The organism is Chryseobacterium culicis, assembly GCF_900108365.1.
GTDB lineage: Bacteria > Bacteroidota > Bacteroidia > Flavobacteriales > Weeksellaceae > Chryseobacterium > Chryseobacterium culicis.
In genome coordinates this window covers 633,162-690,832 of record NZ_FNWQ01000003.1, presented here as the reverse complement: position 1 = coordinate 690,832, position 57,671 = coordinate 633,162, and the positions used below count along the sequence as shown (strand labels likewise).

Genomic DNA, 57,671 nt, shown 5'->3' with positions numbered 1-57,671 from the left:
TTTCTATATCAGCCTGCAGGCCTGGAATTCTCATATCTTCATCCTGGGGATCAATAATCTTATGATTAATGATTTTATGCTTAGATAAAATCGTCAGCCCCGCTCCAGGATTTATCTTCTGATAGCCCTCAAACTCATATATTGTACCAGCATCTTCCTGTAAAAGAAGGACATCTGCATTCTGCGATCTCAGAAAAGGGGCTAAATCCTTATTTCCTCCTATACCTGCTTTTGTATTAAAGGTGATTACCTTGATATCAGCCTTTTCATTCCTAGAAGGAGAGTAATTCACCCATCTTTTTACCGGATTGATAAAAGCCAAACCCACGAACATGAAAACAAATGCTCTTTTTTTCCAGCTGATTATCCAGAATGCCGTTAAAATAACATAAGAGATGATCAGCAACGGGAATCCTAAAGAAAGTAAATTAAACCACGGAAATACTTTTGGCGGAACATAAGCATTCAGTAATGTACCCAACAGCAGAAACAGGATTCCAAGGTGCAGGATAAACAGTATGAGTCGGAAAACTTTCACAGGACTATTTTAATTGAATCTGTACAAATGCTTTTTCCAAATCCTTGCCAGCAGCCAGCCTACCAATGCTCCCCCTACGTGGGCAAGATGGGCAATACCACCCCCGTTGCCTGAGACACCAAGGTAGACAGATCCCACAACAATAATTGGCAACAGATATTTTACTTTAATCGGAACGGGAATAAACATGATTCCTATTTTAGAATCTGGATATAATGTTGCAAATCCAGCCACTACCCCGAAAATAGCCCCAGAAGCCCCCACCATTGGTGTATACATAATAGCTTTTAGACTACCAATTAATTCTCTTTGTCTAAGGATTGAATCTTCATTCCCTGATAGATTTACGTTTGCACCTGATAGATAAGCATTCATATTAAATCCCAATTCCTGCAATTCCCGGGAAATACTTTGAACTTCCACAAAATTCCATGCATTAAAAAGAAAAAATGCTCCTAAACCGCTTACAAAATAAAGAATCAAATATTTTTTATCTCCTAACGTCTGTTCCAGAATTGGCCCAAAGCTGAACAGCGTCATCATATTAAACAGGATATGCATAATACTTCCGTGCATGAACATATGGGTAATAATCTGCCACGAATGAAAATAGGGAGAAAAAGGATAAAAGGCAGCAAGATACTCAACCATCTTATCTCCAATTATATAAGTTATGACGAAAACTATAACATTGAGTATTATAATATTCCTTGTAATCGGCGGTATATTGTTAAACATAATTTTTAAAATTTGTTTTTAAAGTCGTTAAACGGAACTTCATAAAAACATCTTTTGCCATCCGGTAAAAATTCCGGGAAGCCTAATGCTGTAAAGTCTTTGATAAGCTGTTCCGCATCTTTTTTATAAATAAAGTCAAATCTTGACTTCGACTGCATTTTATTCCACTGGTTATGATAATACTGCAAAAATTCTTCTTCCGTCTTGTAATCCAGAATCTCAAAAAGGTTTTCCAGGAACTTCATGGCCTGGGTTTCTTTCAGTCCTTCGGGAAGTGAATCTATTCGAAGTACACTTTCATGAGCAATTTTCATGTCAAACCCTAATTCCGGAAGATATTTTTTTATGGAATTGTATTTTGTCTTTTCAATTTCATTCATGTGATACTCCAGAGAGAAGAGAAGTGCATGGCTGTTTGTGTTTGATTTTCTGGTAGATTTATTCCCCTCAGAAACCAGCAGTCTGTGCATTCTTCCCAAATCAAGCATTAAGGTTACATCTCCTTTATTGAAAAGCCAGTACCCGTTCGGAAGCCTCATCAGATCTTCATCAAAATCTTCATCTTCAAACAAATTAATCTTTGACGGTTCTGCCGTAATATTCTGATGGTACATTTCGGTAAGGTTCTGAATTTCCTCCGGATGTACTACGTTTTTTTCTTCCAGGAACGGGTTATAGTCTTTATCTACAATGATTTCAGGCATTTTGAACACCCCTCCGCCGGATCCCCCTCCATTTCCTTTGCTTGGAACAGGCTTATTCATCATTTCATCCAGCTCCGGATCTCTGTCGAAATCAAGACTTGGAGAAACATTATAGATTCCTAAAGATCTTTTTATGGTGGAGCGGAGCAATGCAAAAATCAGATGTTCGTCCTCAAATTTCACTTCTGTTTTCTGCGGATGGATATTCACATCTATTTTCTCCGGATCAAGTTCCAGGAAAAGGAAAAAAGAAGGCACATATCCCGGCTGAAGCAGTCCTTCAAAAGCTTCCTGTACGGCTTTATTGAAATAGGGACTTCTGAAGTATCTCCCGTTTACAAAAAGAAACTGCTCGCCTCGTGCTTTTTTAGCTCCCTCAGGTTTTGCCACAAAACCATGAAGCCTACACCAGATAATATCTTCTTTGATAGGAATCAATAGCGGCTGAAGCTTTCTTCCGAAAACATCTACAATACGCTGCATCTGACTTCCTTTTCTGAGCCGGAAAACCGCTTCATCATCATGGAACAGAGAAAACTCGAGATTCTCATGAGCCAGTGCAACACGCTGAAATTCATCAATAACGTGTCTGAATTCAATATTATTATTTTTCAGAAACTTCCTTCTTGCAGGAACATTATAGAAAAGATTTTTTACCAGAAAGTTTGATCCGTCTGCTGTCTGAACCGGATCCTGAAACTGGAAAACCCCGCCTTCGATATAAATATTGGTTCCGATAGACGTATTTTTTTGCTTGGTCCTTAATTCCACCTGGGAAACCGCTGCAATAGAAGCCAGCGCTTCACCACGGAACCCTTTGGTAGCAATTTTAAAGATATCTTCTGTTCCTTTTATTTTGGAGGTAGCATGTCTTTCAAATGCCATGCGGGCATCTGTTTCAGACATTCCTTTTCCGTCATCTACCACCTGAATAAGGTTTTTCCCGGCATCTCTGATGATCAGTTCAATTTTCGTTGCATCTGCATCTATAGCATTTTCCAAAAGCTCCTTCACAATGGATGCAGGCCTCTGCACCACCTCTCCTGCTGCAATCTGGTTAGCTACATGATCCGGTAAAAGCTGAATAATATCTGACATAAAAACGTAAATCAACTTACAAAAATAGTCAATGAAAACGGGAATTAAAATACCAAAACCGTGATTTAATATTTAATTATCAACATTTTTGCCTATTTATCCCCAACTGTTTTTTTTAATGTTTGTAATGAAGGGCTTTAACAGGTTTATTGTTTTTATCACGAATTTTTCATTGTTACAATTATTAAAATGGGATAATAATTAATGAATTTATTGGCCTTCCGTTTAATTTTTTAAGAAAAATGCCCCTATTTCATGATAAAATAAGGGCACTTACAGCTAGTTTATACAAAAAAATAATAGTGTGTTTTATATTTAATCCTCAAAGGCAAGCTTTCTTTTCTTCTCACTTTTTGGAATTCCATGGATTTTATCATACAAATAGGCAAAAAGATTGGGCTTTTTATAAATCCTGCTGTATCTGTATTTTGTATTGAAGTGTCGAATATGAATTTTATAAGCATCATATCCGATAACAATCAGCAAGCATATGCTAATCACATAGAACACTCTGAATTCCAGGTAATAATAAGTCAGACCTGAGAATACCGCTCCCGTTACATAAGCCAGCATAATACTCATTAACAGTTTTGCCCTGCCGATCAGCTCTCCGTTTTTACGGTATTTTTTCTGTGTAAACATGGATACCAGGATTCCGAGATCGGTAGTAGTTCCTGTAAGGTGGGTTGTTTTTACCGAGAAGTTGGAAATACTTGCCGTTAATCCGTTCTGAAGCCCGGTGGCAAAAAGCATCAATGCAACTAGATATTCTGTTTCTTCTAACGTTTTCTGATAATAAAACTGCCCGTATATACCTACGAAAAGAAGACATATGATTTCCAGCACAATGGGCATGGCATGGGCAAAGTATTTACTTTTCTTATTAAAGTTAATGACAATAAAGTTGGATACAAAGCTTCCGAAGAAGAACAAAAAGATCCATCCTCCTACAACTCCTACCTGAGCCCAGTTTCCTTTACTGATCTCTGCTGCTAAAATAGCGTAGTGTCCTGTTACATTTGATGTAAAAGAGAGGAATATCAATAGGGAAGCAATGTTTATAGTACCTGCTGTGAAGGCAGTCAGCGTTCCCAATCTGATATTGTCTCCCAATGTCCTGCTGTTACTATAATTTCTTAACATTTTCTATCGTTTTTAAATTGTGTTTAATTTTCAGGCCTCTACAAAGATTTCTGCCAGTCTTCCTCTTTCCGGAAGTCTTTCTTTCACTTCAACCTTAATTTCATAAGATTTCAGCTCTTTGCATTTTTTGATGTAAGGAATCAGATCGAATTTTCCTTTTCCTTTGCTTTTGATGGATGGAGAATAATAAGCTTCCTCAATATTTTCCGCCTTTACATACTGGTTGAATGTTCTTTGGAAGCTTCCTGTAAAAATGTCACAGATGATTTTATTAACCAGGTGAGGATATTTGTTACTGATAATTCCAAAGGCATCACAGAATTCTGCCGGTCTTATTTTATTGAAAATAGTTGTTTTGGTACTGAACAAAAGATCCCTGATAGAGTCTCCGGAATCATATCCGGAAGCCAAAATAATGTTGTATTGGTTCTGATCTTCCGCTGCGTCTTTCTCTTTAAGTACTTTTTTTAATATATTCAATGACTCAAGAGAGTAATCTGTTGCAATTAAAATTGTTTTAGTCATGTTCTTATTATTTTGTATTGTGTTTATCTTTTTCGATGATACAAAACTAGAACGACCATATTAGAAGATCTTTGGAACGGAATTAAAATGTGATTAAAGAGATTAAAATGAGATTAGAAAATTGTTAAGAGAAATTAATATAGAATTGCAGGAGGTGCAAACAGGCCTGAGAAAAATACATAAAAGATAGGAATTAAGCTTGTTACTAGTTAATTTCTTCTCCTTTCTGCATCATACTGTAAAAATTCGGGAAACGCATCTGTACGGTAGTACCATGATTTTCGTGCGAGCTCACAATCAGTTCACCGTGGTGCATTCTTACAATATTTCTTGCCAGCGGAAGCCCGATTCCGTAGCCTTCGTAATTATTGGTATTGGAAGCTCTGAAGAACGGATCATAGATTTTATTCATTTCTACTTCCGGAATTCCGATACCATTATCTTTTACAATAATGTACACATCTGTATTGGTAGCTCCCAAAGAAACTTTCACCTGCTGGAAGTTAGAATATTTACAGCCATTACTGATGATATTGGCCACGGCAAGATGCAATAGCTGCTCGTTACCCTGTACTTTCAGCTTTTTAGGATTATCAGGAAGCATGCTGATATCAAGATAGATATTATTTCTGGAATCAATTCTTCTGAGGGTTTCAATAACATCCCAAAGCAGCTGATCAATTCTTACCTTATCCATTTTCTGGATCTTTCCATCGAATCCGGTTTGGGCAATCATAAGCAGAGCCTTGATTTTTTTGTCCAGCTTTTCGGCTTCATCCAGGATGATTCCGAGGGTTTCTTTGTACTCATCCGCTGTTCTGCTGATGGAAAGCGCCACATCTGCCTCACCCATAATGGAAGTAAGTGGAGTTCTCAGCTCGTGGGAAACATTTCCTATCAGGTGATTCTGGGTTTCGAAAGACGTTTCAATACGGTTGAGCATATCATTAAACGTGTCTACCAGCTCATTCAATTCTTTATTATCAGGTTGTGACTCTAATCTCAAATGAAGGTTTTCTGAGCTGATCTCCTTCACTTTACCCGTAATTTTTAAGATAGGCCTGAATAACGTTTTAGACAGGTAAAAAGAGAAAATCATACTGAAAAACAGAGACAGCACAATACAAGTAAGCAATGTTCTTTTCAAAAAGCCCAGATAATAAACAACATAGTGGTTTTTGGCAGAAGCAATGGCTATATAATCTTTATCATCATACCTGAAACTCTGTCCTATATAGTAGAACTCTTCATCATTATAATTAGACTCTCCTTCTCTGATGATATTTTTAAAGAAATAATCCGGAATATGGACTTCCTGAGATATTTTTTTGAAATTGGAATCTGTAGGAACGGCAAAAACATAATCTTTTTCCATTGGGAGCTCTTCGTCATTCAGACTGCTGAGAATGTAGTTTTCCGGAAGATCCAGATGATCTTTGCCTTTTTCAATCTGAATAATAGTAGCCGTTCTTATTTTCAGCAGCTCATAAAACCTCTGGTGAGAAAAATTAACGATAGAGAAATACACCAAACCACTGAACAGCAAAATGATGGCGGTAAAAACCAACATCAAAAGCACCATCGTTTTGGTCTGATTTGTAATGACTCTGTTAAACATTCATTATGTTTTTTTCAACACATATCCCATCCCTATCACGGTATGAATCAATTTGTTCTCATCCTGGCTGTCGAGCTTTTTTCTTAAATAGTTTACATATACATCTACCACATTGGTTCCCAGCTCATAATTCACGCCCCAGACTGCATCCAGAATTTCTGCTCTTGAAATTACTTTTTCCGGATTGTTCAGGAAATACAGCAGCAGTTTGTATTCTGTAGAAGTAAGAGAAATATCTTCTCCCGCCCGGGTTACTTTCTTGGTATAATCATTCACCATCAGATCCGAAAACTGAAAAACATGCTCATTATCCGGTTCCGGCTCCGCAATTTCCTGGGGACCATTGTTATTACTTCTTCTCAAAAGAGATTTCACACGGGCAACCAGCTCAATAAATTTAAAAGGCTTTACCAGATAATCATCTCCTCCGCTTTCTAATCCGAGAACAATATTTTCAGAAGTTCCCAACGCCGTCAGAAATAAAATAGGAACGCTTTGATTGGTTTTTCTTATTTCTTTACACACATCCAGCCCATTCATTTCAGGAAGCATAATGTCCAAAATTACCAGATCAAAATCATTAGCCTGCACCAGCTGCACTCCCGTACGCCCGTCAAAAGCTACAGAAATTTCATATCCGCTTTCCTGAAGTCCCTTTTTAATAAAGGAAACCACACTGGTTTCGTCTTCGATAAGAATAATTTTTTTCATAAATGAAATAAGGAGTTTTACAAAAATAGGGAAATTTTCCTGGGATGGACAAACCTGGAACAAACAAAGGAAATGGAGATTAGAAGATGGCAACCTATTGCAAACGTTGTATGATTGGGTTCAGAGGGAATAAATTTAATGCAAATCCGCAAGGAGTTTTTCAATACAAAATTGTAAAATCACCGCAAGGGCGTTTCCCGATGCAATGATCACATTCTTCGCTGAGCGAAGTTGCCTCCTCTTTTGTATCATTTTACCTTTTTGTGAATTCCTCTTTTTACCATACAACCTATAGAGAATAATATTACCTTTGTTTTTAATAAAACGGTGAAAAAATAATCCAGGTTAAATTCCACATAGTATGAATGACTTTTTAATAGGTATCGGTAAGAGATTAAAGGATATTAGAAAAAAGAATAATTTAACCATTAATGATCTTGCTTTTAAAGCCAATGTAAGCAATGGTCTTGTTTCCAGGATTGAAAACGGACGAACCATTCCTTCGCTTCCTGTTTTATTGGATCTCATTCAGTCGCTAGAAATTGATGCCAGCTATTTTTTTGAAGGGGTTGAAAAAAAATCTAACGCCAAATTCATCTACGTTCCAAAGGAAAGCCAGCAGGTTATTGAAAAAGAAGTAGAGGCCGAAGGGTTCAGATACATGCACATCTTCAGCAAAAGTCTTCATTCTCTGGGTTTTGAAGCCGTTTTACTAACTCTTGAACCCAATTCTAAAAGAGAAAAGGTAATTACAGATGCCTGGGAATTCAAATATATTCTCAAAGGAGAAGTGAAATATATGATTGATAATGAAGAAATCATTTTAAAAGAGGGCGACTCTTTGTATTTCAACGGAAAATTCCCTCACGTTCCGGTAAGCATCAGTGATGAAAGCTGTGTGATGCTTGTTCTTTATTTTTATACGGCTTAACAGCCTATTTTTAACGCAAAGTTTTTTACTATTTTACTTTTGTCATTCTGTCGAAGGGAGAATCTCTTATCTGCATTCAATAATTTGAGATTCTTCATTACATTTCATTTCATTCAGAATGACAATTGTAGTGTAGATTCACTATAAATACACCTATAATAATCAAGCTTCATCAGTGACAATGTCGCAGACTTTGCACACTTGTAATTTAGCGTTATAAATATTAGACTTTGCGTTTAAATTATATTCCAATTTTTACATCATTCTTCAATTTTGAATTCCAGCACCCACTAAAGTTTACAAATATGCAACTTCTGTTATTCCCTTTTTTTCCAAGATGAACGAAATATGAACTCAAACAAGTCTTTTTTCAGCAGGTTTCTATTCATGACATTTTGGAAAACCATTTACTGAAAACGTTGATATACCCACTTCAAACCTTATTTTATCGAATTTTCTAAAGAGTAACTTCAATTGATTGTAAAGTAAAAAAGGCGTAACAAACCAGGGTTATTTGTTAAACAATACTTAATACAAAATATTTATATATATTAAAATTATTGGCGTGATTTGCATAAAAAATTTAATATATGTAAAAATGAAAACAAAATTAGAGAAATTACTAACCCTTGTTTTGTTCTGTTTCATCGTTTTTGCTTCAGCGCAAAAACAGTTCATTATAGGAACTGTTCTTGATGACAGCCAGCCTCTTCCCGGGGCAACCGTTAAAATAAAAGGCTTACCCAGAACGATAACTACTGATATTGAAGGAAAATTTACCCTTACCGATATCAAAGATGGCCAATACACCATACAAATCAGTTATATAGGCTATGAATCTTCAGATATTACGGTTGATCTAAAACCTGAACAAACTGTTGATTTGGGAATCATCAAACTCTCCCAGCCGCGAAAAAATATTGATGAAGTAGTCGTTACGGGAACCCTCAAAAATACAGAAGCAAGAGCTTTAAATCTTCAGAAAAATGCCATCAATATTACCAATGTTATTGCCTCAGATGGGATTGGGAAACTGCCGGATAGAAATGCAGCGGAGACTGTACAGCGTGTACAGGGAGTTTCTATTGAAAGAGACCAGGGCGAAGGACGGTTTGTTTCTCTCAGAGGACTTCCGCCATTCTGGGCATCAACAACCATTAATGGAAACAGACTTCCCACTGCAGAAGAGGAAACAACTTCAAGAGCAACAGCATTCGATTTTTTCCCTACGGAACTGATCTCGTATGTACATGTAAACAAGTCATTTACTCCGGATATGGAAGCAGACGGTATAGGTGGAGGTGTCAATTTTATCACTAAAACACCACCGATGAAAACAGAATTCAAAGCGACCATAGGAAGCGGTTACAATGCAAAATCTGACAAAGGAGTTTACAACCTTGGATTTTTGTACGGGGGAAGAACGAAAGATAAAAAATTCGGGTATTTGTTCAATTTTGCACATTTTATCAGAAACTGGTCTACCGATAATTTTGAAGCGAGAAGAAGTGGTGACGAAGGGGTTTTCAGACTGGAACTTCGTGATTACAACGGGATCCGAAAAACAACAGGCGTCAATACCGCTTTTGAATATGTGCTGTCCCCAAAAACTACGTTCTATTTAAAAGGAATGTATGGTACATTATCGGATGATGAAACCCATTATAAACACAGAATCCGGTTTGATAAGTTCAACAGCACCAATAATACAGCACGGGTTGAGCTTCAGAATATCCATAATTTACTGATTACTGAACTTACTTCTGTTTCTTTGGGAGCCATTCATCAATTAAACAAAGGAAAAATCGACTGGGATTTATCCTATTATGACAACAAATTCAAGTATGGAAATATTCCTGATAAACAGAACAATTCTTATTATGTCATCAAGTACACTCAATCTGGTGTAGGCATCAATCCTGATTATATTTCAGATCATGGTAATGGCCCCAGAGCTTACTGGAAAGCCGATGGCGGGAAATTAGATTATAAAAATCCGGATGCTTTATTCGGCTTTTACAGTGATCCCAATTTTAAAATGGATGCTTCTCAGATGAGATTTACAGATCTTGAATTCTATAAGGTATTTGTAGAGGAAAAGGATAAGATTGTAGCAGCATTCAATCACGAAATTAATGCTTCTGATAAGCTGACCTTAAAATATGGATTTAAATACAGAGATAAAGAGCGTAATGCAAGATTTTCCGACATTTTCTACAACTGGAGTAGCGGAACAGCGCCTCTTCTGTCTGATTTTTCTCAATACATTACGAAACAGCCCAACGGACCGAAATATTTAAGTGAAATGAATGCCCACATCGGCAACACATTTGGTCCTGTACTTTCTACCAAAGGAATGAACCAGTTCTGGTATGACAACCAGGGAAATTTAAAAATCAACACTGCTGATTCTGAAGCCCTTGAATACAATAAAGCATTGGGAAGAAACTTTGATGTGTTTGAAAAACATGCGGACGCCTATGGAATGGCAACCTATAAACTGAATGATAAGATTACCCTTTTGGGAGGAATCAGACTATCCAATACCAGCACGAAAGTAAAAGGATACAGCGTAAATGATGATGTACTGACCCCTGTAGAAAATACCAAGAACTATCTGGCTGTTCTTCCGATGATTCATTTAAAATACACGTTAAATGATAGAGCCAATCTTCGTTTTGCAGCGACAAGAACGTTCTCTAGACCGAATTTTGGAGACCTTACGCCGGGCGGAACTTATATTGAAGCAGACAACGAGTTCAAAGGAGGAAATCCCAATCTTAATCCTACCTACTCTTTGAATTTTGACCTGATGGGAGAATATTATTTCGCCAACGTAGGGATTCTGAGTGGCGGCGTCTTCTATAAATCCATTACCAATCCTATTTTCCAGGACTCATTTATCGGAAATTATAACGGAACCACCGGGGTACAGTTTACAGCCCCAAACAATGGAAAAGCAGCGTGGTTAGGGGGAATTGAATTGGGAATTAATAAAAGATTTGATTTTCTTCCCGGCATTCTGCAGTACTTCGGGGTACAACTGAATGCTACCTTCATGACCTCTGAAATGGAAAAACCAGGCGGAAGAAAAGTGGCCCTGCCCTATCAGGCAAAAGAACTGTACAATGCGCAGCTTTTCTTTGAGAAAAAAGGATTCAATGCAAGGCTGGCTTACAACTACAAAGGAAAATATGCGGTAGAATACGCTGAGGAGGACATCAATGATTCTTATTATGGTAAATACAGCAATCTGGACTTCGGAGGTTCTTATCAGTTTACCAAATACCTTACTGTATATGCGGATATAAACAATATTCTGAATAAACCTCTGATCTATCATTTCGGTAAAAATGAAGACCGCCCTGAGCAGGTAGAATATTACGGAGTACGCTTCAACCTTGGTGTAAAACTGAACTTCTAATCCATTACTATGGCAAAAACGATCAATCAAAAAACACTGGTAACACTGAAGGCCGCTTTTGCTGCTTTTGGTGTTTACTTCTGCATGTACGGTTTCAGAAAACCTTTTACCGTAGCTTCTTTCGAAGGACTCTCCTATTTTGGGGTTGATTATAAGATTCTGATTATCATTGCACAGGCTGTAGGATATTTTATCTCGAAATTCATTGGAATCAAATTTATTTCGGAACTGAAACCTCAGAAAAGAATTACGTATCTCTTTACTTTCATTGCTATTGCTGAGCTTGCGTTATTAGGATTTGCAGCCGTTCCTGCTCCTTACAATATTATTTTTATGTTCATCAACGGGATTCCGCTGGGCATGATCTGGGGTATTGTATTTTCTTATATTGAAGGAAGGAAAACCACAGAAATCATTGGCTTATTCCTATGCTCAAGCTTTGTAGTCTCTTCAGGATTTACAAAATCTGTAGGAAAATTTCTGATGGATACTTTTTCCATTTCAGAATTCTGGATGCCTTTTTCAGCCGGACTTGTCTTCATTATTCCACTGATTCTTTTCGGGCTGTTACTTGAGAGAATTCCTACGCCTACGGAAGAAGATATTTTGCTTAAAAACAAAAGACAGCCGCTGAATGGTACGGAGAGGAAAGCCCTGATCAGGCAGTTTTTTGTACCCATCTTATGCATCATTTTTTTATACATCAGCTTAACGGTTTTAAGAGATTTCAGGGACAATTTCAACCGTGAGATCTGGGACGGGCTGCATTTCACTTTTGACAGCTCTATCTTCACTTTAACAGAAATTCCTATTGCGGTAATGGTGCTTGTCATTTTAGGCTTCATGGTAAAAGTAAAAAACAATAAAAAAGCATTTGCATATTATCATTACATCCTTTTTGCCGGAATTCTTACGGTAGGATTTTCTACCTATCTGTTTCAGCAGGGTTCATTATCTCCTTTTTTATGGATGACCATTTCAGGCTTTGGAATGTACATCTGCTATATTCCTTTCAATGGAATTTATTTTGACCGGATGATTGCCGCATTTGAAATCAAAGGTAATGTAGGTTTTCTGATCTATATTGTAGATTCTTTTGGTTATCTGGGAAGTGTGCTGATTCTTTTGTATAAAAACTTTGGTTCAGCCCAGACCTCATGGCTGCATTTTTATATTAACTTAAATTATATCATCACCATCATGGTTTTAATTCTTTCTGTGATTGCTTTTCTGGCTTTCAGGAAAAAATCGAAGCCAAAATCAAACGCAAAATCTAATCAATTCATCAATTTCGACACGTCGAAAATTTTATAAATTATAGTACAATGACAACAAAATTTGATTTACTCGTTGTAGGAGGCGGAATTTTAGGAACATTGCATGCTTATCATGCGCTGAAGAAAAATCTTAAAGTAGCCTTACTGGAAAGAAATTCTGTTCCTCAGGGGGCCACTGTAAGAAACTTCGGACAGGTAGTGCCCTCCGGAATGGATCTGAAATGGCAGAATTTCGGAAGAGAAAGTCTTGCCATCTATCATGAGCTTCACAAGCAGGCAGATCTTACCATCAGACAAAACGGCTCTGTATACATTGCTTCCAATGATGAAGAGCTTCAGCTGATTGAAGAGCTCTATGAAATCAACAGAAATAATGATTATAAATCTGTTTTACTATCCAAAAACGACTGCATTAAAAAATTTGACGGACTCCGTTCCGACTATTGCAAAGGTGGCTTATTTTTCCCGCAGGAGCTTTCGGTAGATTCTGCAGATATGATTGTAAAGCTTCACAAGCTGCTTCAGGAAAAACTGGGCCTACAGATATTCTATAATACAACGGTTCTTGAAACCCGTGAAAATGATCAGAAATGTATAGCGGTGAGTGCAGACGGAACGGAATTTAATGCTTCTAAAATCATCATCTGCGGTGGACACGAGTTTAAAACTTTATATCCTAAAGTATTCAATGACAGCGATCTGGAAGTAAGTAAACTTCAGATGCTTCAAACCAAACCACAGGGTATTTATTCGCTTCAGGGAAATATTCTTACGGGGCTTTCCGTGAGAAGATATGAATCATTCAGAGAGTGTCCTTCTTTTCAGAAAATCAAGGCTTTAGAGGATCCGAATTCGTTTGAAAAGAAGTATGGAGTTCATATTTTATTCAAGCAGGCGCTGGACGGTTCGGTCATCATCGGAGATTCTCATGAATATGCAGATGCTAAAAATGCAGATGATCTGGGATATGATCTTAATATGGAGATTGATGAATTCATGATTCATGAGGCTAAGAAAATCATTGATTTACCCACATATGAAATTCAGAGAAGGTGGTTCGGAGTCTATTCCCAGTGCAAAACGAAAGATATTTTTGAGCACAGCCCATCTGCCAATATTCATATTGTAACGGGTATCGGAGGAAAAGGAATGACAGGAAGCGGTGGATTCTCTAAGTTTAATATCGAAAAAATTTACGCATAACATTCAAATGAAAAATATAGAATTACTCGTTCTGGATATGGCCGGAACAACAATTGATGAAGATAATGTAGTGTACAAAACGCTTACTACCGCTGTGAATGATTACGGCTATGTGGTAAGCCTCGAAAAAGTATTATCCCGCTGTGCCGGAATGGAAAAGCTGGAAGCCATCACAAGCCTTTTAAAGGAATTGAATGGAAATGAAGAGGATGCTCATGCTATTTTTGAGAATTTCTCTGACCAGCTCAAGAAATCCTATAAAAACCTTGAGGTAAAGCCCATCAACGGGACTGAAAATTTCCTGCTGAATATGAAGTCTCAAAACAAGAAAATTGTTTTGAACACAGGGTATACTTCAGAAATTGCCCATCAGCTTTTAAATAAACTGAACTGGAAGGAAACTATTCACTTTGATGCTTTAATAACGGCAGATGATGTTTCAGAAAGCCGCCCAAGCCCTGAAATGATTCATCTTGCGATGAAGAAATTCAATATTAGTGATGCTGATAAAGTATTAAAAGCAGGTGATTCTGTGATTGATATTGAAGAGGGCAAAAATGCAGGCTGCGGGCTAACGGTAGCTGTTCTTTCCGGAGCCCAGAGTAAAGCCGAACTAGAAAAAGCGTCTCCTGATTATATATTGAATACAATTTCTGAGGCAGAAGATATTCTGTAAATTTTTTCAGCTTATTTTTTAATACTTCCTGACACAAATGTTTTCATGGTTTTTCTATTGGAAATGTTTGTGTTTTTACCACCCCGTCAAATTTTCAATTTGACACCCCTCCGGAGGAGGAGAATGTAGTACGGATCATCAAGTATTTATTATAACCGACATTTCCGGCAATCTTTTTTGATCCTCTATTCGCAAAGCCTGAAATTTAAAATAAACAAAGTCAATATCTCTTGTGGCTTTTGTGGTTTCTTTCTAAGTTTTCCCTCTGAACTTATTAATTATCAATTAATTAACTTTCAATTCATAAATATTTACAAATAGTAAACTAATTTTACAATAGTTAAAAATTAATTACTATTTGTAAACTTTCACAACGCTCAAAAACCTATTTCCCAATGAAAACAAAACTATTCCCAATGGCTGTTGTAATGAGCTGTTTCCTTGGAGCTCAGACCAAAAAAGTACTTTTTATCGGTATTGACGGATGCCGTGCAGATGTCATGATGTCTACACCTACTCCCAACATTCAAAACCTTATCACTCAGTCTATTTATTCCATCGACGGGCTTTGCGCTGCCACTACCTGGAGCGGAAATGGATGGAGTACCATGCTGACGGGTGTATGGCATACCAAACACAATGTTCAGGACAATAATTTTACCAGCCCGAACTATGTTAATTATCCGGATTTTTTAACAAGAGCAGAGACTTATAATCCGGCTTTAAGAACTATTTCTCTGGCTCACTGGTCTCCCATCAATGATAAAATTATTAAAACAGCAGATGTAAAAACCAACCTGTCAACAGATCTTGCCGTGAAAAATGCTGCAGTAAACGCCTTACAGAATGACAATCCTGATATTCTCTTTGTAGATTTTGATGATGTAGACCATGCAGGACATTCTTATGGATTCTCATCCACTGTTTCTCAATATGTCAATTCTATTAAAACTACAGACACTTATATTGGAGAGATTGTCGCAGCTATGAAAAACAGGCCTTCTTACAGCAACGAAGACTGGTTGGTTGTATTAACCACCGATCACGGAGCCATTGAAAGTTCTCACGGAGGCGGAAATCTTACGGAAAGAAACATTTTTACGGTGTATTCTAATCCCGGATTTACTCCGCAGCAGATCAGCAAAACTGTTTTGGAATCCAATACCACCTTTAATCAATTGAATTTTCCTGCAGGAACTTATGCAAAACCAGCCAGTCAGACTCCTTTTAATTTTGGAGCCAATCAGGATTTTACGATTGAATTTTGGGTAAAACCTAATGCAGCCTATTCCAGTGATCCGGTGATGATCAGTAATAAAAACTGGGCAAACGGAAAAAATAAAGGATTTGTTTTCTCAGGCTATTCCGGACAGACTTTTAAGATGAATATCGGGGACGGAACGAACAGAATTGATCTTGTTGGCGGAAAAATGGAAACCAATAAGTGGAAACATATTGCCGCAAGCTTTGACAGAGATGGTCTTGTAACCTTATATGAGGATGGTGTGCCGGTAACGTTTGCTAAAATGAATACCATCGGAAATATTGATTCCGGACTTCCGTTAACCTTAAACCAGGATGGAACAAATGCTTACGGAATTAATCTGGCAGCTTCATATAAAGATGTGAGAATCTGGAAATCTGCCCTTCCCAACGATGTGATTGTGAATTGGGCTAACCAGGATATAACCCCTTCGCATCCTTATTATGCTCAGCTGGTAGCGAATTGGAAATGTAATGGAACTTCTGGAAATACATTGACAGATTCCAGCCCAAATGCCAATAACATGACGGTAACAGGTTCTCCTACTTATAATGCTGGTACAGTGAATAATTTTAAAGTGTATGATTATACCTCAACAACAAGAGAAACAGACCACTTCCCTACGGTATTGAACTGGCTTTGTATTCCGGTGCAGTCTTCATGGGGAATTGACGGGGTCAACAGAATTCCGGTATGTTCCAAAGAAATATTGACAGCAAAAGAAACGAAAGCAATTGTTGAAGATTTCAAAATCTATCCTAATCCTGTTTCAACATTCATTGGCATCCAGTATCAATCTGAGGACAAGGAAATTAAAGCAGAAATTATCGACAATAAAGGAGCTCTTGTTTCCACATCACACTTTCAGTCTTCAAGAGGTTTTTACGATGAAAAAATAAATATTGGAAATCTTCCGGCCGGACTGTATTTCATTAAAATCAATGGAAGTAAAAAGTCGGTGACCAAGACATTTATCAAGAAATAAAACAGTAAAGCAATTAGATTTAATTTGTAATATTAGAACAAGGATATACCTATCCGAGTTCTAATATTTTTTTGTTTATCTGTTGAAAATCAGCTCCATTTGCACGTCTGCACGGTCGTACTCTGCATGGTTTACAGGAGTATGAATAAAGCCCAGCTTTTCGTAAAGCTTAATCGCAGGAACCAAAATAGAATTGGTCACTAAAAAGACTTTTTCTGCTTTCAATTCTTTTGCTTTTTCCACTAGGGTACTTCCCAGCAGATACCCTAATTTTTTCCCTTGAGCTCTAGGACTTACCGCCATCTTTGAAAGCTCAAAAGTAAGTGGATTATCTTCTGTTTTTACTAATGCGCAGGTTCCTACAACCTCTCCATCCAATAAAGCAAAAGCAATGTGCCCCTCTTTATTTAAAATTTCCTCTTCCGGATGATCCAGCAGCTTATAATCTCCTGCTTCCATCACAAAAAATGTCTTGATCCATTCTTCATTCAAAGCTTTGAAGGCTTGTTTATACTGAGGCTCATACGCAACAATTTTTACTTCATTCCTGATATCATTCATCACTATAAGGTTTATTAAATTCTGTTTTTTATCATTTTTCCCAGCTTTTCCAGATCACTTTCTACCCGGTCTGTCCATTCCAAAGCATAGTTCAGCCGCATACAGTTCTGATACTGATTATACTGTGAAAACATTCTTCCCGGAGCAAAGTTTATTTTCTGGCTTACGGCTGCATCATAAAGATCTTCTGTACAGATTCTTTTATCCAGTTCCAGCCAGAGCATAAATCCTCCTTTAGGCTCGGAGATTTTTGTATTATCGGGAAAGTATTCAACTACCGATTTCTGAATCTGGAGGTAATTGGCATACAGTTTTTTCCTGAACATTCTCAGATGATGATCATACCGTCCGTGTGCCAAAAAATCCGCAATCACATCTGAAAACAAAGATGGCCCGCTTACTGTCTGAACTAATTTCTGGCGGATAATCTTTTCTTTAAATTTTCCGGGAGCTACCCATCCCACTCTGAAGCCCGGGGCCAATGTTTTAGAAACTGAGCCTACCCACATCACAATTCCCGCTTCATCGTAAAATTTACAAGGCTTCGGTCTTCCTGCTCCAAAATAAATGTTTCCATAAACATCATCTTCCACTAAAGGAACATTGTGTTCTGTGAGCATTCTTACCAGTTCTTTTTTATTCTCATCTGGCATCTGAAAACCCAGCGGATTATTATAATTCACCACAAAACAGCATGCGGAAAGCTTCGGCAGCACCTTTTTCAGCTCATCTAAGTCTACTCCGGTAATGGGATGGGTAGGAATTTCTACAGCCTTCAGCCCTAATAACTGAATGGCCTGAAGAATTCCAAAATAAACCGGGCTTTCTACCGCCACCGAATCTCCCGGCTGTGTCACTGCCATTAGGCAGTTATAAACAGCATTCATTGCACCGGAAGTGATCACGAGATCATCTTCTGTTATTTTGCCTTCCATCACCATTGACCATTTTGCGATTTCCCGGCGAAGCACTTCGCTTCCCTGTACGGGTTCATAATTGGTTCCGCTGTCACTTTTTCTTTTGATGACATCAATCATACATTTCTTCATCTTGGACACCGGAAGAAGGCTTTTGCCCGGAATTCCCAATCCAAACTGGGTAATATCTGTTCCTCCAATCACCCCAAATACTTTATCAATAAGGTCCTGTGGTGTATTTTTTCTTTCCGAAACTTTCATCTGGGCCACAGAAGGCAGCGCCAGCTTTCTTTGGGAAGTCTGGCTTACATAGTACCCATATTTCGGTCGAGATTCTACCAGAGAGCGGCTTTCCAGTTCCATGTACGCCTGTTTTATGGTGTTCAGGCTTACATTATATAATTTCTGGGCACTTCTCAGTGATGGCAGCCTGTCACCAAACTGAAGGGTTTCGCTTTTAATCTGCTCGGTGACAGAATTGGCTATTTTTAGATACAGAACATCTTTAGACATAGAATCCGGGGGTTTATGTAAATGTACAATTTTATCACATTTTTATTCAGGATTCAGCCAGCTGATCATACTGCTGATACTGCTTTTTAACTGTTCCGGATCTTTGAAATTAGGGGTTTTATTATTGTTAAAATATCTTTCAGCCCGGGAAAAGAAATTTCTCTTTTCCTCGTCTGGCATCCTATCTTTAGTATAGATTCTGAAAGAGATCTGATCTGTTTCGTTCAGGATCAGACTGGCAAAAGCAACCACTTCCTTCCCGTTTTTAGCCAAAAGAAAAGGAAGTCCGAAACTTTGGTCTGCCAATTTCAGATTCTGAGTTTCCAGAAAAATGTTTTTCAGCATCCACATGTCTGATACATAAGCTTCTGCATATTGAAACTGTTTCTGATGTTGAATGATTGTTTCCATATTTTTCTTCTTTAGCTAAACAAAATTATGGAGTATTTACTTTTGGATACAGATACAGAACTATACAATATTATGGGTACAGATTGTATTGCATGACATTTTACTTGCCGGAAGATCATACATTCATTATAATCAATACCCTTTTTAGGAGGAGTATCCATAAAAAACAGGCTGTTTTCAATGAAAACAGCCTGCGCAGGAATTTAAAATCTCATGGTTATTGTTCTGCTTTTTTAAGGACTTCCCTGATGCCTTCCAACCCATCTCCAAATTGTGCCAGAAGTGCTACAATCTGTGACATTCTATCATTTTCACCCAGTCCTTTTAAGGTTTTATTTTTAATAAAGGTTTTCTTGATATCATTCCATCGTTCTGTTTCTTCTTCTGATAGAATACCTATCAGTTCTTTCAGTTTCAGCATATTGGCTTCTGCTCCCGTTGTCAGTGTCTGAGATTCATTCTGATAGTGATCCAGAACAATCTGAGTAACCTCACTGTCTTTCAGAATCGGCTGTATCCGGGCAATCAGTTTATTCATGTTACGGTAAGATCCCTGCAGCTTGAATGGCGGTTCATTTCTGTAATCGTCTGACATGGCTGCGGACGCGATATATTCTTTGTTCACCTTCAACACCATATTTCTCACTGTGATGGTATTTTTCAGTACTGATCTGAAATCTGATATTTCACTGGAGCTGAAATTTCCTTTCAGGTTGTCGGCAGGATTATCTGTTAGTACACAATCATAAAGTTCATACAGGTTTTCCATTCCCGGATTTGTTAATCTGGTCAGATATTCATTAGACATTAAAGCATTTTCAATAAGACTCAGGTCAAAAAGGTCTGTTTTCGATCCGGATATTTCTCCCAGATTGTATGTATCTGAACGGTTGGCCAGCATATCCGGAATTTTAAACTTCTCTCCACTTTCCGTATAGGGGTTTCCTGCCATGACCAGGCAGAATCTTTTGGATCTGAGGTCATAGGTTTTACTTTCTCCATTGTAGATTCCTTCAATTTTCCTCTGACCGTCTGCCAGGGAAATGAATTTCTGTAAAAACTCTGGATTACAGTGCTGGATATCATCAAGGTAAAGCATGACATTATCTCCCATTTCCAGGGCGAGATTCAGTTTTTCAAGTTCCTGTCTTGCTCCTGCATTTTTGGCTTCGGAAGGATCTGTTGATACAATATCATACCCTAAAGAAGGCCCATTGATCTTCATAAATACCAATCCCATCCTTTCAGCCATATACTCCATCAGGGTCGTTTTTCCATATCCGGGAGGAGAAACGAGAAGAAGCATACCCATCCTGTCTGTTCTTTTGTCAGCTCCCGCCGTTCCCAACTGCTTGGCAAGGTTTGCCCCGATGAGAGGGAAATAAACATCATTAATCAGTTTATTTCGTACAAAAGAGCTGAGTATCTGAGGTTTGAAGGTATCCAGTTTTAATGCTTTTTTCTTTTCATCTACCCAACTGTATTTCAGTTCCTGCAAGCGTTTGTATTTCGGAACGGTAACTGTATTAAAATGTTTCAGACGGGATACAAATTCAAAGTAATTAAGATGATATTCTGTATCTTTTTCCAGAGACTTCAGCTCTTTCAGCGTTACTTCATAAGCAATGTGCCTGATATTTTTCGGATCAAACTTCTGGGTGATCAAAAATCCTGCTGCTTCCTGTACGATATTTTCATCAGCTTCAGGATCCAGTGCCTGTAATGCGCTTTCAGCAATATAATAACACGCTGAAGGATATTGATACATAGCCTGTAACTGCGCAATAAACTCCAGATCTTTGCCTTTTTCTTTGAGTGCTTTCATGAAAAGTTCGTACAGAGCGGCGGCTTTTTCCGAGATCAGGAAGTTTTCTTTATCCTCCTTTTTCAGGTAGATGGCTGCATTGATACAATCCGTTTCTTTAAAGATCCCATGGGCTGATGCAAATGATTTCATTTCTTCCGAAAGTTGTTTGCTCAGGTATTCAAATTCCTGTTTTACCGTGAAAGAACGGGCAATAATGGCTGCCGCTTCAAACTGTTGGGTGTAATATGCTTTTCTTTCATTTTCGAGGAAAAACCAGAACAGCTGGGCAAGGGTTCTTTCCTTTGCTGTAAACCTCATCAGTCCCAGTTCATTGTGTATCTGCTGCAGTTTGAGAATAATCTTTTCGGCATCTTTATCATGGATTCCTTTAACCAGTCCTTCTCCAAAATGCTCTGACGTAAAATCCTGTACTGCCTTTCCGTTCTCCGTTTCCGACATTATTTCCTTATGGGAGGAAAACACATTCCAGGCAAGATATTCAAACCTTTTTACGTTGTTATTTTCTGAAATAAATTCCTGGTTCCATACATCTCTGAATTCATCTGCGGTATAATGCAGAGGTTCATAAAAGCTTGTTCCCGTAAGGTGGTAATAGTATTTTGCATTTCTCAGCACCAGCGTGAGATCCAGTTTCTGTTGATTGACCGCAAATTTATAGTCCCCTAACGCAATAATATTCTGCCCCTCCGCATAGATCTCTTTTTTGTCTTTCAGTTTTCTTACTGCTTCCTGCTGCTGAGTCTTTAACAAAGTCTGGATCTCTTCCGACTTTGCTGAATCTTCCCATTCTGCAAGCTTCCTGGAAAGATCCCTCACTTTCTCCACCATAAGATCTGCTGCAAAATAACCATTGATTTCATTTTCTGAATCAAATGATTCTGCTTTGGTCTGTACGGATTTCAGGATTCTCTTTGCTGATTCAAAGAGATTCTGAGTTCTTTTATTTCTTGTTTCGGTAAGTTGTACTCTTTTATTCTGGAAATGTCCGTAAACTTCTTCCCTCTTACTTCCAATCTGTTCCGTAAATTCATCGAAATCAATAAATTTTGTTTCCATTTCTTCCAACTGGATGGAAAGTTTGGTCAGATATTCGTCACATTTTTCCGGAGTTTGTGAAAGTTCAAGAAAGTTGATCACAGACTGGTCAAACAACGTAATCTGGGCCTGAAAGTCCGAAGCAAGCTCTTTTCCTGAAATTTCTCTTTTTCTTTTGCTGAGCTCAAGTCTTTCCTGATTCAGTTTTGCAAAAATCACTGAGATATTTTCAATGATCTGGGTAGACTGGGAAGTATCTTCTATTTTAAGATTGTTGACGATATCCACCAATAATTCCAGCTGGCCGGAAAGGGTATTGATATTTTCTTCAATGATTTTGGCATCTATAGCTTTCTGCAGCTCAATAATATCTGCTGATATCTGCTGTGCTCTTTCTTCGTACGGCAGTAATGCTCCTTCCTGAAGCAGAAATTCAACACAGGCATTTGACAGTTCTGTATACCGTTCCGCGAGGGATTTTTCCAGTATATCCAGCAAAGCTGTATCTGCATATTTAAGTTCCCTTGCTCCTGTAACTTCTCCTCTTAATGTCCTGATCTGAGAAAGGGCATCAATATATTCTGTAAGCTGGGAATAGTGGAGTCTTTTGGTATCATCCAGAATTTTCTCACAGGCCTGTTTTATTTTTTCTAACGCTTCCTCTGTATTTTTTCTCTGTTCTACTACTTTTTCGTATTCATTGATCGCAGAATGGGCAATAGCTCTGATCTCTTTCAATGGAACATCCAGCTTCTGAACTTCATCTTCACCAAGGAAGTAGTAGGTGTCCAGAATAAATGTGGAAAGTTTTACAATATCATTATAAAGACCGCTGTAAGAGTCTTTTTTGTTCAGAAGGGTGATGAGTTCCTGGCTTTCTGCCATGACTCTTACGATATCCTTGTTTCCGATTTTATAAATTAAGCTGTCTGCCTTTTCAGTATTGGGCAGCAATTCTTTAGAAAAGGGAGTCTGCCAGATCTGGGCAAGGTGGTTTTTCGTGGTTTCTACACTTTCGCGAAGATAGATCAGTTTTCCATCATTAAGAAATGTGAAGCCACTGCACCGGATGGGTGTTTCTATGGTCTGCGTAATAATATTATAGGAGATCAGCTGATAATTATTGGTTTTATCATCATAAAAAACATATAAAAAATTCTCACCATTGGGCTCTATCACAGTTTTCAGATAGTAAAGCCTGTTCTGATCCTGTGAGATTACCTTTAGACCTCCTGTCTGAAGAGCATATCCGTTTGAAAATAATACCCCTTGATTTTCCGGAAGCAGAAGTCCCGAATATTTAAGCGCATCTGCTCTTGAAACGGTTTTTTCTTTGTGATTATAAATGAAGTAGCGTTCTGTTTCCTGATACGGCTTTATTTTAAACAGAACCAGATTATCTAGATCACAGAAATGAATCTCTGCATCATCCAGATTCTGGTCTTTATGAATCACGTCTTCAGAATAAATTCCTTTTCCCGTATCCGTATTGTCTTCTACCTTGATGGTGATATCACCGCCAATGCTTTCTACAAAAACTTTGTCAGCTAAAGAAATATGAGGATGTTTTCCCGATCTCTGCATATCTCTGGTTGCCTTCGTCCATACAAAACCATGCTGCTGAGGGTATGACGTCTCGGAAGCGCTTCTTGAATCTACATAGATCAGCTTGCCTTCTTTGATCAGCCATTTAAAAGCTTTGATATCTGTAGTGCTTTCGGACAGCTGGAAAACCATATAAAGATAGTTTTCTGTGAACGTAAATCGGGCAAAGAAGGTATTTCTGTAATATTTGTAAAGGTTTTTGAACTCATCAATGAAAACTTCATCATTGATCAGGGTGTGATCCTGAGGTTCAAAACGGTTATTATTAATTTTATATATGGAAAAAACATCCGAAATATGGATTTCTGTCTGAAGTCCCAGATGAGCATTTGATCCGAATATCAGGAGATCGCCCAGTGAATAGATATCTTTGGCAATACAGCTGTGATCCGTAGAAATTCTCTCATTGGCTACAAGCGAAAAATCTACTCCGCCAAAGATATTTTTACGGCTTTCATTAAGCTGCTGCAGTCTCTGGACCAGGTCATTCTTCTGCTCATTCAAACGGTTCTGAATAATTTCGTAAGTTCCGGTATTAAGTTGTTCTGACATCGTTTTTATTTAGGTTGTCATCAATGCTGCAGGTCTGCAGGTCTTTGTATAACTTGGGTACTTTGAACATTTTTTAATGTAAACCTTATAGGCTTTAAAAAACCTACAAGGTTTAAGGCTCAGAGCCTTTTAAATCACTCTTACATTAAACATGGTTATTGTTTACAGGCTTGTGCTCTACACCCAGATGTTTGGCCATATCCAGTGCTCTTTCCAGAATTCCTTTTTCCTGTTGGCTGGCCACGCTGTTCAGCTTAAAGATCAGGGAAGCTATGCTCATATTTTTGATGTCATCTGAGGAAATTTTGTATTTATCTACCATTCCCATCACTTTACCGATGATGTTTTCTCCGTCACCCAAAAGGTTTTCTTTTACAATCTGTGCGTTTTCGCTGTGACTGATGAACTTATCCAGTCCTTTTCCTGCGGAAACCTGTCTTATAACGTTATCAAAGAAAGTATTGTCTCCGCCTACGATATCAATTTTTGCAGATTTGAAGGCTTCTGCCAGCACCATAGACTGTGCTTCAGCAATATCTTTCTGGATCGCAATCTGAGCGAGCTCCACATCTTTTTCTTTGGCAAGCTGCAGACGGAATTCTTCGTGTTCTTTTCCGGCTTCGTTCAGTTTCTTCATGGCTTCTGCTTTCTCGGTGATTCCTGCAGCTTCTGCCAGTGCTTTTTCTTTGATCACTTCTGCCTGCGCAATTCCTTCTTTCTTGGAAGCATCTGCTTTTTTCTCAATTACTACAGCTTCTACAATTCCCTGTCTTTCTGCAGCATCGGCTTTTGCATGTATTACCTGCGCTTCGGATAAACCTACTGTAGCTTCTTCTTTTGCTTTTGCATCTGCGATGATCTTTCGGGCCTCTGCTTCTTTTTCGGCGGCATCTCTTTTCGCCTGTGCTTCAATGACGTATTTCTGGGCATCTTTCTCGGCAGCCAATCTGCGGGATTCTGCGGCTCTTGTTTCTTCAATCAGTTTTTTCTCTGCTTCCTGAGTGGCAACGGTAATTTCTACCTGCTTGTTTCTTTCTGCTGTTTTGAAGGCTTCCAGGTCTTTGATTCCCTGCTGCTCTTCCACCACAGTCTTCTCCATGGTAAGACGCTCGCGGATCGCATCCTGAATGCTTTTCTTTTCAAGTTCTATGGCTTTTTCTTTTTCAATTTGGGCAAGCGAAACTATTCTTTCTCTTTCCGTGGCTTCCAGCGCTTTGTCTTTTAGAACTCTTTCCGTTTCTACGAGATCTGCACGTTCTTTATTTTTAGCAGCAATAACCACCTGGCGAAGTTTATTTTCTTCGGCTATCTGCAGTTTTTCTTCTGTAGCAATACGGACGGTTTCATATCTCAGGCGCTCTTCTTCTTCTACTTTCAGAATTTCGGCATTTTCACGGGCTTTGATATTGGCTACTTCTCTTTTTTGAGATTCTTCTTTTTCAGCCAGCTGTTTTTCGAGCTCAAGAATTGCTTCACGGGCTTCTACGTTCTGTTTTGTAATGGTTTTTTCTTCATCACGGCGAACCTGGTTGGCTTTAATATTCTGAGTGGCTGTCAGTTCAGTGATCTTTTTAATCCCCTCAGAATCAAGGATATTATCTTTATCTAATTTATCAATGGAAGTCTGCTCAAGGTAATCTATGGCGCAATCGTCCAACACATATCCATTAAGGTCTGTTCCGATGATATCAAGGATTTCCTGACGGAATTCGCTTCTCGCTTCGTACAATTCTGTAAAATCAAATTTCTTTCCAACCGTTTTAAGGGCCTCTGAAAATTTCGCTTCAAACAGCTCTCTTAATGTCTGCGCATCTGAAGCACGCTGACAGCCAATGGTTTGTCCTACATTCACAATATCATCTACTGATTTGTTGACCCGGATAAAAAATGCCACCTGAATATCTGCTCTCATATTGTCTTTACAGATCAGGCCTGCTCTTCCCTCTCTTGAGATCTCCAGTTTTTTTACGGAGATGTCCATAGATTCCATACGGTGGATAATGGGAATGACAATACCGGCATTAAAGAAGACTTTTGTACCTCCATAACCAGTTCTTAAAATAACGATTCCCTGAACGGTTTTTTTATACATTGATAAAATCCAGAAAATCAATCCGACTGTTGCTACAACGGCAACAATAATTCCAGCAATTAAAGGTAAGTTCATAGTTTTATAAGTTTATAATTTATATATAGATTGTGTTTTTTGTTTTATAGGAAATGGCAGATGATATCCAGGATATGGCTCATCAGAATCAAAAAAATAGTTATCATGGTTATTAGTTTTTATTTTTAATATCTTATAGACTGCTGCACATAGTAAATCCTTTTTTCGGGTTCTTCATCTACAATCATGACGCGGCTTCCATGCTCCAGTCTGCTTCCGTCTTTACTTCTCACCATCAGGGTCATAGGATCGCTTCCGATAAAGACTTCCATCATCCCTATTTTATCATCCTGAATGCTAGATTTCAGGCGGCCTTCTCTTCCCAGAAAGGCATATGATAATTCCCCTTTATGATTAATTTCCTTAAAAAAGGGATTGAGCGGTTTCAGAATCATTTTGGTTAAGAGCATTCCTCCGATCATGAGCGGGAATAAAATAAGTATTCCGGCCCATGTGGGCAGCGGCATAAAGTAATTAAGATACAGTGAGCCCAGCCAGGTAATCAGCAGTGAAAGGGTAAGAAAATATGTTATGGGAACAATATCCAGATTCAGAAATTTCAGGAAATGCATCCATGCTGAAGGATCATGATCAGGAGTATGAACATGGCCATCCGGAACGTCTATATCTGCATCCGCATCCACGTCGGAATGAATACCCACATCTATATCCAGCCCTGTAAGAATGGTAAAGAGCCAATAGATTACTGAAAGCCCGAGCAGAACCGTCAGCACCGTATTCACCGGAGAAAATGCTACATTTAAAAATTCCTGAAAGGTCATATCAGCCTTTTTTTAGTGTTTCTTTTAATCTGTTTAAAGCTTCTTCAGCTTCTGAATCATTATTATTGACCAGGGCGTCTATTTCTTCATCAATGCTTTTTCCTGATTTTGAAATATCAGCGTAAGCTTCAGCAAGGGCTTCCTGCTGCACGACCCGATCCTTCAGCTTTTCAAGCATGCTTACCGTGCTTCCGGTATCCATCTGGGTCATCTTCTGATTGATATCTTTGGTGGCTTCGCTTACCTGAACCCTTGCTTTAAGTGTTTTGAGCTCGTTTTCCCACTTGGCAATGCCTGATTTCAGATGATTGATATTGGCCTGCATCTTTTCGCATTCATCATATCGTTTTTCATGTTCTTTATGAAGAGATTTTGCATTTTCCAGGGCTGAAGTCTGCCTTTTCAGGGCTTCTTTGGCAAGGCGGTCTGCTTCTGCCGTTTCCACCTCTCCTTTTTCAGCTTTCTGAACGATGACTATGGCTTTATTATAATAATCTTTGGCTGTTTGCTCCTCTGTTTCTGCTTCATTCTTTTTCCGGATGGCAAGTGCTTTTAACTGTGCAAGTGCTTCTATGCTTTTTGCCAGCTGTTCTTTCATTTCACGGATCCCCTCTTCCGTTAAATTGATTGGGTCTTCAAAGCTTTCGATCACAGAATGGATCTCTGCTTTTCCTATCGTTAATAATCTTTTGAAAATGTTCATTTTAAATATCTTTTGTGAATTACTTACTCATTTCTAGCATTTCTGTTGTAAATTCCCCCACAAGGATCCCTAAAGAATTGATGGAAGCCATCACTTCATTTTGTGCCATATTATCCGTTGGAAGAGTATCTCTGAAAATCACCCGTCTTCCGGTTCCGTCCAGTACAAATGCTCCGTGAACGATGTCTCTGTTTTTCTGAAGCAGTCTCAGGAATATTTTTTCGGATGGGTTTTTGATTTCAAAAAGGAACTGTTCCATGATCAGAATAGAATCTGATATAATAAGGATCATGTTTTTTATCCCGTTGGATTCTTTTTCAATGATTAAGATTCTCTGAGCTTCATCCTCCAGCGTGATGTTAAACTCATAATCTAACAACCACTCTTTGACCGTTCTGAATATTTGATTTCTCATAATGGCTGGTTTAGTGTTTTATTTTCTCTACACAAATATAAAATAAAATTTTCAAAATGCAAATATTATTAGCAATTATTTATTTCAGATTCTCTATCTTTGCAAAAAAGATTAGACAAAAATGAGCTTCTTTGGAACTAATATTAAGAAAATAAGACAGGTGAAAGGACTGAGCCAGAAGGCTTTTGCTGATTTATTTGATTTAAACAGAGGAGTCATTAGCTCTTATGAAGAGGGCCGCGCGGAACCTAAGATCGAAACGATATTAAAGGTTGCCAATCATTTTAACCTTACTATTGACAAATTACTGACTGAAATCATCCAGGTAAACCAGCTCGTAAGCGTTTCCGATATTGATCAGCTTATGCTTTTTCCGGAATTGGCAGTGCAAAACAGTAAGGAAATACAGTTTAAAACGGAAGATAATAATCCAAATTCGCTGATATTGCAAAAAATATTAGCATCCGTTGATCTGGTGTATGAATTTACTGCTGAAAAGGAATTGCTTCTTCATTATCACTACGGAGACATTTTATTTTTAAATAAGACAGAGCTGAAAAAAGATGCTTTCTCAGGTCTTATCTACAAAGACGGCAATCTGCAATATACCTCTGACATCCAAATTAAAAATGCGGAGACTCAGCAATATTACAAGATTGTCGGCTACGTTTCTACTACGGATAAGAATATTTTCACTGATATTTTTAAAAGACTGGAAAAACTCGAAAATAATCATGACAATTAGGGCGTACAAACAGCAAGTGATGTTAAGCGTTTTTTACACCATTTTAATCACCAACCATTGAATAATACATATAAGGCATTTCATAAAACCTGCATTTAATCTATGGTTCGCATGCTTTTATTTTGATTTTCAGGATTAAAACTAAACTATCGTGTAGTCAAAATCAGGATGGAGACCCCTATTTTTGTATTAAAATAGAAGCAATGGAAACAAAATATTCTCGAAACAGGTTATACGTACAGCAGGAAGAGCAGCAGACAATAAAGGACTTTTCCATTTTGCTTGCAGGCAGTGGAATCGGCAGTAATATCGCTGAATGTGCCCTTCGTTTTGGCTTTGAAAATATTACCATTGTGGATGGTGACACCATTGAACAGTCTAATCTTAACAGACAAAACTATACCCATCAGGATATATCTTCCTACAAAGCTGAAACCTTATACCACCGGCTTAAAAGCATTAATCCTGATGCTAATATCCGCTACCGGAGTGAATTCATCACCCCCGATAATGTTCATGAAATAATCGGCGATCATGATATTGCCATTAACGCATTGGATTTTTCAAGCAATATTCCTGTTGTGTTTGACAAAATATGCCAGGAAAGAGGGATTCATGTTCTGCATCCGTACAATCTTGGCTGGGGAGGTCTGGTCGCGGTTCTTGAGCCTGGCGGTCTTCCTCTGGATATTCTCTCTGATGAAAATTTTAATGAACTCAAAATGGTAGAGTATATTGCGGGTTATCTGCGGTTTTGGAGAACTCCCAATGAGTGGCTGGAAAACATCATAGACGATTATAAGAAGGAAAAAGAAAATCTTCCTCCTCCTCAATTAGCAATCGCTTCCTGGATTGTTGCCGGAATGTGCACACACGTCATGTTCAAAATTGCCACAGGAAAGCCATACAAAACTTTTCCGCAGTTCTATATGAATGCTATTTCCGAATAGCTACCTGCGCGCTATGCGCTTAGATCAGTTTATAATTGGTGGCGTAAGAGAGTGCTTCTGTAATATTACTTACTCCCATTTTGTCGAACAGCTTTCTTCTGTGAAACTTCACGGTATCTCCTGTAACGTAGATTTTATCGGCAATTTCATTAATGGTAAGACCCTGGGCATATAACCGTAAAATTTCGGCTTCTCTTTCCGAGAGCTTTATCTTTTCTTCTTTAATCCATCTGTTATCTTTCAGATCATAATTCCAGATTTCATCTGTTCCCTGCTTTACAATGGAGATATTTCCTGAAGCGTGGTTGTGCGATAAGGATACAATACACATTGCTTTCCACATTTTACCTTCTGCAGATAAGAAAAGAGGGGTCAGCTTATGGTTGATAAGGATGGTATTTTTACTTTCATTGACTAAGTGGAAGTCGTAGGAAATGGTGTACAGCTTTCTTTCATTCACCGGTAGATTTTCATAGAATTCAAACCCTACTTCATTGATTTTAAACAACAGATCCAGGTCTTCTTTTTTCACATGCCGGAAATAGAAAGCATATCCCATGGTTTCTACTTCTTTAGGAGTATGATCACAAAGAAATAGTGGGTTATCTGATACATATTCGAAGTTTTGTTTCTGATAGTCTATGACATACAGACTCATGTAGGTGATTCTCGCAAATGCTTTGATGACCTCAAGGTAGTCAGAAGTCTGGTTATTCTCTGACTCTGAGATCGCGCTGATGCTGTTTTTATTTGAAAAGAATTTTCCAATCTCTTCCATAGTTTAGTTTTTAAGGGTACAGTTTTCGGGTTACTACACTTTAGTGTAGACTTTAAGGAATCTACACTAAAGTGTAGCATATCCCACTATTCAGTGTAATAATTTTACTATAAAGATAAAAAAAATATGGAACATCTTAACTTTTATTCTTTAAGTAATAAAAACTTATACGAATTAGCAGAATTTGTTGTTACCGAAAACTTTAATCATCATGAAAGTTATTCTGATACGGATCAGTTTAAGGCTGAAGTAGAAGATATCTATTATGAAGAGAAGAACTTTAAAAAGTCTAAGATTTTTGTTTCCAGAGATCACGAAGGTAAGATCAATGGTTCTATAAGAGTTTTTAAATGGAACCATAAGGATGTCCTTCCGTTGGAAAAACTTTTCCATATCAATCCTTCTTCTTTTATCAAAAACAAAACAACCAACATCTGGCATATCGGAAGATTTGCTATCAAAAAAGGAATCGATAAAACGGGGTTTGGAATTTTTAAAACATTAATGGCTTATGCTATCAATGAAGTTTGCTGTCATAAAAACGCTGTTGCCATTGCGGAATGTGATGCTAAACTTCTGAAAGTTCTTAAGCTTATGGGAATTGAAGCCATTACACTGGCCGAGCCTATCCATTATCTGGGTTCAGAAACCATCCCTGTGATGCTTACTTATAACGGGTTGAAAAAGTTCCTGGATAAGAACTATCACCTGATGTCCACACAGGAAGTAAGCGCCCTACACCAAAGTGTAGTATTACAACAAACGGCCTAAAACTACACTTCCGTGTAGCATCATTCAAAACACAACATTCTACATTTGAAATATAAAATAAAAGACATGACAAAGAAATACTTAATACCGTTATTATCCTTCATAGGAATGGGCATTCAACTTAATGCTCAGAGTATTTCCGGTAAAGTATCTGATGAAAAGGCAAAAAATATTTCTTACGTAGAAGTTATCCTTTTGGCAGGAGACCAGAAATTTACTGCAATGACTGATGAAAATGGAATTTTCTCTATAAAACTTCCCAAAGCTGATTCTTATAAAATGGAATTTTTCTTAAACGGAAGCAAAGTATACGAAGGAAATGAAAATATAGAAGGCGAAATTACAAGAAGCTACACTATAAAAGATAACCAACAAGAAAGCCAGGAAATTCAGGCCATAAGTCTTACGAAAAAGAAAAAGCTGGTAGAAAGAAAGATAGACCGTCTGGTTTTCAATGTGGAAAATTCGGTTGCGGCAACGGGCGGAACGGCAATAGATGCTTTAAAAACCACTCCGCTGGTTCGCATCCAGGATGAGAAAGTTTCCATTGTAGGAAAAGGAGAAGTTCTGGTAATGATTGATGACCGTATTCAGAGAATGTCACCGGATGATTTGTCAAGTTTACTAAAATCTATTCCATCAGACAATATTCAGTCAATTGAAGTGATCACTACTCCACCGGCTAAGTATGATGCAGAAGGAGACAGCGGACTGATCAATATAAAACTGAAAAAAGGAAAAGCAAACTCCTGGAATGCCAACATTGGAGGCAATTATACTCAGAAAACCTATGCAGGAGGCGGGCTTCAGGGAGCTTTTAACTACAATAGAAACAGACTGTCGTTACAGGTAACAGCCAATACGAATTCTCAAAGACTTCGTACCACATCAGACAGTAAGATCTACTATCCGGATGAGCTTTGGATTCTGAATGTAAAAAATAAATCTGAAGAGAACAATCTGGGGCTGGGACTTGGAATAGATTACAAAATATCTGATAAATGGACCACCGGAGCCAAATATCTGGGCAGTTTTACCAGAAATACCTCATCCAACAGTCCTTTCACCTCGAGGTTTAATCCGGCAGGAGCTGTTAACTCCTACATTACCTCTGATATGGATGCGAATAATAAGCCCAATATGAATTCTCTTAACTGGTACAATACCTTTAAAGTGGACTCCGCAGGCACAAAAATCACTACTGATTTTGATTATTTCCACTATAGAAAAAGTGATTACAACTTCTATGCAGGAAATGAACTGGATCCGTTGAAAAATATTCTTCCGGGAAGCTTTTTCTCAGCAACGAATACGAATGTAAACCGTATTGAAAATTATTCCGGAAAAGTAGATGTAGAGATGCCGGTGAAATGGGCTTCTTTAAGCTTCGGAGGGAAATATACGTACACCAATACCAATAACGACCTTGTGGTTATGGATCGTAAAACAGGAACGCCGGTCCTCAATACAGACCAGTCGAATATCTTTAATTATAAAGAGCATAATGAAGCATTATACGTTTCCGCAAGCAAAAAGCTGGGCGAAAAATGGGAAACCCAGGCTGGATTGCGAATGGAAGCGACACAGACAACGGGTTATTCTCATAATCTCAACCAAACCAACAAAAATGATTATGTGAAGTTATTTCCCACGGCCTATGTAACGTATAATCCGAATGATAAAAACTCGTTCTCACTCAACTACAGCAGAAGGATCCGCAGACCGAATTTCGATTATCTGAATCCGTTTGTGGTACGTACAAGCCCTTATTATTATTCGGAAGGAAATCCTTTTTTAAAGCCTTCAATTATTGATAATATAGAGTTTTCTTATGTGAGAAACCAGAAGTGGGTATCTTCTGTGTATTATTCTCAGGTATCAGATTTCAGCCAGGATCTGTCTATTCTGGATCCTGAAACGAATATCACCAGAAGTACACCGCTGAACTATGCCAACACGTATCAGGTAGGAGTTTCCACCTATTACAATTTCAATAAATGGTCTTGGTGGAACAGCTTTACAGGATTTAATGTGAATTATCAGAAGGTTAAATCCAAAACAGAGATCATCAGTTCAATAGACGGATACAATGCGTATTTCTATTCAAATAATGATTTCACTTTGAATAAATCTAAAACCATATTCTTCAGTGCGAACTACGGGCTTCAGCTTCCGGGACGTTATCAGATCTTTCATATCTCCACGATGAATATTCTGGATGTCTCTATGAAGTTCCTGCTTCTGGATAAGAAACTGACGCTTACCGTTACCGGTATGGATCTTCTGAACGGCCAGCGCCCTGTGATCACTTATGAGTCTAATGGGGTAAAAACAGACTTCAGCAGCTATGGCGACACCAGAGGGGTGAGGGTTTCTTTAAGCTACAAATTCGGGAACAAAAACCTGAAATCTGAACAGCAGAGAAATTTCGGCAACGAGGACGAAAGAAACAGAATTAATTAATCAACTATATACTTGCAAGTAGGGTCCAATAAAGGTTTTATGACTTGAAAAGATAACCACAATCAACTATTCTAAAAATTTTAAAATCATGCACAAAATTAAATTAACAAAAGGTTTACAGATCAACAAAGAGCAAATCAGCAAGCTTCAGGAGGAGCAAATGAACAGCCTTAAAGGAGGGGTTAACAGCCTTCAGGCAGCAGCGCAGTCTTGCGGACAGTGTTCTTGCGGTGGAAATACAGTTGTGAAAACAAGAGCAGCTCAGTAATCCCCAATCCAAATCACATTTACAATAAACAATAACAATCTAAAAATTAAACATCATGCACAAAATTAAATTAACAAAAGGTTTACAGATCAACAAAGAGCAAATCAGCAAGCTTCAGGAGGAGCAAATGAACAGCCTTAAAGGAGGAGTAAACAGCCTACAGGCAGCAGCGCAGTCTTGCGGGCAGTGTTCTTGCGGTGGAAACACAGTGGTAAAAACAAGAGCAGCTCAGTAATCAGCATTCCCAAATCACATTTACATAAACCATAACATTTAAAATTAAACATCATGAACAAAATGAAATTATCTAAAGGACTACAGATCAACAAAGAACAAATCAGCAAACTTCAGGAAGAGCAAATGAATGGTCTTAAAGGAGGAGTAAACAGCCTACAGGCAGCAGCTCAGTCTTGCGGACAGTGTTCTTGCGGTGGAAATACTGTAGTTCAGACAAGAATTGCGAAGTAATTATTAAAAAGTCGAAAATATTTATAACAATTTAAAATCAAACATCATGCACAAAATTAAATTAACCAAAGGTTTACAGATCAACAAAGAGCAAATCAGCAAATTACAGGAAGAGCAAATGAACAGCTTAAAAGGTGGGGTTAACAGCCTTCAGGCAGCGGCTCAGTCTTGCGGACAGTGTTCTTGCGGTGGAAACACCATTGTAAAAACCAGAGCAGCTCAATAATCAGCACCCCCAATCACATTTAAAATAAACAATAACATTAAAATTAAACATCATGAACAAAATGAAACTAACTAAGGGTCTTCAAATCAACAAGGAGCAAATCAGCAAATTACAGGAAGAGCAAATGAATAGCCTAAAAGGAGGAGTAAACAGCCTTCAGGCAGCAGCGCAGTCTTGCGGACAGTGTTCTTGCGGTGGAAACACTGTGGTACAAACAAGAATAGCGAAGTAATCTTCTCCTATAAAAGAGGGAGCCGGATGAACTTCTCTCCCTCTTTTAAAAAAAATTATATAATCTCACAGCTCTCACATCATGCAAAAAGAAAAACTAATCATCTCAGAAATAGAAGAATGCATCCGTAAAAAAGAAGCTTCCCTTACCGGAATAGGTCTTAATAACGGAATTCTAAGTGCTTCAATGTTCTATTATTATCATTATCTGATGACCGAGGAATCGGAATCTTTAGAACTGGTAACCCATTATATTGAAAAGTCTCTGTCTGTTTTAACGGAGGATTATAAAAGTCTTCATTTTAATGATGAGATAAGAGAGCTGGGATTATATCTTATATTCCTGAAACAGCAGGAAGTTTTAGACAATGAAATAGATTCTTTACTGGAGAATATTGATGAAATTCTGGAAGAAATTCTGATCCAGAAAACAGAAAAAGGAGATCTTGACCTTACCAGCGGTTTTCCGAGTTTTGCCAAGTATTTCGTATTGAGAAATCTTGATGATAAAAAACATCTGATAGACAACACCCTGGAGAGAATCATTGAGCTTACTCAAACCCACGAAAGCGGAAGCTACTGGAAATTTGATCTTCGCAATAAAGAAAATCCATATGTAGAACTGGGCTTAGGACACGGAACTACAGGCGTGATCAACTATTTGTTATTCCTTTACAAAAATAACATCTACACTCCGGAATCTTTATCGCTTATCCACTCCGGACTTTCATTCATCTGGAGCTGTAAAGAAAATACCACAGACTATATCACTCTTTTCCCGTTCAATGCCTTTGAGGAGGTTTATATAGATTACCACAATCTGGCGTACGGCGAAATAGGAATCGGCTACACTTTTTACAATGCCGGAATTCTTTTAAACAATAAAGATTATTGTGACAAAGGACTGCAAATATTGATCAATACTACAAAATTTAAAGACGCTGATCAGTCTGCCATCCTGGAACCGGGATTAATTTATGGTTCTGCCGGATTATCCGCATTGTACAAAAACCTTTATCACCTTACTGAACAGGAGATCTTTCTGGAAGCCAAAGATTACTGGCATCAGCATCTTCTTCAGTCTAAGAAAAATGACAGCGAAAAATGGGCAGGATTCAATGCCTACTATAATGCAGAATACGACAATATCAACATGGCTTTAGGACAAGGCATCGCAGGAATTGGTATTAATCTGATGAACAATATCATGACCACAAATCACAATTACGTTTCATTCTATAATTACGATCTCTAATGGAAACGCTACAATCTCAAAACATCACTACCCTTCTTCAGGAATATGATCAAAAACTGCTTGATTTTGATTATGGAAATTTACCGGACGGATTGCTTTATGGAAAACTGGGACTTCTGCTCTATTTCCTCGCACAGTATCAGATCTCCGGAAATGATATCTATGTGAACAAAGTAGGTGCTATCCTGGAAGAAGTATTTGAAAATGGCAACCTGCAAAAAGAAAACAACGTATACGCGCTCCCGAATCTATCCAAAGGAATGACCGGACTGGGCATTATTCTGAATTTACTAAAACAGGACGGGCTTATACAGGACGACTTTGATGAACAGATTGCAGACATCGGAGAACTGATCTTCCAACAGTCTGTCACCATGCTGAATGAAAACAATTATACTTTTTTTGATGGACCTATCGGAAATCTTCACTATTTCAACACCATCGGAAACGAAAAATACAGCAGCGAAATCGTCAACATACTTTATGACGAATGTACTGCTCACCCCATTCCATTTGAGAATAAGCTGAATGACAGCTATGCAGATGGTATTAACTTAGGATTCAACTATGGCTACCTTTCTATTGTTAATAATCTTTTAGCCCTTCCGGTAATAACGGATCAGGCCAGATATATTATCAGCAGCTGCCTGGACTTCATTATCTCCAATTTTGATGTTCATGAAGTAGAAAATGCCAGAATATATAAACCGTACAATTACAAAATAGCACAAAACCAGCTGAAGCCCTTTCATAATAACAGGCTCTGCTGGTGCAACAGTGATCTTTCCTTCTCTTATCTTTTGTATAAAACAGGAGAAATACTGCAGGAAAACACCTACACAGAAATGGCCCGCGAGCTGGGTCTGGAAACCACCAAAAGGAAAGTAATGGCCAACACAGGAATAGAATTTATCCAGTACTGCCACGGAACTTCAGGACTTGTACAGCTTTACCATGAGCTTAATGAAAAAGACAATCACCCTGAGTATAAAAAAGCTAAAAACTTCTGGACGAAAAGATCACTGGAAATTCTGGAAAACGAACTGGATCAGCCATTCACCGAACAGGACAGTAATTTACTCTTTGGAAAAACAGGAGCCCTGATGGCTCTGAATGACAAAATAGACAAAACTAAATACCTGAAATTCTTACTGTAACATGAAAACAAAAAGCATAGGATTACTAGAACTAGGATACAGAAGCGGCAAAGATTCCATCACAGCTCTTAACGATGTAGTTGATTATGCCCTTCATGCAGAGCGATTAGGATACAGCAGATTCTGGCTGGCAGAGCATCATTATTCCCACCTTAAGAATCTTGCCTTTTCAAACCCGGATATCGTGATTGCGATGATTGCCGGAATGACTGAAAAAATAAGAGTAGGATCCGCCGGAACTTCTGTACCGAGCTATTCTCCTTATGCTGTGGCTACCAATTATAAGCTGATCAATAATATATTCAACGGGAGAATAGACCTCGGCCTGTCCAAAGGGATCCCGGAAAGCAACCATACCAAAAACCTTTTGAACCCGGATATTCTTGAAAGAGGCACCGGAGTGGTGTTCAAAGAAAATGCCCAGGAGATTCATGAGCTTTTTTATGCTGAAGCAGAAAAGAACGAAAAAGAAGGAATTTTAATTCCTCCCTACGGCGGCCTGATCCCAGATCTATGGTATCTTTCCTCTTCTCTGAACAATCTGGAGGAGGCCATCAGTTTACACTCAAATTATTGTGTATCAGCATTTCATGGAAGCGGAAAGTTTCTTGACAGTTTTGAAGACAAAAAAGAAGAAATCAACAGATACAAAGACGCATTTTTACATAAAAACGGATTTATGCCTAAAACATCCCTGGCACTCGCGATCAATCTTTCAGAAGTACATCAAATACAGTCTGATGCAGATGAGTCCGAAGCGTTTAAAATTCTCCACCTCAGCTTTGAGGAGCTTTTTGAACTCATTGAAAAACTGGATGAACAGCTGGCCGTAGATGAATTCATTTTATATGATACAGAAGCGGACAGTGACAAGAAAATAGAAAACGCTGAAACGATAAGCAATCATTACAACTTACAATCTATTCAACATGAAAACGCAGTTAGATAACATTAATATTGGCTTTATGAGAAACGCTTTGTACTCATTCAGACAATATAACAACATACCGAAAAATACAGCAGATCTCGATCATTTTGTTCTGGAACTGTGGAATGATGAGGTCTTCAGAGAATCCGTTTTCTTAGCATCTTATGAGCTGTATAACGAATGGGCAAGGCTATGCCAGGATGACCCGTCTTTATCTCAGGTAAAGAGAAACAGAATTAACAATTCTATCCTGAAATATTACATCAGAATTACCACCAGATCTACGCCGTTCGGAACATTTGCTTCACATTCTGCTTTTGAACTGAACTCAGAACATAAAAATATAGAAGCCGGAAATATGGATGCTATCCACCGGTATACAACACTGGACCTGTCTTTTCTTTTTCAGGTTATTGCATTGATCAACAGAGACTTTCCGGAAGTTCACGAATATGAGCTTAATGACTCTATCTATAAGTTAGGTGATTATTACCGATATATCGAAACTTCAGTACAAAATGAAAAAAGAGTCTACACGTTAAGCTCATTGGAAAAAGATGAACTTCTGGATTTTCTGGTTGAAACCACTGCCAACAAGTCTTATTCATTCGACGGCCTGGTGGCTCTGGTAGCAGAAAACGTAGACAGAGTTTCTGAGGAAGATGCAAAATATTATATCTTCAGCCTGATTGATGCGCAGTTCTTCAAAAGTAACTTCGATATCTGCTTAAACGAGCATTCCCCATTGTGCCAGATCATTGATTATTTAAATTCAAAAAAAGGCATCGCTCCTGAACTGGACGCTTATCTGGAAACCCTTATCAAAATGGAAGACTATATGAAGCTGCTGAACTCCGGAGTTGGACAGCCTCAGGAATATTACAATGAAGTATTTGCACTGGCCAATCAGTTTTCCATTTTATATGACAGAAAGTACCTGATCAATTCTTCATTAAAAAGAACCCTTGATTTCTCCCCGGTTACCAGAGAAGACCTTTCCAGAATCAAAAAAGGAATCACTACTTTATCTTGTTTTTGGGACAAAGGAAGCGAAACGGTGAATGAAAATTTAGAGAAATTCAAAACCGCTTTTTATACAAGATATGAAGAAAGTTTAGTGCCTTTGGTAGAAGTATTGGACAACGAAAGCGGTATCGGGTATATTCAGGAACAAAACAGCGAAAACGATTTCTCTTCTCTGCTGGATACCTTAAGCTGGCCGGATTCTGATACGGATTCATTTTCCATCACCTACAACAAAAAGATTCATGAATTCTGGAGAAGGCTCATCAACAAAGCTAATCTGAATGGGGAGACATTCATAGACCTCAGCCAGCATGATATCAGCAATCTTCAGAATACAGAAGAAGTAAGCCTGGCAAGATCTCTTGCCGTAATGATAGAAAAAGTTTCTGATAAAATTGCGATCTCTTCCGTAGGCGGAACAAGCGGCGCCAATCTTATTGCCAGATTTTCCAATGAAGATGAAGAAATTCTTGCTCCGATGAACAGAATCATCAAAGAAGAACAGAATGATGATCATTTTATTTATGCTGAACTGCTTCATCTGCCGGACAACAGAGCCGGAAATATTCTTCTGAGACGGGTTAAAAGAGGAAACCAGCTTTCTTACCTTACGAAACCTTCGGCTTCGGAAAACACCATCAGCCTGACAGATCTTTACATTAAGATGATGGATAAAAGAATTGTTTTATTTCATAAAGAACTGAATAAAGAAGTGAAAATCTTCCATTCTACCGCTCATAATTTTGATTATAATTCGCTGCCGGTCTATCAGTTTTTATGTGATCTTCAGCATCAGGACATTTCCACGGCATTGGTTTTAAACATTGGTGATACCAATTATCTGATGTATGATTATATTCCACGCATCACTTTGGGTAATGATATCATTTTTACGCCGGCATTATGGAGGGTGTACCAGAACGAAGTATCAGGAATAAAGGCAAAAAACAATACAGAAAGCATTAAAAAAGTAAGAGAATATCTTTCAGCTAAAAAAGTTAACCGGTATTTCTTTATTTCCCAGGGAGATAACAAATTACTGATCGACACGGAAAATGACAACCTTTTATTATTCCTGGTAGAAGAACTGAGATCTAAGGAAATGGTAACACTTACAGAATGCCTTTATGATCCTGAGGAAGATGAATTCAACAATGAGATTATCATTCCTATGATCAACAGAAACTATACCGCATTTAAAACTGAGCTTGACCCGCATCTTTTCAATAACAATATTGCTGACAATAAGTTCATCCCTGGAAATAAATGGCTTTATTATAAAATCTACTGCGGAAACAAGTTCTCAGACAAAATCCTGCAGGAGGTCTTCCCCGGGCTTTTAACACAGCTTAATGAAGAAATGCTGATCAAAAAATGGTTCTACATAAGGTACAGTGATCCTGATAACCATATCAGGCTAAGGCTGGAAATTAATGATAATGACCTCACCAATACAGCGCAGATCATTACCACTTTCAACGATTATTTTGATAAATATATCAATGAAGGGATCATTAATAAAGTGGAAATGGGAACCTACGACAGAGAATATGAAAGATACGAAGGCGAATTTATTGACACAGCGGAACATATCTTCCATTATGACAGTAAACTGACCATGAATTTGTTAAAGAATATTCCGAACAATGATGACCTTTGGTTATATGCCATTAAAAGTATTGACGCCTATTTCGATGTCTTCACTCTGGATCTGGATAAACGGTATGAAGTGATCAGCAAAATTTACAGCCAGTTTCAGAAAGAATTCAATGTAGACAGTAATCTCAAAAAACAGCTCGATCTGAAGTACAGAAATAATCTGAATATCATCAGCGAAATAGCAGAAACGGATGACAACCCTTACTTCTCAGAGTTCATTACTGCAGTCACACAAAACTGTAAGGAAATAGAAAAGCTCCAGACCATTCAGAAAGAAAGATTAGTGAGCAGTTTTATTCATATGCACATCAACAGGCTGATCAGATCCAGACACAGAATGCATGAACTGATCATCTACGGCATTGTAGAAAAGTATTATAAAATGAAAATCGGCAAAAGAAAATATCTAGTATCATGAAGCTAAAATTTATCCCTCAACACGACCAAATGGACTGCGGTCCTGCATGTATCGCAATGGTAGCTTCCTACTTTGGCAAGCAGATTCCGTTACATTTTTTGAAAGAAAATGCCAATCTATCCCGAGAAGGGGTTAGCTTACTGAGCATCAGTGAACTGTGCGAAGATATTGGATTTGAAACCTACCCTGCCAAGCTGACCTTGCAGACTTTGGACGAAAACGGCAGCCTGCCCTGTATCCTTCACTGGAATAAAAACCATTTTGTAGTGCTTATTGACGTAAAGAAAAGCCTTATTTCAGGTAAGAAACGTTACAAAATTGCTGATCCAAGCCACGGAATGATCTGGATGAGCGAAAAAGATTTCCTTAAAAGCTGGCTCTCTGACGGAGAAAACGGAATCGCTCTTTTTGTAAGCCCTACCAATAGCTTTTACCAGCAAACCTTCCCGGAAGAAGATCAACTGAGTATTTCTTTTGCCATGAAATATTTCAAAGAGCACAAAAACAAATTCCTCTTTTTATCCGGAATGCTGCTTATCGGAAGCTGCCTTAGCCTTGTATTTCCTTTCCTTACACAAACACTTATTGATAAGGGAGTTAATACAAAAGATGTAGATCTTATTACCATCATTTTGGTCTCTCAGGTCGTTTTATATTTAGGAAGTATCACGATAGAAATTCTCAGAAACTGGCTGATGCTTTATATCGGAACCAGAATCAGTATTTCCATTATTTCAGACTTTTTGAAAAAAATGCTTCTCCTTCCAATGGGCTTTTTTGACACCAAAATGAAGGGAGATTTTACCCAGAGAATCCAGGATAATGAGAGAATAGAAGACTTTCTTACCTCTCAAAGCCTTATGACCTTCTTCTCTATGGTTACTTTCCTGGTATTTTTCGGAGTGCTTTGGTACTATAATGTTACCATTGTACTTATTTATTCCTCTCTGACGGCATTATCATTAGTTTGGGCTCAATACTGGCTGAAGAAAAGAGAAATTCTGGATTATTACAGATTCCGTGAAAAAGGACAAAGCCAGGAAAGTGTTTATGAGATCCTGAACGGAGTTTCTGAAATGAAATTAAATCAGTTTGAAGATTACAAAAGACAGGAATGGGAAGGGATTCAGAATAAATTATTCAAAACAACCCTTCGTATTTTAAAAGTAGATCAGTATCAGTTTTCCGGATTTGAATTTCTTAACCAATTAAAGAACATCTTCGTTACATTCTTTGCGGCATTGCAGGTGGTGAAAGGCAATATGACCATCGGTGAGCTATTAGCAATATCTTATATCATCGGACAGCTGAACTCTCCTGTTAATCAAATGATTTCTTTCTTCCGTTCTTTACAGGATGCCAAACTGAGCCTTTCAAGATTAAATGAAGTTCAGAACCACGAAGAAGAAGAAAAAGAGGGAATGAAAGCATTGGAAGTAGGCAATACTTATTCAAAAGATGAAGAGAGAGGAATTACCTTAAATAATGTTTCTTTCCAGTATGAAGGGCCGAAATCTCAGTTTGTGTTAAAAGATGTCAACCTGTTTATCCCTGAAGGCAAAGTTACAGCCATTGTAGGAGCCAGCGGAAGCGGAAAAACAACATTGATGAAGCTCCTGTTAAAGTTCTATAACCCGACTCACGGTACCATTCACTATAACGAAGATGATATTCTTACCCTTTCTCCTAAAAGCATCAGAGAAAACTATGGAGTGGTAATGCAGGACGGATTTATTTTCTCAGACACCATCGAAAGAAACATTGCAACCAGCGAAGTGGAAATCAATACCAGAAAGATGGAAAATGCGGTAAGAGTAGCCAACATTTCTTCTTTCATAGATAACCTTCCGCTAGGATACAGTACTAAAATAGGGGCAGCCGGCAACGGAATCTCCGGAGGTCAGAAACAAAGGGTTCTTATTGCAAGAGCAGTGTACAAAAACCCTCATTTTATACTCTTTGACGAAGCCACCTCCGCACTGGATGCCGAAAATGAAAAGATCATTCATGACAACCTGCAGGAATTTTTCAAAGGAAAAACGGTAATTATTGTTGCACACCGTTTAAGCACCGTAAAAAATGCAGATCAGATTATTGTTCTGAAAAACGGAGCCGTTGTTGAAAAAGGAAACCATCAGGAGTTGGTCAACAAAAAAGCAGATTACTACAGTCTTGTAAAAAATCAGCTTGAATTAGGCAACTAATCACCTCTCAATATATTTTTGACCGTTTCGCAAGTTGTGAAGCGGTTTTTTAATTAGGTTAATCAAACGAAACCCTTTGTAACAGAATTACAAAGGGTTTCCTATCAGTCTGGAGAGATTGTAAATCAATTATTTAAAATCTTTATCCTCAATATTTTTATTGTAGTACAAATCTACAAGTTTTGCTTCCTGATTTCCATTTTCAGATACAAAAGTTGATTTGGTAGGATACCAAAGATCTCCAAATTTTTTATAATCACTTTGTAACACCGTAGAGAATGTATTTTTTTCACCATTTTCCACCGTCTCTTCTTTGCTTAGAAAGAATGTCTTTACATCATAATAGAGATAAGTCACTTTTCCTGTTATATACGTTGCTTTTATTTTATAATAGATCTTATCCGGATTTTCGTCTATAAGTTCAATCTTGTATAATTTCGGATCTATGTAGGCAAGTTCATTGATAATATATTTTCTGTCGGCCTTATCCTTAAATTCAGCAGGATCAGCAAGCTTTCTCTCACCGTTGACCAGTTCATAACCTGTTTTACCATCATACCATGATTTGTAAACAATTCTTCCCTGATATTCAATTTCAAAACTTCCTTTATTGGGTACCATTTCTTTGGTAATCCAATTCACATTTCGTCCATCCATTACCGTTTCAGATTTGGAATACAGTGTTTTTATGCTGCTCAGAAGCTTTTTACCGCCTTCTGCCTGAATGGCTTTTTCTATAATTTCTTTGGCTTTGCTTTCGCTGGGTGTTTGTGAGAATAACGGATTAGAAGCAGCGATCATGCTAACGACTACAATGGTATTGAATAATTTCATGGTTTTATTTTTTCTGTGGCAAATGTACCAAAAGACATGATATGGTTTTTCTTTTCCATACATTATTTTAACATTATAATGAATGATATTCAAAAAGGAAAGTGATGTTTTATCATTGAAAAACAAAAAAGCCCTCCGTAAGTTATTACAGAGGGCTTTGTACCCCAGACGGGACTTGAACCCGTACGTCCTTGCGGACACAGGATTTTAAGTCCTGCGTGTCTACCAGTTCCACCACCAGGGCATGGTATGGACAAAAAAAAAGATTCGAACCTCGGTTCCAACCTTCTTAATGATTCTAAAAAATCTTTTAGAATAGTGCGGATGAAGGGACTCGAACCCCCACGCCTCACGGCACCAGATCCTAAGTCTGGCGTGGCTACCAATTACACCACATCCGCTGGTTTGCCTTTTTCTTTTTACAGATTCCGGCTGTATTTCTTACAAATATAAAATATTTTATTGAAAGAACACTCTCTATTAAAACAAAAAACCCTCCGTAAGATATTACAGAGGGTCTTGTACCCCAGACGGGACTTGAACCCGTACGTCCTTGCGGACACAGGATTTTAAGTCCTGCGTGTCTACCAGTTCCACCACCAGGGCATGGTGTGGAGCGAAAAACGGGATTCGAACCCGCGACCCCAACCTTGGCAAGGTTGTGCTCTACCAGCTGAGCTATTTTCGCATAGTGCGGATGAAGGGACTCGAACCCCCACGCCTCACGGCACCAGATCCTAAGTCTGGCGTGGCTACCAATTACACCACATCCGCTGGTTTTTTTTATACTGTAAGTTTTAAAGAGCTTGCTTCGTTTTTGTGAGTGCAAATATAGGACAATTTCCTTTAGTACCAAACTTTTCGGGAAAAAAAATTAAAATTTCCACATTTTTTTTTCCCGGCACCTTTTATTACATTTCATTTTCTTACTTTTACATCGTTAATATTTACGATATGGAATTACAAGGAACGGTAAAGAAACTTTTTGATGCTCAAACATTTGCGAGCGGGTTTCAAAAAAGAGAAATGGTTATTTTGACCCAGGAACAGTATCCACAGCCGATAAACATAGAATTTTTGTCTGATAAAATCAGTTTATTAGATAACCTTAAAGAAGGAGAAAACGTAAAGGTAGGAATCAACATCAGAGGTAGAGAATGGGTTTCTCCTCAGGGTGAAACGAAATACTTCAACTCTATTACGGGATGGAGAGTAGAGAAAGTTTCTGAAAATGCTTCAGAACCTACTCAGGCTATGCCTCAGCAGTCAGCATCTCCTGTTTCTAACGAAAATCCGTTTGCCGGAGACGACGATGATGATTTACCTTTTTAATTAAAGAATAATAGATCAAATATAAATCCTGCTTTTTGAAGTGGGATTTTTTTTCTAAAAAAATGGTTCAATTAGACGAAAACGAAATTTCATTTCCTGACCCCGAACTGTACGAGGGCCACGAGGGAATCGTTGCTTTTGGAGGCGACCTGTCTGTAGAGCGTATTTGGTTTGCCTATCAACTGGGCATTTTTCCCTGGTCCAATCCCGGAGAAGAAATTCTCTGGTGGTGTCCGGATCCAAGATTTGTGCTGGTTCCGGAAGAATTAAAGGTTTCAAAATCAATGAGAAAGATACTCAACAAAAATGTTTTTACTTTTTCAGAGAATCAAAATTTCAGGGAAGTGATCAGAAACTGCCAGCAGACTAACAGAAAAGGACAGATGGGAACATGGCTTTCTGATGAACTGATGGAATCTTTTATCCAGCTTCACCAATATGGCCTGGCTAAGAGCATTGAAGTTTGGCAGGATGGAAAACTTGTAGGAGGTTTTTATGGGTTACAGATTGGGAATGTATTTTGTGGAGAAAGCATGTTTGCCAAAGTGAGCAATGCTTCCAAAGCGGGATTTATCCATTTTGTGGAAAGTAATAAAGACAATATCGAACTCATTGACTGTCAATCTCATACCGACCATCTTGAAAGCCTGGGAGCGAAAATGGTTCCTAAAAAAGAATTTCTAAAAATCTTACACGAAAACAATGAACGCAGATAAAGAAAAATGGGTTCTTCTGATTGTACTGAGTATTATCTGGGGGTCATCCTTTATTTTAATTAAAAAGTCTCTGGAACATTTTAATCCGTATCAGGTAGGCTCTTTACGAGTTCTTATTGCCGGGATTATCTTGCTTCCGGTGGCAATTTCCAATTATAAGCTTTTTCCTAAAAAACATCTGAAATGGTTAATTCTGGCTGCTTTTACAGGAAATTTCATCCCAATGTTCCTCTTTCCTATTGCAGAAACTGAAGTAAGCAGCAGCATTGCAGGAATTATCAACTCAATGATGCCTATTTTCGTGATTATTGTAGGTGCTTTGGTATGGAAATTTGAAACCACCAGAAAACAGATTATAGGAACGTTAATAAGCTTTACAGGAGTCTGTATTCTTGCTTTCGGAGGAGGTGACAGCGGAGAACTGAAAATGATTCCGATTCTATTGCTGTTATTGGCCACTTTATGCTATGCAATGAGTACAACCACCGTAAAATCTAAGCTTATGGAAGTTTCATCTACCATTCTCTCTGCTTTTGTGTTTTCATTTGTGTTATTATTTCCGTCCATCATAGCGCTGACCAGTACAGGATTCTTTTCAGAATTCAGCTTTTCCAGGGATAATCTCATGGGACTACTATTTGTAAGCCTTTTATCCGTTTTCGGAACCGGCCTTGCGATGACGATGAATTACCGTTTACTAAAGGTTTCCTCTCCTCTTTTTGCTTCTACGGTTACTTTAATAATGCCTATTGTTGCCATTATCTGGGGAATTATAGATGGTGAAAAACTGACCTATTTACAGTTTATCGGAGCAGGAATTATTATTGGCGGTCTCATATTTTTAAGAACCCATCCGAAAAAATAAAATCATATTATAAATTAAATTATATTTGGATGATTTAACTTATAACTATGAAAAAAACTTTACTTTTTGGTATTTTAGCCTTATCTGCAGTTTCATGCTACAGTTCTGATGACACTCCTTTTGACAACAGTGATCCATCTGCTCAAAACGTTATTCTTCCTACAAAAATGACAAAGGATGGTATTGTCATGAAGATCAATTACAACGGAACTAAAATCATCAGTATGATTAACAATATTAATCATGGACAGAGAATTGAGTTCACCTATACTGATGATTACGTTACCGGTATTAAAAATTACGAAAATAATGTTCTTGAAAGCACTGTTGAATATGCATACCATAACGGCCGTATGACAACAGCCGTTACAAAGGAATATTCCACTGCCGGCACAGTACAGAATACAGTTGCATTCAGTTATACCTACACAAGCAATACGGAAATCAGCGTAAAAAGGCAAACGAATTCCGGAACTGCAGGATCTTCTACCATCAACAGTGTATTTACCTACAACAACGGAAACATGGTGAGCAATGTAGGTTCAGGAACAGGAACGGTCAATGGAAACACCGTTAACTATACTGAAAAAGAAACTTATACCTATACGGATAAAAATTATCCGTTCAAAAATGTAAAAGGTTTTGATAAAATCATATTCAATGGAAATGAAAGCAGTGACGGGGTAAGCATGCTGTTTTCAAATATAAAGAATTCATTAAGCAGTTATAAAGGTGAATTCACCAATACGACAGCTGGAGGAGGAACAGGAAGCGGAATGAGTGCCCACAAATACACCACTACATTTAATAGTGCCGGCTACCCATCAGTAGAGGACAGGCAAACACTGGATGCCAGTGGAAACCCAACCAGCAGTGCTCCCGATAAATTTATTTATGAATACAATTTTCAATAAAAAAACCTGCATTTCAGCAGGTTTTTTCTTATTTAAGATTATTCTAGTTCTTTTTCTTCACTTTACTGGCTTTTACTTTTTTCACCTCATCTTTAATGAAAGGATATTTTTTCTGCATATCTTTTGCTAATGACGGGTCAAGTTCTAATGCCTTCTGAAGTGATTCCATTCCTTTATCCTGATCTTTCAGATTGTAATAGCAATTGCTCAGCTGATAAAAAAGCTCAGCTCTGTGATGTTTTTTGATGGCTCTGTTCAACACGGTAACCGCATCTTCATACTCTCCTACCAACATCAAAACTTCTGAATAAGCATACCAGTTATAGAACCTTGAGGGCTCTGCATCCACCAGCTTTTTAAGACAGGAAAGACTTTCTTCAAACTTTCCGGAATCTATAAACAAAAATGCCAGTCTTTTTTGATAGTCAAGATTGTTTTCATTCAGCTGGGTAGCTTCTTTGGCATAGTGCAGCGCTTCAGACATTCCGCCCATTTCTTCGTAAAGATAAGACTGTTCCATCATGGCAAGATAAAACTGAGGGTCTTCTCTCAATGATTTCTGGAATGCGTTTAAAGCTAATATAGGCTGTTTCAATGCCTTGTTGCACAATCCGATCTTATAAAAAGTAAATGCTTTTGTGTATTCAAGCTCAAGCATTTCTTCATAAGTCTCGATAGCCTTCTGGTATTGTCCCAAAGCTTCATAACAAGCTGATTTATTAGCATAAACTCCCACAGAGTTTGAGTTAATTGCTAACAGATAATCATAACCTCTTATGGCTTCATCATAATTTTTTCTGTTGAAATAGAATTGTCCGTACTCAAACCAAGCGGTTTCGGAATAAGGGAATTCATCTAAATATTCATTAAGAAAGGCAATCGCCTCCTCACTCTTATTCAGGTCACTGAAGCACACCATTGCATTTTCCAGCGAATAATCATCCGTAGGATCTTCTTTCAGTGCTTTTCTGTAATGTTTAAGAGCGTTAAAAGGATCTCCGAGATTCACATATTCATCCGCAATAAAGTTGTGGAGAAAGTTTTCTTCTTCCTCTAATGTCAAAGCTTTTTTGCAGATTTCAATGGATTTTCTGGGATTTCCTAGGTTCGAATAATACTTGGCGTAACAAACCAAAAAGTCTGTGTGCTCCATAGAAGCACCCTTCAACTCGTCAATAAGTTCTTTCGCAGCATTATACTCTTCCCATTCCAGAAGGATTTCAAGTCTTTTGATCTTAATATCCAACGAATTAGGATGAAGCTTCAGTCCATAATTAACAGCCATGTCAGCGTAATTAAAGTCCCCCAGCTCCAAATAATAAACGATGATGTCTTCTAACTCTTCGGTATCGAAGTAGAATTCGTCATTGTTTTCCATCATTTCCTCGAACTTCTTTACAAGTTCATTTCCAAAATACTCTTCCAATAGTGTCCTCTTTGTCGGCCTGATGTCTGAATTTACTTACAAACCTCGGCAAACGTTTAGTTAATAATACATCTGAAACTGATATTCAAATATTTATGCAAAGTTGCAACTTTTTTTTGAATTTTCCATTTCATTAATTTCTATTATAAAAATAGTAAAAAAAGAAAACCGATAAAAGGATTGTGGATAAAAAAACGGAAATTGGGGTTAAATTCTTATCACAAGGCGTTTTCCGCTTTGTATCTCAGCATTCCATATAGTTTCGATATTTTTAATATCAACATCCTGGGTTTCCATTTTTATTTTTCCTTCAACAGCCGCACGGAACATTTCCGGAATAATTTCTGAAAAGAGAAGGGCAAATTCTGCTTTAGACCAGCTTCCCAGTCCAGATCCTGAAATCTGAATATCCGTTCCGCGGAGAATCTGTGAAGACAGTTGGATGGCATCGCCGCTCATTCCTCCTACATTAATCAGTTTTGTTTTGTGGGAAAAATTTCCGTCTCCTTTAAATGCAGACAAAATCATTTCCACAGAATGCCCCCAGATATAATCCAAAACAATATCGATAGGAGTTTCTTTGTGAATTTCTTTTATTTTTTGCTTAAAATCATGATCATCCATTTTGAGAGAAATCACCTCATCGGCACCCAGTTCGCGCAAAGACTGCAGCGATTCTTCATTTCTACCAGTAACAATAATTTTTTGGGCTCCGTATAATCTGGCAACCTGAACGGCAATTCTGCCTGTAATTCCTGTTGCTCCGTTAATGAGAACTGTATTCCCTTTTTGTATTCCTGCCTTGAACTTCAGTGCCATTGCTGAACCCATAACGGCATTGGGTAATCCGGCAGCTAAAGAAAAATCAAGCCCTTCAGGAATTGGAATAATCATTTTCTTATCTGCTGCAGCTTTTTCAGCAACTGTTCCTTTTTTGCTGAAAAAGTAGACTTTATCTCCATTTTCCAGATATCCTGCTCCATCCGTGCCAATAACGGCTGGCTGATGTTCCTGATGTTCTGTTGAATAATGGTTTCCACCTGCTCTGGCTCTATCCAGATTTTTAATAGAGGCTGCTTTTACTGAAACTAAAATCTCATTTTCCTGTATTTCAGGGTCCGGAAAATCTGTGTATTGAGGTATACTTCCTTTTTCAAATACCACTGCTGCTTTCATTCTTTTAATTTTTATACAAAATTAGGTGGGATGAATACTGCAGAGCGATAACATTTGTTATCAGTTTAGGGAAGGAGCTGGAAGTTTGTAACCCCGATAATAGAGTTAAAAACGCGGTGATCAACAGGGAAAAGAATATTTTGATTATTCTTTGTTCGCAAGGGCACTCGTTTTAGCAATGAACGATCATTGCTGAGTGGAAGGTTTTTGCGATCGTATTCAACAATACCTAGTATTCTTGTGGCACTACTTTTAAATGAGGCAGAATTGGTGCGCTTTCTTTTTAAACCTCCTGCTTCTAACATCCATCTTCCTTCCTATTCCAGCCTCTCTTTCAATATTTTGCTCTTGATTCGGCTGAGATGTACGGTCGTGATCCCGAGATAAGACGCAATATAATGCTGCGAAACCCGTTTGATGATCTCCGGCTTTTCTTTGGTAAGATTCAGATAGCGTTGCTGCGGTGTATCTTTAATGAATGAGAAGAAATGTTTCATATAATCGAAAACCCTTTCAAAAAGTGCGTCCATAAAGAGGTTTCTGAGCTCAGGATTCTGATAGACGTCTTCCAGAAAAGATTCCACATCAGGCTTGCTGATTCTGTACAGGATACAAGGTTCTATAGTTTCAAAGGAAACCATACTGGGCAGTCCTTTTTTAAAACTTTCCAGGGAAGAGAACATCGTATTTTCCAGGAAAAACTGGAATGTGACATCTTTCCCGTCATTATTATACCAGGCTCTTACAATACCTTTTTCCAGGTAATAAGCGTTACAGGAAATCTCACCTTCTTTCAACAGTAAGGTTTTGGCAGGAACTTCCATGCGTTCAAAACTGCCCAGAAATTTTCTCCATTTTTCTTTGGGGAAAGGAAACCTGTTTTTGATATGTTCAAACATTCCTGATATAAAAAAGAACGGACTCATTGTCCGTTCTTCCTGTATTTTTTAAATTAAACTCTTGATTTTAGCAATGATATCATCTCCAAGCTGATCTGCTTCTTCCTGGGATTTGGCTTCCGTATAAATTCTGATAATCGGCTCTGTATTGGATTTTCTAAGGTGGACCCAGTTGTTTTCAAAGTCTATTTTAACACCATCTACCGTAGAAACTTCTTCATTCTGATATTCCTGCTCCATTTTGCTTAAAATAGCATCTACATCAATCTCCGGGGTCAGTTCTATTTTCTTTTTACCCATGAAATAGCTTGGATATCCGGCTCTTAATTCTGAAACCGTTTTGTTTTCTTTGGCTAAATGTGTTAAAAACAAAGCTACTCCTACCAAAGAGTCTCTTCCGTAATGCAGCTCAGGGTAGATAATTCCTCCGTTTCCTTCTCCTCCGATTACCGCATTTTTCTCTTTCATCAGAGTCACTACGTTTACTTCACCTACAGCACTTGCAAAGTATTCTGAATTATGGGTATGTGCTACATCTCTGAGGGCCCGGCTTGAGGAAAGGTTAGAAATCGCAGCACCATTTTTGTTTTTCAGCAGGTAATCTGCAACGGCTACCAATGTATACTCTTCTCCAAACATTTCTCCTTTTTCATCAATAAGAGCTAATCTGTCTACGTCCGGATCTACGACTACTCCCAAATCAGCTTTTTCTTTCTTCACCAATTCGCAGATATCTCCTAAATGTTCTTTCAGCGGTTCAGGGTTGTGAGGGAAATGACCTGTAGGTTCACAGTATAACTTAATAGTTTCACAGCCTAATTTACCCAAAAGCATCGGAATAGCAATTCCTCCTGTAGAATTTACCGCATCCAGCACTACTTTAAACTTCTTCGCTTTGATCGCTTCCACATCTACCATTGGGAGATCCAGGATCTGCTGAATATGGATATCAAAAGCATCATCTCTTGTTTCGTATTGTCCGAGATCATCCACTTCTGCATAGTTAAAGTCTTCGCTTTCTGCCAGGGCCAGTACTTCTGCCCCATTTTCTCCGCTGATGAACTCTCCTTTTTCGTTTAATAGCTTAAGGGCATTCCATTGTTTTGGGTTGTGGGAAGCGGTAAGGATGATTCCACCGTCTGCATTCAGCTCGGGAACCATTACTTCAACCGTGGGGGTTGTAGAAAGTCCGAGATCTACTACGTTGATGCCTAATCCCTGCAAGGTAGCTGTTACCAGGGAAGAAACCATTTGTCCAGAAATTCTGGCATCTCTTCCGATGATAAGGGTAAGGTCTTTTTTATTTTTATTATTCTGAAGCCAGGTTCCAAACGCGGACGCAAATTTTACCACATCCAGCGGTGTTAAGTTATCATTTACTTTTCCACCAATGGTTCCGCGAATTCCGGAAATAGATTTTATTAACGACATTATGTTTTTAATTTATAGTTTTTCTAAGTTTTCCAGAGCAAAGATACTTAAAAGACCTTTCAACTTATAGAATAGGAATCTTTTTTTGAATTTTATCATATGTATTTTTTACAACTTTCGGTGGTGCAAAACGATACCCAATGTACAGAAGTCCGTAGAGGTTATTATTCTCCACAGTCTGGTTATTTTTCTGATCGTAGCCATTGGCATTAAAGTTCATTTTACCTCCGAACAGAAAGCGGTCTGTATTAAAGCCTACGTGCAGACCTCCCTGCATTCTTATGGTAGCATACTGTGCATTTTCTTTTATTCCTTCATTCTGATAATCCCGGTAGCTGGAGAACTTTCCTCCTATACCTACCGCCAGATAGGGTGAAATATTTACTTTTGATCCAATGACCCAATTGTAGAAATATCCAATGTTTCCTCCGATATTGTATTGGACCTCCTTGTCTTTTACGCCATCAATTGTATTTCTGAAAATGGTAAGGTCATAATCTACAAAAGGAACCCAGCTTCCACTGCTTTTCTTCTGCCATTCTCCCTGCGTGTAGATTGCTTTTGCTGAAAAGTTTTTGTTTAAAATGTAGGAGGTAGATCCACCAAAGGTCTGCACTCTTAAATCCGGAAACTGAATGTAAGGATCTCTGCCTTCCTGCCAATCGGGAGAAAGGTCTTTCATATTTTCTACGTAAAATCCTTTTACATTTTTATAATATAGATTTTGAATTATCCTGCCGGGAAAGAATCTGAAGCTGAAATCGGTGTAGGAGCTTTTTCCTTTCATATTGTCATCATTATTTCCTTCTAAAAACCTGGGGGCAAATGACAATGTAGCACTGATGATTCTATAATCAACTGAAAGGGAAGTTTTTGTTTTATTGTTGATGGAGAATACGGTTTCGCTGGCATTTTTACCTTCTCCTGCTGTAAAGACATAGCTCTCAATATTGGTATCGAGATTTACACGAATCATTACCTGGTCTGCATAAGACTTGGTATTTGCGGTATCTGACTGTGCTTTTACCTGAATGACTAATAAAGAAAATGCAAGTAGCCCTGCTTTTAACAAATTCAAATCGAATAATTTACATTAGGAAAATGAAATTACTACATTTTTTTCAATTATCCGATGAATACGAGATCATGAGCAGCCGCAGTCTTTGTCGCAGCCGGTTCTTTTGGAGCTGAATTTCTTAGGTGCAAAATTCTTTTTAAGTACTTTAAATAATGAGTAACATGCAAATGCTACAATTAATGCAATAAGTACGTACTGAATGATTAATGATGAATCCATTACTTTAAAATCTGATATACTATCATCGACACAAAATATGCCAAACCTGTCATCATGACCACCTGAAAGCCGGTCCATTTCCAGCTTTTGGTTTCTCTGTAGACTACTGCAAGTGTAGAAACACACTGCATTGCAAATGCATAGAAAAGAAGAACCGAGATTCCCGTCGCAAAGCTGAAGACCTTTTCTCCGTTGGGTTTTACATCTCTTCTCATTTTATCAATTACTTTTACTTCAGGAGCATCATCTTCCAGGCTGTAAAGTGTTGACATTGTTCCCACGAAAACTTCTCTCGCTACGAAACTTGTAAGGATTCCCACACCCATTTTCCAGTCGTAACCAAGAGGAGCGATTACAGGCTCTATTCCTTTTCCCATTTTGGCAAGGTAAGAGTGATCCAGATGAACATCTGTTGCCACAAACTGATCTGCTTTCTGGCTTGGCCCGAAATAGCTCAGGAACCAGATGATGATACTTACTATGAAAATAATTTTTCCGGCTCCGGTAATGAAGTCCCATACTTTTCCTAAAACCATTTTAAAGTCATATCCGAAAAGCGGCTTTTTATAGGCAGGAAGATCCATTACCAGGTAGGTTTTCCCTTTGCTTTTAATAAATCTTTTAAGGATTGCTGCTGAGAATAAAGCAACTAGGAAGCCAAGAAGGTACATTCCCATCAGCACCAGTGCCTTATATTTTATTCCTAAAAATGTTCCTTCTGAAATAATGAGTCCGATAATAATGCTGTATACCGGAAGTCTCGCAGAACATGTCATGAACGGTGTCACCAGTATGGTCAGTAATCTTTCTTTTACATTTTCAATATTTCTTGTAGAGATTACCGCGGGAATAGCGCATGCAGTTCCCGATACCAGCGGAACAATACTTTTTCCGTTAAGCCCGAACGGACGCAGTAATCTGTCCATCAGGAATACAACCCTTGCCATATATCCTGAATCTTCCAGCAGATAAAGAAAATACAGCAGGATTCCGATTTGTGGAGCAAAAACGACAATTCCTCCTATTCCCGGAACAATTCCGTTCGAAATAAGAGAATTAACTGGCCCTTCCGGAAGGTGTTCACTGGTGAATGCTGCCAGCCATGAGAAGGATTCTTCAATCCAGCTCATCGGATATTCTGCAAGGAAGAAAACGCTTTGGAAAATCACAAGAAGAATAACTAAAAACACTACATATCCCCAGAATTTATGAACCAAAACTTTATCCAGTTTTTCGGTTAATAATTCTTTGAACTGCGCTTTTTTAGAAATGACATCAGCCAGTATTTTGTCTACGTTCTGATATCTTCTGACAGTTTCCTGAACCTGTAATCTTTTAGGGACCAGGCTTTTAGTATCAGATTCGTTTAACTGTTCCATGACAGAGCTTATTCTTCCAAGATCTGTTCCCAGTGAAAGGCTCATCCATGCTTTATATTCGTTATCGAAACCTTTATGCGCTGCCAGTTTCTGAATAAAATCTCTGTGCTCGTTAGGGGTTTCAAAAGAAAGGGTATTTGTTTTTACAAACTCATTGTTGTAAACGGCATCTCTTACCTCATCTATCCCGATCTGCTCTTTGGCATTGGTCTGAATGATTTTGATCCCTAACGCTTCAGAAAATTTCTGAATATCTATGGTGATTCCTCTTCTTTCTGCCTGGTCGATCTGATTGACAATCAGAATCATTGGAATGCCGAGATCCTGAATCTGCTGAAACAGAAGCAACCCTCTTTTTAAACTTAATGCTTCAAGAATATAAACAACTCCTGCATAGTTTTTCTGCTCATCAATAAGATATTTGGAGAAAATAGCTTCATCTTCCGAACTCGGATATACGCTGTAAGAACCCGGAAGGTCAATAACCTCTACTTCTTCGTTTTTATAAGTATAGTTGCCCGAGTGGCTTGCAACGGTAACGCCGGCATAGTTTCCGGTCTTCTGCTTTTTGTTGCAAAGCGTATTAAAAACCGTAGACTTTCCTACATTAGGATTTCCGACTAAAAGTATCTGTTTTTTCTTGTTTTCCTGCATTAATTCAATTCTTCAACAATGATGTAATCTCCTTCTTCCTCACGAAGAGCAATACGGCTTTTTTCTGCTCCAAACTCCACATACATAGGCCCGTTGAATGGCGCCTGATACAAAATTCTGAAAGAGGTCTCCGGAAGAAGCCCCATTTCAATAATTTTATTGGGCATTTTAAGATGGTCGTTATCATATCCCAATATCTTCCCCATTGTATTTTTAGGGAATCCACTTAATTTATGTAATCCTTTCTCTTTCAAAGCCTAATTTTTAGTCCTGCAAATATACGCTATTTAAATTTAATCTAAATAACGTTTCCGTCCAAAAAATAAGAGGCTTTTTCTCAATTGAAATAGCCTCTTTAGTTTTATAATAATTTTAAATCTTATTATTTAGAATATGTCTCTAGACAGTAACCGATCATTGCATTTCCTGATGGGGGATCAAGAGGAGTAATAGTAAATGCAACTGCCAAACATCCCTCTAAATTCATCGCTTGTTTTATTTTTATTTTTGATTTTTCTTCCCTAAAATTCTTTTTGGCAACTAATACAGTCTCAACTTTACTTTTACTTTCTTCTGTTTTTACTTTTGGCTCTTCCGTTTTTGCAAATGACATTGCAGATGTTGTTAATAACAACATAAAAATAATTTTTTTCATTATAATAATATTTTAATTTGTTGTAAAACAAACATATAATGAAAAATACCAAAATCAAATTTTTGTTATTTAAATTTTAAAAACAAGTGCTTATTCTAAAATATCATTTGAAATTAGCGTTTATTTTCAATATTTTCCAGTTATTAAAAGAACATTTTTAACAAAAAAGAAATCAACCCAAATACATTGCTGTACCTGGGTTGATTCAAAATATAATTTAGT

At 38.0% G+C, this 57,671-nt stretch carries 49 protein-coding genes and 5 tRNA genes (1 of these 54 only partly in view); 24 read left to right on the top strand and 30 right to left on the bottom strand.

The features are described from left to right. The 7 genes from BLW74_RS14875 to BLW74_RS14845 all read right to left on the bottom strand — a co-directional run. Positions 1-538 carry the 5' portion of an endonuclease/exonuclease/phosphatase family protein gene (locus BLW74_RS14875; RefSeq protein WP_089693469.1) on the bottom strand. Its footprint begins 455 nt before the window's first position, so the window shows 538 of its 993 coding nt (coding positions 1-538); its start codon is at positions 536-538; its stop codon lies off the left edge, out of view. Positions 539-547: 9 nt separating this feature from the next. Next, entirely contained in the window at positions 548-1,189 is a 642-nt protein-coding gene (locus tag BLW74_RS14870) for a rhomboid family intramembrane serine protease (RefSeq protein ID WP_317041041.1), read from the bottom strand. A 92-nt stretch (positions 1,190-1,281) separates the two neighbouring features. Further along, positions 1,282-3,078: a DNA mismatch repair endonuclease MutL gene (mutL, locus tag BLW74_RS14865; RefSeq protein WP_089693465.1), complete on the bottom strand. Its 1,797-nt coding sequence runs from the start codon at positions 3,076-3,078 to the stop codon at positions 1,282-1,284. Positions 3,079-3,393: 315 nt separating this feature from the next. Then, complete coding sequence (locus tag BLW74_RS14860; RefSeq protein ID WP_089693463.1) at positions 3,394-4,221, bottom strand: YoaK family protein; 828 nt, start codon at positions 4,219-4,221, stop codon at positions 3,394-3,396. 30 nt (positions 4,222-4,251) lie between these two features. Next, positions 4,252-4,746, bottom strand: coding sequence for a hypothetical protein (locus tag BLW74_RS14855; protein WP_089693461.1), 495 nt, complete (start codon positions 4,744-4,746; stop codon positions 4,252-4,254). A gap of 205 nt (positions 4,747-4,951) precedes the next feature. Continuing rightward, entirely contained in the window at positions 4,952-6,364 is a 1,413-nt protein-coding gene (locus BLW74_RS14850) for a sensor histidine kinase (RefSeq protein ID WP_089693459.1), read from the bottom strand. Positions 6,365-6,367: 3 nt separating this feature from the next. Continuing rightward, the gene (locus BLW74_RS14845) at positions 6,368-7,075 is read right to left on the bottom strand and encodes a response regulator transcription factor (RefSeq protein WP_089693457.1); all 708 of its coding nucleotides are present in this window, start codon (positions 7,073-7,075) and stop codon (positions 6,368-6,370) included. Between the two features lie 361 nt (positions 7,076-7,436). On the opposite strand from BLW74_RS14845, the gene BLW74_RS14840 reads away from it, so the two are divergent. The 6 genes from BLW74_RS14840 to BLW74_RS14815 all read left to right on the top strand — a co-directional run bounded on the left by BLW74_RS14840 (position 7,437) and on the right by BLW74_RS14815 (position 16,835). Next, positions 7,437-8,006 carry a helix-turn-helix domain-containing protein gene (locus BLW74_RS14840; protein WP_089693455.1) on the top strand — a complete coding sequence of 190 codons (570 nt, stop codon included), beginning with the start codon at positions 7,437-7,439 and terminating at the stop codon, positions 8,004-8,006. Between the two features lie 598 nt (positions 8,007-8,604). Further along, entirely contained in the window at positions 8,605-11,430 is a 2,826-nt protein-coding gene (locus BLW74_RS14835; RefSeq protein WP_089693453.1) for a TonB-dependent receptor, read from the top strand. A 9-nt stretch (positions 11,431-11,439) separates the two neighbouring features. Beyond that, positions 11,440-12,744, top strand: a complete 1,305-nt coding sequence (locus BLW74_RS14830) for a DUF5690 family protein (protein ID WP_089693451.1) — start codon at positions 11,440-11,442, stop codon at positions 12,742-12,744. 11 nt (positions 12,745-12,755) lie between these two features. Beyond that, a complete protein-coding gene (locus tag BLW74_RS14825; RefSeq protein WP_089693450.1) occupies positions 12,756-13,910 on the top strand; it encodes a TIGR03364 family FAD-dependent oxidoreductase in 1,155 nt (384 codons plus the stop codon). Positions 13,911-13,917: 7 nt separating this feature from the next. Next, positions 13,918-14,586, top strand: a complete 669-nt coding sequence (locus BLW74_RS14820) for an HAD-IA family hydrolase (RefSeq protein WP_089693448.1) — start codon at positions 13,918-13,920, stop codon at positions 14,584-14,586. 395 nt (positions 14,587-14,981) lie between these two features. Beyond that, positions 14,982-16,835: an alkaline phosphatase family protein gene (locus BLW74_RS14815; RefSeq protein ID WP_089693446.1), complete on the top strand. Its 1,854-nt coding sequence runs from the start codon at positions 14,982-14,984 to the stop codon at positions 16,833-16,835. 75 nt (positions 16,836-16,910) lie between these two features. Here the strand turns inward: BLW74_RS14815 and BLW74_RS14810 are convergent, their stop codons facing one another. The 8 genes from BLW74_RS14810 to BLW74_RS14775 all read right to left on the bottom strand — a co-directional run bounded on the left by BLW74_RS14810 (position 16,911) and on the right by BLW74_RS14775 (position 28,324). Next, positions 16,911-17,396 carry a GNAT family N-acetyltransferase gene (locus BLW74_RS14810; RefSeq protein WP_089693444.1) on the bottom strand — a complete coding sequence of 162 codons (486 nt, stop codon included), beginning with the start codon at positions 17,394-17,396 and terminating at the stop codon, positions 16,911-16,913. A gap of 14 nt (positions 17,397-17,410) precedes the next feature. Next, positions 17,411-18,826, bottom strand: a complete 1,416-nt coding sequence (locus tag BLW74_RS14805; protein ID WP_089693442.1) for an aminotransferase-like domain-containing protein — start codon at positions 18,824-18,826, stop codon at positions 17,411-17,413. Positions 18,827-18,868: 42 nt separating this feature from the next. Beyond that, positions 18,869-19,237, bottom strand: coding sequence for a hypothetical protein (locus BLW74_RS14800; protein ID WP_089693440.1), 369 nt, complete (start codon positions 19,235-19,237; stop codon positions 18,869-18,871). Positions 19,238-19,454: 217 nt separating this feature from the next. Then, complete coding sequence (locus BLW74_RS14795) at positions 19,455-24,257, bottom strand: DNA repair ATPase (RefSeq protein ID WP_089693439.1); 4,803 nt, start codon at positions 24,255-24,257, stop codon at positions 19,455-19,457. Positions 24,258-24,402: 145 nt separating this feature from the next. After that, positions 24,403-26,424, bottom strand: coding sequence for a flotillin family protein (locus tag BLW74_RS14790; protein ID WP_089693437.1), 2,022 nt, complete (start codon positions 26,422-26,424; stop codon positions 24,403-24,405). 125 nt (positions 26,425-26,549) lie between these two features. Then, complete coding sequence (locus BLW74_RS14785) at positions 26,550-27,206, bottom strand: hypothetical protein (protein WP_089693435.1); 657 nt, start codon at positions 27,204-27,206, stop codon at positions 26,550-26,552. Position 27,207: 1 nt separating this feature from the next. Next, positions 27,208-27,909, bottom strand: a complete 702-nt coding sequence (locus BLW74_RS14780) for a PspA/IM30 family protein (protein WP_089693433.1) — start codon at positions 27,907-27,909, stop codon at positions 27,208-27,210. A 19-nt stretch (positions 27,910-27,928) separates the two neighbouring features. Beyond that, on the bottom strand, positions 27,929-28,324 hold the full coding sequence (locus tag BLW74_RS14775; protein WP_002981943.1) for a type III secretion system chaperone family protein: 396 nt from the start codon (positions 28,322-28,324) through the stop codon (positions 27,929-27,931). Positions 28,325-28,445: 121 nt separating this feature from the next. Between BLW74_RS14775 and BLW74_RS14770 the strand changes: the two genes are divergently transcribed. Continuing rightward, entirely contained in the window at positions 28,446-29,069 is a 624-nt protein-coding gene (locus tag BLW74_RS14770) for a helix-turn-helix domain-containing protein (protein ID WP_089693431.1), read from the top strand. 203 nt (positions 29,070-29,272) lie between these two features. Continuing rightward, positions 29,273-30,019, top strand: a complete 747-nt coding sequence (locus BLW74_RS14765) for a ThiF family adenylyltransferase (protein WP_089693429.1) — start codon at positions 29,273-29,275, stop codon at positions 30,017-30,019. A 19-nt stretch (positions 30,020-30,038) separates the two neighbouring features. On the opposite strand, the gene BLW74_RS14760 is transcribed toward BLW74_RS14765, so the two are convergent. Beyond that, a complete protein-coding gene (locus tag BLW74_RS14760; protein WP_089693427.1) occupies positions 30,039-30,797 on the bottom strand; it encodes a response regulator transcription factor in 759 nt (252 codons plus the stop codon). Positions 30,798-30,923: 126 nt separating this feature from the next. Here BLW74_RS14760 and BLW74_RS14755 point away from each other — a divergent pair, with 126 nt between their 5' ends. From BLW74_RS14755 to BLW74_RS14700, 12 genes are all read left to right on the top strand, one after another. After that, complete coding sequence (locus BLW74_RS14755) at positions 30,924-31,568, top strand: hypothetical protein (protein ID WP_089693425.1); 645 nt, start codon at positions 30,924-30,926, stop codon at positions 31,566-31,568. 66 nt (positions 31,569-31,634) lie between these two features. Next, the gene (locus BLW74_RS14750; protein WP_185116362.1) at positions 31,635-34,031 is read left to right on the top strand and encodes a TonB-dependent receptor; all 2,397 of its coding nucleotides are present in this window, start codon (positions 31,635-31,637) and stop codon (positions 34,029-34,031) included. Positions 34,032-34,119: 88 nt separating this feature from the next. Then, positions 34,120-34,299 carry a class I lanthipeptide gene (locus BLW74_RS14745; RefSeq protein WP_076595229.1) on the top strand — a complete coding sequence of 60 codons (180 nt, stop codon included), beginning with the start codon at positions 34,120-34,122 and terminating at the stop codon, positions 34,297-34,299. Between the two features lie 55 nt (positions 34,300-34,354). Further along, entirely contained in the window at positions 34,355-34,534 is a 180-nt protein-coding gene (locus tag BLW74_RS14740; RefSeq protein ID WP_076595229.1) for a class I lanthipeptide, read from the top strand. Positions 34,535-34,587: 53 nt separating this feature from the next. Further along, on the top strand, positions 34,588-34,767 hold the full coding sequence (locus BLW74_RS14735; RefSeq protein ID WP_089693423.1) for a class I lanthipeptide: 180 nt from the start codon (positions 34,588-34,590) through the stop codon (positions 34,765-34,767). A 46-nt stretch (positions 34,768-34,813) separates the two neighbouring features. Beyond that, complete coding sequence (locus BLW74_RS14730) at positions 34,814-34,993, top strand: class I lanthipeptide (protein WP_076595230.1); 180 nt, start codon at positions 34,814-34,816, stop codon at positions 34,991-34,993. 61 nt (positions 34,994-35,054) lie between these two features. Continuing rightward, positions 35,055-35,225 carry a class I lanthipeptide gene (locus BLW74_RS14725; RefSeq protein ID WP_174774463.1) on the top strand — a complete coding sequence of 57 codons (171 nt, stop codon included), beginning with the start codon at positions 35,055-35,057 and terminating at the stop codon, positions 35,223-35,225. A gap of 81 nt (positions 35,226-35,306) precedes the next feature. Beyond that, the gene (locus BLW74_RS14720) at positions 35,307-36,479 is read left to right on the top strand and encodes a lanthionine synthetase LanC family protein (protein ID WP_089693419.1); all 1,173 of its coding nucleotides are present in this window, start codon (positions 35,307-35,309) and stop codon (positions 36,477-36,479) included. Continuing rightward, positions 36,479-37,636: a lanthionine synthetase LanC family protein gene (locus BLW74_RS14715; protein ID WP_089693417.1), complete on the top strand. Its 1,158-nt coding sequence runs from the start codon at positions 36,479-36,481 to the stop codon at positions 37,634-37,636. Before BLW74_RS14720 ends, BLW74_RS14715 begins: the two co-directional genes overlap by 1 nt. 1 nt (position 37,637) lies before the next feature. Beyond that, positions 37,638-38,585: an LLM class flavin-dependent oxidoreductase gene (locus tag BLW74_RS14710; protein WP_089693415.1), complete on the top strand. Its 948-nt coding sequence runs from the start codon at positions 37,638-37,640 to the stop codon at positions 38,583-38,585. Continuing rightward, on the top strand, positions 38,566-41,667 hold the full coding sequence (locus tag BLW74_RS14705) for a lantibiotic dehydratase (RefSeq protein ID WP_089693413.1): 3,102 nt from the start codon (positions 38,566-38,568) through the stop codon (positions 41,665-41,667). The genes BLW74_RS14710 and BLW74_RS14705 overlap by 20 nt, the downstream gene beginning before the upstream one ends. Beyond that, positions 41,664-43,871 (top strand): peptidase domain-containing ABC transporter, encoded by a 2,208-nt coding sequence (locus tag BLW74_RS14700; protein WP_089693411.1) that lies wholly within the window; start codon positions 41,664-41,666, stop codon positions 43,869-43,871. The genes BLW74_RS14705 and BLW74_RS14700 overlap by 4 nt, the downstream gene beginning before the upstream one ends. Positions 43,872-44,000: 129 nt before the next feature. On the opposite strand, the gene BLW74_RS14695 is transcribed toward BLW74_RS14700, so the two are convergent. The 6 genes from BLW74_RS14695 to BLW74_RS14670 form a co-directional block, all read right to left on the bottom strand. Beyond that, complete coding sequence (locus BLW74_RS14695; RefSeq protein ID WP_139265748.1) at positions 44,001-44,705, bottom strand: hypothetical protein; 705 nt, start codon at positions 44,703-44,705, stop codon at positions 44,001-44,003. Positions 44,706-44,865: 160 nt separating this feature from the next. Beyond that, a tRNA-Leu gene (locus BLW74_RS14690) sits at positions 44,866-44,949 on the bottom strand. 75 nt (positions 44,950-45,024) lie between these two features. Next, positions 45,025-45,106 (bottom strand) — tRNA-Leu (locus tag BLW74_RS14685). 121 nt (positions 45,107-45,227) lie between these two features. Then, positions 45,228-45,311, bottom strand: a tRNA-Leu gene (locus BLW74_RS14680). A 6-nt stretch (positions 45,312-45,317) separates the two neighbouring features. After that, a tRNA-Gly gene (locus BLW74_RS14675) sits at positions 45,318-45,393 on the bottom strand. Between the two features lie 4 nt (positions 45,394-45,397). Continuing rightward, a tRNA-Leu gene (locus BLW74_RS14670) sits at positions 45,398-45,479 on the bottom strand. Positions 45,480-45,659: 180 nt separating this feature from the next. Here BLW74_RS14670 and BLW74_RS14665 point away from each other — a divergent pair. The 4 genes from BLW74_RS14665 to BLW74_RS14650 all read left to right on the top strand — a co-directional run bounded on the left by BLW74_RS14665 (position 45,660) and on the right by BLW74_RS14650 (position 48,532). Next, positions 45,660-46,037, top strand: a complete 378-nt coding sequence (locus BLW74_RS14665) for a DUF3127 domain-containing protein (protein ID WP_089693608.1) — start codon at positions 45,660-45,662, stop codon at positions 46,035-46,037. 62 nt (positions 46,038-46,099) lie between these two features. Further along, positions 46,100-46,753 (top strand): leucyl/phenylalanyl-tRNA--protein transferase, encoded by a 654-nt coding sequence (gene aat, locus BLW74_RS14660; RefSeq protein WP_089693407.1) that lies wholly within the window; start codon positions 46,100-46,102, stop codon positions 46,751-46,753. Then, positions 46,740-47,618, top strand: a complete 879-nt coding sequence (locus BLW74_RS14655) for a DMT family transporter (protein ID WP_089693405.1) — start codon at positions 46,740-46,742, stop codon at positions 47,616-47,618. Before aat ends, BLW74_RS14655 begins: the two co-directional genes overlap by 14 nt. 47 nt (positions 47,619-47,665) lie before the next feature. Beyond that, entirely contained in the window at positions 47,666-48,532 is an 867-nt protein-coding gene (locus BLW74_RS14650; protein ID WP_089693403.1) for a hypothetical protein, read from the top strand. 43 nt (positions 48,533-48,575) lie between these two features. Here the strand turns inward: BLW74_RS14650 and BLW74_RS14645 are convergent, their stop codons facing one another. From BLW74_RS14645 to BLW74_RS14610, 8 genes are all read right to left on the bottom strand, one after another. Further along, positions 48,576-49,958, bottom strand: coding sequence for a tetratricopeptide repeat protein (locus BLW74_RS14645; protein ID WP_089693401.1), 1,383 nt, complete (start codon positions 49,956-49,958; stop codon positions 48,576-48,578). A gap of 207 nt (positions 49,959-50,165) precedes the next feature. Further along, complete coding sequence (locus BLW74_RS14640) at positions 50,166-51,134, bottom strand: quinone oxidoreductase family protein (protein ID WP_089693400.1); 969 nt, start codon at positions 51,132-51,134, stop codon at positions 50,166-50,168. Positions 51,135-51,451: 317 nt separating this feature from the next. Continuing rightward, a complete protein-coding gene (locus BLW74_RS14635) occupies positions 51,452-52,060 on the bottom strand; it encodes a Crp/Fnr family transcriptional regulator (RefSeq protein ID WP_228424924.1) in 609 nt (202 codons plus the stop codon). Between the two features lie 21 nt (positions 52,061-52,081). Continuing rightward, on the bottom strand, positions 52,082-53,464 hold the full coding sequence (gene glmM / locus BLW74_RS14630; RefSeq protein ID WP_089693398.1) for a phosphoglucosamine mutase: 1,383 nt from the start codon (positions 53,462-53,464) through the stop codon (positions 52,082-52,084). A gap of 64 nt (positions 53,465-53,528) precedes the next feature. Continuing rightward, positions 53,529-54,542, bottom strand: a complete 1,014-nt coding sequence (locus tag BLW74_RS14625; protein ID WP_139265747.1) for a DUF4421 family protein — start codon at positions 54,540-54,542, stop codon at positions 53,529-53,531. Between the two features lie 218 nt (positions 54,543-54,760). After that, a complete protein-coding gene (feoB, locus tag BLW74_RS14620; RefSeq protein ID WP_089693393.1) occupies positions 54,761-56,794 on the bottom strand; it encodes a ferrous iron transport protein B in 2,034 nt (677 codons plus the stop codon). After that, a complete protein-coding gene (locus tag BLW74_RS14615; protein ID WP_089693391.1) occupies positions 56,794-57,048 on the bottom strand; it encodes a FeoA family protein in 255 nt (84 codons plus the stop codon). Before BLW74_RS14615 ends, feoB begins: the two co-directional genes overlap by 1 nt. Before the next feature lie 128 nt (positions 57,049-57,176). After that, the gene (locus BLW74_RS14610; RefSeq protein ID WP_089693388.1) at positions 57,177-57,449 is read right to left on the bottom strand and encodes a hypothetical protein; all 273 of its coding nucleotides are present in this window, start codon (positions 57,447-57,449) and stop codon (positions 57,177-57,179) included. Positions 57,450-57,671 lie beyond the last annotated feature (222 nt).

Bases quoted from the DNA above. Each gene is read 5' to 3' on its own strand.
- BLW74_RS14705 (WP_089693413.1), top strand. From the start codon at position 38,566: ATGAAAACGCAGTTAGATAACATTAATATTGGCTTTATGAGAAACGCT.
- BLW74_RS14820 (WP_089693448.1), top strand. From the start codon at position 13,918: ATGAAAAATATAGAATTACTCGTTCTGGATATGGCCGGAACAACAATT.
- BLW74_RS14765 (WP_089693429.1), top strand. From the start codon at position 29,273: ATGGAAACAAAATATTCTCGAAACAGGTTATACGTACAGCAGGAAGAG.
- BLW74_RS14715 (WP_089693417.1), top strand. From the start codon at position 36,479: ATGGAAACGCTACAATCTCAAAACATCACTACCCTTCTTCAGGAATAT.
- BLW74_RS14665 (WP_089693608.1), top strand. From the start codon at position 45,660: ATGGAATTACAAGGAACGGTAAAGAAACTTTTTGATGCTCAAACATTT.
- BLW74_RS14795 (WP_089693439.1), bottom strand. From the start codon at position 24,257: ATGTCAGAACAACTTAATACCGGAACTTACGAAATTATTCAGAACCGT.
- BLW74_RS14750 (WP_185116362.1), top strand. From the start codon at position 31,635: ATGACAAAGAAATACTTAATACCGTTATTATCCTTCATAGGAATGGGC.
- BLW74_RS14785 (WP_089693435.1), bottom strand. From the start codon at position 27,206: ATGACCTTTCAGGAATTTTTAAATGTAGCATTTTCTCCGGTGAATACG.
- mutL (WP_089693465.1), bottom strand. From the start codon at position 3,078: ATGTCAGATATTATTCAGCTTTTACCGGATCATGTAGCTAACCAGATT.
- glmM (WP_089693398.1), bottom strand. From the start codon at position 53,464: ATGTCGTTAATAAAATCTATTTCCGGAATTCGCGGAACCATTGGTGGA.
- BLW74_RS14780 (WP_089693433.1), bottom strand. From the start codon at position 27,909: ATGAACATTTTCAAAAGATTATTAACGATAGGAAAAGCAGAGATCCAT.
- BLW74_RS14810 (WP_089693444.1), bottom strand. From the start codon at position 17,396: ATGAATGATATCAGGAATGAAGTAAAAATTGTTGCGTATGAGCCTCAG.
- BLW74_RS14745 (WP_076595229.1), top strand. From the start codon at position 34,120: ATGCACAAAATTAAATTAACAAAAGGTTTACAGATCAACAAAGAGCAA.
- BLW74_RS14610 (WP_089693388.1), bottom strand. From the start codon at position 57,449: ATGAAAAAAATTATTTTTATGTTGTTATTAACAACATCTGCAATGTCA.
- BLW74_RS14655 (WP_089693405.1), top strand. From the start codon at position 46,740: ATGAACGCAGATAAAGAAAAATGGGTTCTTCTGATTGTACTGAGTATT.
- BLW74_RS14650 (WP_089693403.1), top strand. From the start codon at position 47,666: ATGAAAAAAACTTTACTTTTTGGTATTTTAGCCTTATCTGCAGTTTCA.
- BLW74_RS14700 (WP_089693411.1), top strand. From the start codon at position 41,664: ATGAAGCTAAAATTTATCCCTCAACACGACCAAATGGACTGCGGTCCT.
- BLW74_RS14850 (WP_089693459.1), bottom strand. From the start codon at position 6,364: ATGTTTAACAGAGTCATTACAAATCAGACCAAAACGATGGTGCTTTTG.
- BLW74_RS14815 (WP_089693446.1), top strand. From the start codon at position 14,982: ATGAAAACAAAACTATTCCCAATGGCTGTTGTAATGAGCTGTTTCCTT.
- BLW74_RS14635 (WP_228424924.1), bottom strand. From the start codon at position 52,060: ATGAGTCCGTTCTTTTTTATATCAGGAATGTTTGAACATATCAAAAAC.
- BLW74_RS14740 (WP_076595229.1), top strand. From the start codon at position 34,355: ATGCACAAAATTAAATTAACAAAAGGTTTACAGATCAACAAAGAGCAA.
- BLW74_RS14825 (WP_089693450.1), top strand. From the start codon at position 12,756: ATGACAACAAAATTTGATTTACTCGTTGTAGGAGGCGGAATTTTAGGA.
- BLW74_RS14775 (WP_002981943.1), bottom strand. From the start codon at position 28,324: ATGAGAAATCAAATATTCAGAACGGTCAAAGAGTGGTTGTTAGATTAT.
- BLW74_RS14870 (WP_317041041.1), bottom strand. From the start codon at position 1,189: ATGGTTGAGTATCTTGCTGCCTTTTATCCTTTTTCTCCCTATTTTCAT.
- BLW74_RS14790 (WP_089693437.1), bottom strand. From the start codon at position 26,424: ATGAACTTACCTTTAATTGCTGGAATTATTGTTGCCGTTGTAGCAACA.
- BLW74_RS14640 (WP_089693400.1), bottom strand. From the start codon at position 51,134: ATGAAAGCAGCAGTGGTATTTGAAAAAGGAAGTATACCTCAATACACA.
- BLW74_RS14835 (WP_089693453.1), top strand. From the start codon at position 8,605: ATGAAAACAAAATTAGAGAAATTACTAACCCTTGTTTTGTTCTGTTTC.
- BLW74_RS14735 (WP_089693423.1), top strand. From the start codon at position 34,588: ATGAACAAAATGAAATTATCTAAAGGACTACAGATCAACAAAGAACAA.
- feoB (WP_089693393.1), bottom strand. From the start codon at position 56,794: ATGCAGGAAAACAAGAAAAAACAGATACTTTTAGTCGGAAATCCTAAT.
- BLW74_RS14710 (WP_089693415.1), top strand. From the start codon at position 37,638: ATGAAAACAAAAAGCATAGGATTACTAGAACTAGGATACAGAAGCGGC.
- BLW74_RS14800 (WP_089693440.1), bottom strand. From the start codon at position 19,237: ATGGAAACAATCATTCAACATCAGAAACAGTTTCAATATGCAGAAGCT.
- BLW74_RS14720 (WP_089693419.1), top strand. From the start codon at position 35,307: ATGCAAAAAGAAAAACTAATCATCTCAGAAATAGAAGAATGCATCCGT.
- BLW74_RS14770 (WP_089693431.1), top strand. From the start codon at position 28,446: ATGAGCTTCTTTGGAACTAATATTAAGAAAATAAGACAGGTGAAAGGA.
- BLW74_RS14860 (WP_089693463.1), bottom strand. From the start codon at position 4,221: ATGTTAAGAAATTATAGTAACAGCAGGACATTGGGAGACAATATCAGA.
- BLW74_RS14830 (WP_089693451.1), top strand. From the start codon at position 11,440: ATGGCAAAAACGATCAATCAAAAAACACTGGTAACACTGAAGGCCGCT.
- BLW74_RS14845 (WP_089693457.1), bottom strand. From the start codon at position 7,075: ATGAAAAAAATTATTCTTATCGAAGACGAAACCAGTGTGGTTTCCTTT.
- BLW74_RS14760 (WP_089693427.1), bottom strand. From the start codon at position 30,797: ATGGAAGAGATTGGAAAATTCTTTTCAAATAAAAACAGCATCAGCGCG.
- BLW74_RS14840 (WP_089693455.1), top strand. From the start codon at position 7,437: ATGAATGACTTTTTAATAGGTATCGGTAAGAGATTAAAGGATATTAGA.
- BLW74_RS14695 (WP_139265748.1), bottom strand. From the start codon at position 44,705: ATGAAATTATTCAATACCATTGTAGTCGTTAGCATGATCGCTGCTTCT.
- BLW74_RS14805 (WP_089693442.1), bottom strand. From the start codon at position 18,826: ATGTCTAAAGATGTTCTGTATCTAAAAATAGCCAATTCTGTCACCGAG.
- BLW74_RS14730 (WP_076595230.1), top strand. From the start codon at position 34,814: ATGCACAAAATTAAATTAACCAAAGGTTTACAGATCAACAAAGAGCAA.
- aat (WP_089693407.1), top strand. From the start codon at position 46,100: ATGGTTCAATTAGACGAAAACGAAATTTCATTTCCTGACCCCGAACTG.
- BLW74_RS14725 (WP_174774463.1), top strand. From the start codon at position 35,055: ATGAAACTAACTAAGGGTCTTCAAATCAACAAGGAGCAAATCAGCAAA.
- BLW74_RS14855 (WP_089693461.1), bottom strand. From the start codon at position 4,746: ATGACTAAAACAATTTTAATTGCAACAGATTACTCTCTTGAGTCATTG.
- BLW74_RS14755 (WP_089693425.1), top strand. From the start codon at position 30,924: ATGGAACATCTTAACTTTTATTCTTTAAGTAATAAAAACTTATACGAA.